The following is a 57342-nucleotide window of genomic DNA, read 5'->3' on the forward strand; positions in this document are numbered from 1 at the left end:
AGCTGGCCAGCCGCCAGTGCGTGAGCTACCTGGCGATTCCGCCGGGCCTGTACATCAGCACCTGCCAGGGGCTGGCGCTGGGCGGCGCGCTGGCCGCGCCGCACCGGCTGATGCTGGAAAAGCCGATCGGCCACGATTCGGACAGCGCCCGCGAGATCCTGCAGTCGATCGGCGCGCTGATCGACGAAGACCGCGTGTTCCGCCTCGACCATTACCTGGGCAAGGCGGCGGTGCAGAACCTGATCGCGCTGCGCTTCGGCAATACGCTGCTGGAAGCGGTGTGGAACCGCACCTACATCGAGTCGGTACAGATCCTGGTGGCCGAAAGCGAAGGCGTGGACGGGCGCGATGCCTATTACGCCCGCTCCGGCGCGCTGCGCGACATGGTGCAGAGTCACATCCTGCAGCTGTTGTGCCTGGTGGCAATGGAGCCGCCGGCCTCGCTGGAAGCCGACCGCATCCGCGACGAGAAGGTCAAGGTGCTGCGCGCCCTGCGCCCGATGACCGCCGAGCATGCCGCCCATGACAGCGTGCGCGGCCGCTACACCGCCGGCAGCATCAATGGCCAGCCGGCGCAGGCCTATCACCCGCCGGAAGGCAGCGACGTGGAAACCTTCGTCGCGGTGACCGCGCATATCGACAACTGGCGCTGGGCCGGGGTGCCGTTCCATCTGTGCACCGGCAAGCGTCTGGCCGAGCGCTCCACCCGCATCGTGGTCACGCTCAAGCCGGTGACGCATTGGCTGTTCGAGCGCCCGGACCGGCAGAACGCCGTGCCCAACCGCCTGACCTTCCAGTTGCAGCCGCAGGAAAACATCGAGCTCGGCCTGATGAGCAGCCTGGCCGGCCCGGAATGGGGCGCGATCGAACTGCAGCCGCTGGAACTGGAACTGTCGGTGCCAACCGGCCTGCACCGGCGCATTGCCTACGAGCGCCTGTTCGTGGATGCCTTCAACGGCAACCCGGCGCTGTTCGTGCGCGACGACGAGGTCAAGGCCGCCTGGTCGTGGATCGACAGCGTCAGCGATGCCTGGAAAGACGCGCAGTTGCCACTGCAGCCCTACCCGGCCGGCAGTTGGGGCCCCGATGCCGCGGCCCCCTTCCTGCCCCCCGCCACCGACGCACAGGGACACACCGCATGACCGCTCCTTCCAAGCCGGTGCTGGTTGCCGATATCGGCGGAACCAACGCGCGCTTCGCGCTGGCCGACGTCGACGCCTCGGTACCGCTGCTGGATGACACCTCGCGCGAATTTGCGGTGGTCGACTTCGGCTCGCTCGGCGAAGCCGCGCGTTACTACCTCGACCAGATCGGCGTGCAGGCCACCCAGGGCGTGTTTGCCGTGGCCGGCCGCGTGGATGGCGACGAGGCACGCATCACCAACCATCCGTGGGTGATCTCGCGCTCGCGCACCGCGGCGATGCTGGGCTTCAGCACCCTGCACCTGATCAACGACTTCGCCGCGCAGGCCATGGCGATCAGCCTGCTGCGCCCGCAGGACGTGGTCCAGGTTGGCGGCGCCAGCTGGCGGCCGGCGCCGATCGATCAGGCGCGCAACTACGGCGTGATCGGCCCGGGCACCGGGCTGGGCGTGGGCGGGCTGATCATCCGCAACGGACGCTGTTTCCCGCTGGAAACCGAAGGCGGCCACGTCAGCTTCCCGCCCGGCACGCCAGAGGAGATCCGCATCCTGGAGATCCTGTCCGAGCAGTTCGGCCGGGTCTCCAACGAGCGGCTGATCTGCGGCCCCGGCCTGGTCAACATCCACCGCGCGCTCAGCGAGATCGCCGGGGTCGACCCGGGTCCGTTGCAGCCCAAGGACATCACCGCACGTGCGGCGGCGGGCGACCCGCGCTCGTCGCGCACCATCGATCTGTTCTGCGCCATCTTCGGCGCGATCGCCGGCGACATGGTGCTGATGCAGGGCGCCTGGGACGGCGTGTTCCTCACTGGCGGGCTGGTGCCCAAGGTGCTGGATTCGCTGCAGCATTCCGGCTTCCGCCAGCGCTTTGAACACAAGGGACGCTTCTCCGCGATCATGTCGCGGGTGCCGTCGCTGGCAGTCATGCATCCGCATGCAGGCCTGCTCGGCGCCGCCGCCTATGCAGTGGATGCACAACGTCAGCATCCAGGGGAGCAGCGATGAACCTGCAGGACAATCCGCGCATCACACTGGTGCGCTACGAAGACCCGGCCGAATGGACCGAGGCGGTCGCCAGCGAGATGGCCGACCTGCTGGAACAGGAGATTTCGCGCCGCGGCCAGGCGCGCATGCTGCTGTCCGGTGGCACCACACCGGCGCCGGTGTACGAATCCCTCGCCCACCGTCCGCTGGACTGGTCGCGGGTGGAAGTGGGCCTGGTCGACGAGCGCTGGCTCTCGCCGCAGGATCAGGACAGCAACGCCTGGCTGGTCAATCACAGCTTCTTGACCCATGCACCGGCGGCGACCTTCATTCCGCTGGTGCGCCCGGGCAAGCAGTTGCCCGAGTGCGTGCACACCGCGAACCTGCAGGCCAGGCATGCCGAACCCGCATGCCTGGCAGTGCTGGGCATGGGCGGCGACGGCCACACCGCCTCGTTGTTTCCGGGCTCGACCGACTTGAGCAAGGCGCTGTCCAGTCCGCAGCCCTATGCCTCGCTGGATGCCACCGGCTGCCCCGGTTCGAATCAGTGGCCGCTGCGGATCACGCTGACACCGGCCGGGCTGGCCACCATCCCGACCCGCTTGCTGCTGCTGCGCGGCAAGCAGAAGCTTGACGTGTTGCAGGCTGCGCTGGCGGGCGATGATGTCAGCGAGTATCCGATCCGGGTGGCGCTGCAACAGCCGGGCCCGAAGTTGCGGGTTCACTGGTGTGCTTGAGTGCGACTCCCTCGCAACAGCCGATTTTGTGCGAGTCCTTCGCAAGAGCCGATTTGGTGCGAGTCCTTCGCAACAGCCGATTTTGTGCGAGTCCTTCGCAACAGCCCGCACATCCTTGTGCGGGGATTCAAACGTGCGAGTCCCTCGCAAGAGCCCGCACATCCATGTGCGGGTATCTAACAAGCGTGATTACTTTCTTCCCCGTTTCTCATAGCCGGTAGCCAATGAGCCTGCATCCGAACATCCAAGCTGTCACCGACCGTATCCGCAAGCGCAGCGCGCCGTCGCGCGCGGCGTATCTGGCCGGTCTCGATGCCGCCCTGCGCGAGGGTCCGTTCCGTAGCCGTCTGAGCTGCGGCAATCTTGCGCATGGTTTCGCTGCGTCCGAGCCGACCGACAAGTCGCGCCTGCGCGGTGCGGCCACGCCTAACCTGGGCATCATCACCGCCTACAACGACATGCTGTCGGCACATCAGCCGTTCGAGCATTACCCGCAGCTGATCCGTGAGACCGCGCGCACGCTCGGCGCCACCGCGCAGGTTGCCGGCGGCGTGCCGGCAATGTGCGACGGGGTGACCCAGGGCCGCGCGGGCATGGAGCTGTCGCTGTTCTCGCGCGACAACATCGCCCAGGCCACGGCGATCGGCCTGAGCCACGACATGTTCGACAGCGTGGTGTACCTGGGCGTGTGCGACAAGATCGTGCCGGGCCTTTTGATCGGCGCGCTGGCGTTCGGGCACCTGCCGGCGCTGTTCATGCCGGCCGGCCCGATGACGCCAGGCATTCCGAACAAGCAGAAGGCCGAAGTGCGCGAGCGCTACGCCGCTGGCGAAGCCACCCGCGCCGAATTGCTGGAAGCCGAATCGTCCTCGTATCACTCGCCCGGCACCTGCACCTTCTACGGCACCGCCAACTCCAACCAGGTGTTGCTCGAAGCGATGGGCGTGCAGCTGCCCGGCGCCTCGTTCGTCAACCCGGAACTGCAGTTGCGCGATGCGCTGACCCGCGAGGGCACCGCGCGTGCGCTGGCAATCTCCGCGCTGGGCCAGGACTTCCGTCCGTTCGGTCGCCTGATCGACGAGCGCGCCATCGTCAACGCCGTGGTCGCGCTGATGGCCACCGGCGGCTCGACCAATCACACCATCCACTGGATTGCGGTGGCGCGCGCGGCCGGCATCGTGCTGACCTGGGACGACATGGACCTGATCTCGCAGACCGTGCCGTTGCTGACCCGCATCTACCCCAACGGCGAAGCCGACGTGAACCGCTTCCAGGCTGCGGGCGGCACCGCGTTCGTGTTCCGCGAGCTGATGGACGCCGGGATGATGCACGACGACCTGCCCACCGTGGTCGAGGGCGGCATGCGTGCCTATGCCAACGAGCCACGCCTGCAGGACGGCAAGATCGTGTACGTGCCCGGCACCGCGACCACCGCCGACGACAGCGTGGCGCGCCCGGTCAGCGCCGCATTCGAGTCGCAGGGCGGCCTGCGCCTGCTGCGCGGCAACCTGGGCCGTTCGCTGATCAAGCTGTCGGCGGTCAAGCCGCAGCACCGCACAATCGAGGCGCCGGCGGTGGTGATCGATACGCCGCAGGTGCTCAACAAGCTGCATGCCGCCGGCGTGCTGCCGCACGATTTCGTGGTGGTGCTGCGCTACCAGGGTCCGCGTGCCAATGGCATGCCGGAACTGCACTCGATGGCGCCGCTGCTGGGCCTGTTGCAGAACCAGGGCCGGCGCGTGGCGCTGGTCACCGACGGCCGTCTGTCCGGCGCCTCGGGCAAGTTCCCGGCGGCGATCCACATGACCCCGGAAGCCGCACGCGGCGGTCCGATCGGGCGTGTGCGCGAAGGCGACATCGTGCGCCTGGACGGCGAAGCCGGCACGTTGGAAGTGCTGGTGTCGGCCGAAGAGTGGGCATCGCGCGAGGTCGCGCCGAACACCTCGGTGGCCGGCAACGACCTGGGACGCAACCTGTTCGCGATCAACCGCCAGGTGGTTGGCCCCGCCGACCAGGGCGCCATCTCGATTTCCTGCGGCCCGACCCGTCCGGACGGCGCACTGTGGAGCTACGACGCCGAGTACGAACTCGGTGCCGATGCCGAGGCCGCCGCCGCACCGCACGAGTCCAAGGACGCCTGATTCCCCTTCCCTCTGCGCGACCGCCCTGCGGTCGCCGTCTACCGGAGTTGCAATGACGATTGCCCAGACCCAGAACACCGCCGAACAGCTGCTGCGCGACGCCGGCATCCTGCCGGTGGTCACCGTGGACACGCTGGACCAGGCCCGCCGCGTCGCCGATGCGCTGCTCGAAGGCGGCCTGCCCGCGATCGAGCTGACCCTGCGCACTCCGGTCGCGATCGACGCACTGGCCATGCTCAAGCGCGAGCTGCCCGACATCGTGATCGGCGCCGGCACCGTGCTGAGCGAGCTGCAACTGCGTCAGTCGGTGGATGCCGGTGCAGACTTCCTGGTCACCCCCGGCACGCCGGCGCCGCTGGCGCGCCTGCTGGCCGACGCGCCGATTCCCGCAGTGCCTGGCGCGGCCACGCCGACCGAGCTGCTGACCCTGATGGGCCTGGGCTTCCGCGTCTGCAAGCTGTTCCCGGCCACCGCCGTAGGCGGTTTGCAGATGCTCAAGGGCCTGGCCGGTCCGCTGTCCGAGCTCAAGCTCTGCCCCACCGGCGGCATCAGCGAAGCCAACGCGGCCGAGTTCCTGTCGCAGCCGAACGTGCTGTGCATCGGCGGCTCCTGGATGGTGCCCAAGGACTGGCTGGCCCAGGGCCAGTGGGACAAGGTCAAGGAAAGCTCGGCCAAGGCTGCGGCGATCGTGCGGCAGGTGCGGGCTGGCTGATTTGTGGGCCGCATCCCGCGCTGGATAGCCGGGTGGAAGCTGGTTGGCTGAGAGACGCTGATCAGCTGGCGTCCTGGTGTTAATTGAGGAAAGCCCGGGTTGCTGGCGGTTTGGTTTTGGTCGAGGAGAGCCCGATTGGCTGGCGCCTTGATTACATGCGTGGGAGCGGCCCGCGGGCGCCGGGGCAGGACACGCCGTGAGCCCATCCATGGGGGCTCTTACACGCGCCATGTCGTGTAAGGTCCTGCCCCGGCGCCCGCGGACCACTCTCGAATGTTCCTGCGTTGGCGGAACGGAGAGCAGATTGGCACGCATCAAAATCGAGCACTGAACCGGCTGCCGTTTTTCGTCGCCCAACGTCGCGGAAACGACTCGCCGAAGCGACAGCGTGGCCGGGGATTGGCGGAGAGCGGCACATGGATGTGCCGCGGCGGCGAGTCAGACAGGATGTCTGACCGAGCCGAGGAGCCAGTCCGCGGACGCGCTGCCGCCCTCACCGAAGCCAGCGACTGACAGCCGCTTGATTGGCAGTGCTCAGGGCACTCGTACACCTCTCCCCCGGCGGGATAGCAGCTTCAGGCGGCTCGTGATGTTCAAGACTCAAGCGCTACGTGGCGCTGGCGTGTTCGGCGCACCGTGACACGCCAGCAGATCCCTGCTCTGCTTGCTGGTGTTAGCGAGAATCGCGCGGGCTCTGAAAACAAGACGGGCAATTCGCTTGCCTTGACTAGGTCATGGCAACGACTCGCCGAAGCGACAGCGTGGCCGGGGATTGGCGGAGAGCGGCACAGGGATGTGTCGCGGCGGCGAGTCAGACAGGATGTCTGACCGAGCCGAGGAGCCAGTCCCCGGACGCGCTGCCGCCCTCACCGAAGCCAGCGACTGACAGCCGCTTGATTGGCATGCCCGGAGAACCCGTACCCTCACCCCAACCCCTCTCCCGACGGGAGAGGGGCTCAGGCAGCGCGTAACGTTCAAGACTCAAGCGCAACGCTCGCCGGCAGCATCTTCGGCACACCGCGCGCACGTCGTACCAGCGCTGCTGCGCCATTGCTCATGTCATCGAGAATCGCGTAGATCGTCGGCAGGAACAGCAGGCTCACCACCGTCGAAAATGCCAGCCCGCCGGCAATCGCGCGGGCCATCGGGAAGTACGGCGGGCCGTCGCTGAACATCGTGGTGCTGGTCAGCGAGATCGGCACCATCGCCAGGATGGCGGTGCCCATCGTCATCATGATCGGCCGCAGGCGCTCGCGTGAGCCTTCGATCAGCGCCTGGGTGCGGCCCATGCCGCGGCGACGCAGGTTGTTGATGTGCTCGATCATCACGATGCCGTTGTTCACCACAACGCCCATCAACACCAGGATGCCGATGAAGGACATGATCCCGAACGAAGTGCCGGTGATCCAGAACAGCCAGAACACCCCGAAGATCGAAAACACCACGCCGCTCATGATCGCCGCAGGAAACAGCAGCGACTCGAACACCGCCGCCATCACCACATAGATCATCACCAGCGCGATCACCAGGTTGAACACCATCTGGCCCATCGCTTCGCCGTCGTCCTGGTAATCGCCGCCGTCGAAGGTGTAGCTGTAACCGGCCGGGAAGCTCATTGCCTTGAGCGGCTTTTCCATTGCCGCGCGTGCTTCCGGTACGGTGACCTTGCTGGCCAGGTTGGCCTTGATGGTCAGCGTGGTCTGCCGATTGGTACGGCCGATCTGCGTGGCGGCCGGGCGAATCTGCACATCCACCAGGCTGAGCAACGGCACGCTGCGGCCATCCTTGGTGCGCACCGTGAAGCTGGCCAGGTCTTCCGGCTTGCTCTGTTCGGCGCCGGCAAAGCGCACCCACACCGGCACCTCGTTGTCGCCGCGGCGGAACTCGCGCAATGGCGTGCCACGCAAGGCCAGGCCCACGAAGCTTGCCACCTGTTCGGCACTGAAGCCGAAGGCCGCCGCACGCTCGCGGTCCACCCGGATCGCCAACTCACTGGTGCGATCGCCGGTATCCACATGCACATCGCGCAATTCCTTGCGCTGCGCCAGCAATGGGATCACCTCGTCGGCCAAGGCCTGCAGGGCCTGCGTCGAGTCGCCGACCAGCTGCACCTGCACCCCTTGATTGCCGCTACCGCCATCGCCCTGGTTGCCGATGCTGTAGTCCGCACGTGCCGAGCGCGGCAATGCCTTACGGATCTGTTCCAGCAGCGGTGGCAGGTCCTTGACCTTGCCCGCGTCGAAGGTCACGGTGGTGCTGCTGCCTTCGGCCTCGCTGAACCACGAATAGATCTGGGTGATGTGGTACTTGTCGCGATGGGCCTGCAGGTAGTGCTCGACCCGCCCGACCTCCTCGCCCATCTGCTCATGCGTGTACGAGCCTTTCCACTGGTACTGGATGAAGGCCTCGTTGCCGCCGTCGCCACCGAACATGTCGACCTTGGTCAACTTCATCGGCACCAGGCTGATCGCACTGACCAGCACGATGCCGGCCACGCTCCAGCCGCGATGCGCGAGCGTCCACGCCAGCACCCTGGCGTAACGGCGCTGCAGCCGTGCGATCACGCCGCGCTCTGAGCTCACCATCGGCGGTGTCTTCATGCGCGCCGACAACATCGGAATCAGGCTGATGGCCACCAACCACGACGCCAGCAGCGATACCGAAATGGTGATCGCGATCTGTGCCATGAAGATGCTGATGTTGTTGGTCTCGCCGAACAGGTTCGGCACGAACACGATGCAATGGCACAAGGTGCCGGCGCTGAGCGCGATCGCCACACTGCGCGTGCCGAGCAAGGCCGCCAGCTGCGGCTGGCCGGGCATGCGCTCGCGCTCCTGGTAGATGCTTTCCACCACCACCACCGCGTTGTCGACCAGCATGCCGACCGCCAGCAACAGGCCCATCATGGTCAGGATGTTGAGCGTGACGCCGACGAAATACATGAAGCCCAGCGTGATCGCAAAGCAGATCGGAATCGCCAGCGTCACCATCAGCGTCGATGGCCAGTGGCGCAGGAAGAAGAACAGCACCGTAATCGACAAAAGCAAGCCCACCGCGCCGGCTTCTGCCAGCTCCGCCAGCGACGAGGTCACCGCCTTGCCCTGGTTGTCGATCACCTTGATCTGCACATCGCGCATCGCAGGTTCGGCGCGAATGTCCTCGACCTCCTTCAACGCCGCCCTGGACACATCCACCAGGTTGGCGCTGCGCTCCTTGTAGATATCCAGCCCGATCGCCGGCCGTCCATCCAGGCGGCGTCCGTAATTCATCCGCGTCGGCTTCAACCGCACCTGCGCAATATCGCCAAGACGCAGCCCTTTTGCGTTGAGCACCAGCTCGCGCAGCTCCTGCAGGTCGCGCAATTCGCCGATCGGCTGGACCCGAATGCGCTGGCCGTTGTCATCGATCTGGCCGGCAGACACCGAGAAGTTGAGCTTGCCCAGGCGCTCGCTCAACTCATTGAGGCTGAGGTCGTGCGCAGTGAGCCGGTCTGGCGCGATCGCGATCTCCACCTCGTTCGGCGGGGCGCCGGAGATCTCCACCTTGGCCACGCCGGGAATCCGTTCGATGCGCCGCTTGAATTCGCGGTCGAGCATGTCGTACGCGCCGGTCAGGTCGGTCTGGCTGGCCAGGCGCACCTTGAGCACCGGTTCGTCGCTGCTGGACCATTTGTAGATGTGAAAGCGCTGCAGATCTTCCGGAAAATCGTCACGGATGGCATCCAGCCGCTCGCGCGCATCCGATGCGGCGATGGCGATGTCGCGATCCCAGTCGGAGAACTCGATGAAGATGTTGGCGCCATCGGCGGTGGCGGTCGAGCGCATGCGCTTGATGCCGGTCATCGTCGCCAGCGCCTCTTCGGCCGGCCGCACCAGGTTGCGTTCCACCTCGTCCGGGGTGGAGCCGGTGTACGGCAGTTGCACGAACAGGAACGGCGCGGAAATGTCCGGCAGCGCCTCCAGTGGCAGCCGGAATGCGGCAATCAGCCCCACCACCACCAGCGAGACGAAGCACATGATGGTGGTGACCGGGCGACGGATGCTGAAGGCGGCAACGCTCATAGCGCCTCCAGCCCGTCGGAGTTCCCGGGTGCCTGCGCACGCTGCCCGGCCATGCGTCGGCCGCGCTCCAGGTAGTACGCATCGGCGCGCCGATCCAGCAGGTCGTACACCACCGGGATCACCAGCAGGGTCAGCAGCGTGGACACCAGCAACCCGCCGATCACGGTGATCGCCATCGGCGCGCGCACCTCGGCACCCTCACCCATCGCCACCGCCAGCGGCAGGAAACCGAACAAGGTGCACAGCGTGGTCATCACGATCGGCCGCAAGCGCGAACGCGCACCTTCGATCAAGGCCTCGCGCTTGGGCACGCCGTCCTCGCGCAACTGGTTGACCTTGTCGATCAGGATGATCGCGTTCTTGGTCACCAGCCCCACCAGCAGGATCAAGCCGATGAACACCACCACCGACACCGGCTTGCCGGTCATCAGCAAGGCCAGCACCGCGCCGACCATCGCCAGCGGGATGGTGAACAGGATGACGAACGGATGCAGCAGCGATTCGAACTGCGAGGCCATCACCAGGTAGACCAGGAAGATCGCCAGGCCGAACGCGAACAGCAGCGACTTCACCGATTGCGCCAGCTCCTCGCCCTGCCCGCCGATATGCATGCCCACGCCGGCGGCCAGCGGATCGTTGCGCACCATCGACTCGACCTCGCGCACCGCACCGCCCAGGTCCATGTCATGCAGGCTGGCCGACACGATCGCCACGCGGGTCTGGTCGGCGCGATGGATCTCGCTCGGCCCGGTCGTCGCCACCACCTCGGCCACCGCCGCCAGACGCACCGGCCGGCTGCTGCCGGGGTTGACGATCAGCTGCCGGATCGCGTCCACGCTGGCGCGGTCGCTGTGCTGCGCGCGCACCAGCACGTCGATCTTGCGATCGCGAAAGCTGTAACGCGTGGCCACGTCCCCGCGCACCTTCTTGACGATGACATCGGCGATCTGGCGCGTGGTCAAGCCCAACGCACCCGCGCGCTCCTGGTCGAAACGGATCTGGATCTCCGGGAAGCCCTCCTCCACCGTCGACTTGACGTCGGCATAGTGACCATTGGCCCGCAGCATCGCCGCCAGCTTCTGCCCGGCACGTTCCAGTTCGCCCAGGTCCTGCCCACGCAGCTCCACTTCCAGCGGCGTGGAAAAACTGAACAACGCCGGCCGTGCAAAATCCACCTGCGCCCCCGGGTGCCCGGCCATGCTGTTGCGCAGCCGCGTGGTGGCCGCCGCTTCCACTGCCGGGCTGCCGCCACCGGCCATCACCACGGTGAGCTTGCCGATGTTCTCGCCGCTTTCGGTGGGATTGGCGTCCAGCCGCGTGCCGCTGCCGCTGACGCCATACAACGAGGCGATGCCCGGGTCCTTGTCGTGCGCCAGCTGCAACTCGCGCACCAGCGCGTCGGTTTGCGCCAACGGCGTACCGGAAGGCAGCTTCACGGTCATTTCGAAGCGGTCCTGCGCCAGCTGCGGAATCAGGTCCGCCCCCAGCATCGGCACCAGCAACACGGTGCCGACAAACGCGGCCGCCGCCAGTCCCAGCACCAACCCGGGCCGCCGTAACGCCGCCGGCAGCATCGCCAGATAGCCACGCTCGGCACGGCCATACGGCGCCATCGCCAGATCGCTGGCCTTGCGCATCACCGGCGACACCACCCGCGCGATGCCGCGCCACAGCCGGACCACCGCCCACGCCACAGCGAAGAACGCATAGCGCACGCTCGCCCCGGCTCCGCGCCGGCCGGCGGCCACCGGCTTGAGCCAGCGCTGCTGCGGCTGCCACTGCGGGTGGCTCGGCTCATCCGGGAACGCCATCGGCGGCGCGCCCTTGAGCGAACTCAGCATCGGGATCAGCGTCATCGACACCACCAGCGAGATCGCGATCGCGATCGCCACGGTCATCGCCTGGTCGCGGAACAGCTGCCCGGCGATGCCTTCGACGAACACCAGCGGCAGGAACACCGCGATCGTGGTCAGCGTGGACGCCATCACCGCCATGCTCACTTCACGGGTGCCGGCGATTGCGGCATCCAGCACGCTCAGGCCGCGCTCGCGCGCCTTGGCGATGCTTTCCAGCACCACGATCGAATCGTCCACCACCAGGCCGGTGGCCAGCGCCAGACCGCCCAGCGACATCACGTTGAGGCTCAGGCCCAGCTGGCCCATGAAGAAGAACGTGGTGATGATCGACACCGGCAGCGACAGGCTGATCACGAAGGTGCTCCAGCCATCGCGCAGGAACAGGAAGATGATCAGGATCGCCAGCACGCCGCCGATCACCGCATCCTTCTTGACGTCGCTGATCGCGTGCTCGATGAAGTGCGACTGGTCCTCGATGGTGGTGATTTCGACATCGCCGGGCACGGTCGCCTTCAACTGCTCCAGCCGCTTGCGCAGCGCTGCGGCGGTGGACACGGTGTTGGCGTCGCCTTCCTTGTAGATCGCCAGCTCCACCGCTTCCTTGCCACCCAGGCGGATGATCGCCTCGCGCTCCTTGTAGCCCTGGCGCACCTCGGCCACATCCTTCAATCGCACCGGCATGCCACCGGCAATACTGCTGGTCGACGACGAGGACGTGCTCTGCACCTCGGCCGCCGCCGCCAGCGCCGCCTGCGAGCCGGTGGACGCGGCGATCGCATACATCTGCTGCATCGCCGCTTCCGCGGCGCTGCCGCTGCTGCTCTGCGTGGTCACCAGCATGTTGCGGATCTCGTCCAGATCCACGAACTGGTTGACCGTGCGCACCAGATACCGCTGCGAGCCTTCTTCCAGCCGGCCGCCGGAGATGTTGACGTTCTCCTCCTTGAGCCGGGTGATCACGTTGTCGATCGGCAGGTTGAGCTGGGCCAGCTTCTGCTGATCGATATCGACCTGGATCTCGTCCTCCAGCCCGCCGCCGACCTTGACCGCGGCCACGCCGGCCACCGGTTCGAGCTTCTTTTTCAGATCCTCGTCGGCATACCGACGCAAGCCGGTGAGCTGGCGGATCGCATCGCTGTCGGAGGACGGTGCCTGCTTCGGCGACAACGCCAGCCGCATGATCGGCTCGGTCGATGGATTGAAGCGCAGCAACACCGGCGGCTTGGTTTCCAGCGGCAGCGACAAGGCTTCCATCTTGTCGCGCACCTCCAGGCTGGCCTGGTCCATGTTGGTGCCCCAGGCGAATTCCAGCACCACATCGCTCTGCCCGGTGCGCGAGATCGACTTGAGCTTGCGCAGGTTCTTGACCACGCCGACCGCTTCTTCCACCGGCTCGGTCACCAGCGTTTCGATTTCCGCCGGCGCCGCGCCGGTGTATTCGGTGCGCACGGTCAGCGTGGGATAGCTCAGATCCGGCAGCAGATTGACCTTGAGGCTGCGCAAGGCGATCAGGCCGAACAGCAGCATGGTCACGGTGATCATCGCGATGGTCACCCGCCGCCGCGTGGCGAAGGCCACCAGACCGCCACCGCCGGACAAGGACGCATGCGGGTCGTGCACGGGTCCGTGCGGGTTGCCGTGATCGCTCATGAGCGCTTCCCGTCGCTGCCGGTTGCCGGCGCCGCAGCCGCAACCGGCTTGCGATCGGGCTGGCCGATCACCTTGACCGCAGTGCCATCGCGCAGTGCCACCTTGCCGGCGGTCACCACCTGGTCGCCTTCCTTCAGGCCTTGCCGCACTTCCAGCCACGGACCTTCGGCATAGCCGAGTTTCACCGGCACCCGGCTGGCCTTGCCGTTGCGCACCACGAATACCGCCGGCTCGCCATCGTCCAGCAATGCCAGGCGCGGAATCACCAATGCATCCTTGCGCTGGTCGTAGTCGATGCGGATGCGCCCGAACATGCCCGGCTGCAGCGCTTCGGCGCCCTGGCCAAACGCACAGATCACCCGGAAGGTGCCGCTGCCCGAATCCACCACCGGCGCAATGCGATCGACCTTGCCGATGAACTGCTGGCCGGGCAAGGCATCGGCCAGCAAGGTCACCGGCTGGCCGGATTTGAGCGTGGCCAGTTCGCGCTCGGGCACGTTGAGCGTGGCTTCCAGCTGGGAGTCGTCGACGATGCGGAAGATCGGCGTATTGATCTGCACGAAGTTGCCGGTCTTGATCGAGCGCGAGGCGATCACCCCGGAAATCGGCGCCTGCACCGTGGTGTAGGACAGTTCCAGCGATGCCAGGCGGTGCTGCGCGCGGCTGTTTTCGACATCGAACTTGAGCTGGTCGACATCGGCGGCACTGACCAGTTGCTGCCCCACCAACTGGGTGGCGCGGCGGTAGCTGTTCTCCAGCTTGCGCAGCTGCGCTTCGCTTTGCGCCACCGCCAGATGCGCGCGGTCCGGATCCAGGCGGACCAGCGCCTGGCCCGCGGACACCTTCTGCCCCTCTTCCACCATCACCGCCAGCGCCACGCCGGAGGTCTTTGCCACCACCTGTGCTTCGGCACGCGGCTCCAATGCGGCGGTGCCGGTATAGCTGGCCGCCACCGCACGGCGTGCGGCCTTGGCAATTTCCACCGGCACCGCGTCGACGCTCTTCTTTTCCTCGGCCGCCTTGGCCGCGCCATCTCCGGCCTTGCAGCCGCCCAACAACAGGCTCGTGGTGATCAACAATGCGGCGGCGCAGGTTCCGCTGCGGCCGGGCAAGAAAGAGCGTGGCGACATCGTCGTGTCCTAGTGGATGCGTGAACAGGTGTTGTAGGCAAGTAGACCACCCGAACGATGATGTCGCCAATGCGCCAAAGGTCATGGTCTGTTCAAGTTCGCCTATTCACCCCGTTTGCGCGGGGCCAAATCGCAGGCATACTCGGACCGGTTCCGTCATGCCCCCACGTGCGGACGTTCAATCAGTCTTCCGGATACGAAACCATGCGCCCGCAGCCGCTCGCCGCTTGTCTCGCTCTGGTCGTCTTCCTGCCGTTTGGGGGCGCATCAGCGACACCATCAGTCCCGCCAGCCGCACCCGCCACGCCTGCGCCCACTGCGGCGGCGGCTCCCCCCGCAGCGCCCACCGGCAACCCGTCCAACGGCCGCTTGCTGGCCTATACCTGTCAGGGTTGCCACGGCGTCACCGGGTACAAGAATGCCTATCCGAGTTATCGCGTGCCCAAGATCGGCGGCCAATCCAGTCAGTATCTGACCCAGGCGCTGACCGAGTACCGCCAGGGCAAACGCAAGCATCCCACCATGCAAGCGCAGGCGCAGAGCTTTTCCGAGCAGGACATCGCCGATATTTCCGCCTACCTGTCCACCCTCAAATAAGCGCCCACATGCCGAACGCCCTGCACGCTCCGCGTCTAGCCATCGTCCTGGTCGCTGCCCTGATGGTGGCGGCCTGCTCCCAATCCCAGGTGGAGTCCACCGATCATTCCGCCGGCGATGCCGGCCACGCCAGCGGCGAACATGGCTCCGGTTCGTCTGCCGGGCTGCCGACCGGGCGCGCCGAGGCCGGCGACAAGCTGGCGCATGCGAAGGGCAAGGCCACCGGCCAGAGCTGCATCGATTGCCATGGCGCCGACGGCAATGCTCCCATCGACCCCAGCTATCCCAAGCTCGGCGGCCAGTACGGCGACTACCTTGCGCACGCCTTGCAGGCCTACCGCAGCGGCGATCGCCAGCACCCGCTGATGACCGCACAGGCCACCGCGCTGAGCGATCAGGACATTGCCGATCTGGCCGCCTACTTTGGTGCGCGGCAGACGCAGCTGCGCGATCTGCACGGCGTCAACTGAGTTGCAGACGCGTCGGGTGCCCCGCGCACGTTGCGTCTCATTCGAGATGAAAAAGCACTTGCGCGAACATTAACAGGCCGCTATCATTTCGTTCTCAGTTTCGTGGGGCCATAGCTCAGCTGGGAGAGCGCCTGCATGGCATGCAGGAGGTCGGCGGTTCGATCCCGCCTGGCTCCACCAATCCTGGCTTAGGCCGCCAGGTAGACAAACTCAGGTTTTGATATGCGTCCCCATCGTCTAGAGGCCTAGGACACCACCCTTTCACGGTGGACACCGGGGTTCGAATCCCCGTGGGGACGCCAATCATCAGAAAGCCTCGGCATCGCCGGGGCTTTTTTTTGCGTGTTTTTCGGCATCGCTCGTGTGTCGTGGATCTGCACGCGGCCCACCTGCGGCATGTCGTCATGCGGATATTGAAGATGCAGCGGCAGCGTGTTGCCGCAATGCAAGCGGCCCCTTTGCTGATCCGCCGTCGGCTGCAGCGCAACTGCACGCATGCCGATGACCGCGAACGCGCACCCCTTGCTACGCGGGTCGATCACTTGCGCAAGGACTGTCGCACATGCCCAGCCTGCGGATAACCACGGCCACTGCATCGCTGCGCTCTAACCGATCAGACAATCCCCGCACAGCGACATCCAGCTCGATCAATCGGCGATGCTGGAACGCATCGCATACTTCCGTCTGCACACGCCGTGCTGACCCTGCCACCGGCAAATCGCTCAGCACATCTTTTTTTGCACGCACCACTTCCCAAGCGTCATCGATGTCGCTATGATTGCCGGCTCGCAGCATCGTGGGGCCATAGCTCAGCTGGGAGAGCGCCTGCATGGCATGCAGGAGGTCGGCGGTTCGATCCCGCCTGGCTCCACCAATATTCCCGACATAGGCCGTCTGGAATCTACAACCAGGTTTTGATACGCGTCCCCATCGTCTAGAGGCCTAGGACACCACCCTTTCACGGTGGACACCGGGGTTCGAATCCCCGTGGGGACGCCAATCATCAGAAAGCCTCGGCATTGCCGGGGCTTTTTTTTTTGCCTGATGCTGCTCAGCAGCCCCCCGCTTCACCGCACGCGATCGATAGCGACGCGACCACATATCGTTGAGCTGCCAGTTCAACGAGCCCATCGACTAAGGGCGCGGGGCGGTGTCGCTGCATCCACACGCACGCACCGCCGATCGACTGTGGAACGTGTGCACTCGATGACGCACCAACCGGCTTGCGCATCGAGCAACGTCCGCACAATGCCAGATTAGGTCTGGCCGACATCCAGCGCCTTGCGGCCTTCGTGGGTGAGATCGATATCGCCGTCTTCGGCCTGTGTCGCATAGCCGGCGCGCACCGCCCAGTTGGCCTCTTCGTCGGCCACCGGCTTGGTGTCGTGGATGTCGCGCAAAATGCGCAGCTGCTGCGAAGAATCAAAATCCATGGAAGCCACCTGCTTGAAAGAGCTATCCAAGGTACGCACCGCGCGTGATGGTTGCGTGCCTGCAGGCGCAAGGTGGCAGCGCTGTCTCATCTCGACCGCATTCTTCAGCAACTACGCGGCAGCGATGCGGGCCAGCGAACACGCTGCCATGCAAGCACGGCACGACGCTGCGCCGCCTGGCGCACACCATCGACACCTCCTCGCTCCACGCCTGACGGCACTGCGCAAGCGCGGCGATGCAATCACCAGCCTGCTCCGGCACGGCTGTCGAGCGCCAAAAAGAAAAGCCCCTCTGACTGTCGCCAGAAGGGCTCTGCTTGTACCGCTACATCCTGGTGCCGAAGGTGGGACTCGAACCCACACGCTTTTAAGGGCGGCGGATTTTGAGTCCGCTGCGTCTACCGATTCCGCCACTTCGGCGTGGCCGCGCAGTATAGCGAGTTGTGCATGAAACGAACAGTGTCAGAACGCGCCTGACGAATTCAGGTGCAAGCGGAGTCATCAGCGCCGCGGCGAAGCAGTGTCGATATACTGGCCGACTTAGGTGAAGGAGTAAGCAATGTCGGTGTTGCGTGGAGTTCGGGTGCTGGTGGTCGAGAACGACCAGATGAATGCCATGCTGCTCGACCTGCAGCTCGTCCAGGCCGGTGCCGTCGTGCTGGGTCCGGTCGGAGAGGTTGCACAGGCGCTGACGCTGATCAAGGCCGATGCGCCGGAAATCGCGGTGCTCGATTACCGTCTTGGCAACGGCGAGACCAGCGAGCCGGTCGCCCGACTGTTGTCGGAACTGGGGATTCCGTTCGTGCTGGCCACCGGTGTTGCCAGTGGAACCATCCCCGGCGGCTTCGAACGCGGCGTGATCCTGACCAAGCCTTACTTGTCCGAAGAGCTGATCAGCGCGCTGTCCAGGGCACGGCAGCTGAGCGGTGCCGCCAGCTGAGCGCGACCGCCTACCGGTGTGTCGCCAGCACGTGGCGCGGTCGATAGTTGGCACTCTTCGGTAACCAGTTGCGCCACTGCTGCGCTTAACGCAGGCCGTTCGCGCTGCCGTGCCGGTTGTCGCAAACCCCTCGCCTACAGCCCGCTTGCCACTAGAATCGTGCATCCAGGCATGATGGGCAGGTCACCCAATGGATAGCGTCGTGTCGCCGTTTGCCGGTCTGCTGCCGCAAACGTGCGAGATCGCCGGATTATTGTCGTCGTCCGCATGCGCCGCCGATCCGCTGCTGCGCGACAGCCAGGCGCTGCGGACGACCCTCTCGGTGTGCCTGCACGCGCAGGTTCCGATGCTGCTGGTCTGGGGCGACCAGTCGCGCTGCATCTACAACGATGCCTGCATCGCGCTGCTGGGCGAGCGCCACCCGGCAGCATTCGGCCAGCCATTGGCGGAACTTGCAGACACCACTGAAGCCGACCACCACGGTGCGCATCCGCATGCGGCATTGCCGCTGTCGGCGTGGTCGTGCAGCCCGATCCTGCAGGCCGGCGAACGTCTGGGCATGTTGTATGTCGCCGGCACGCCCGCCCCTGTTGCGACACGGATCCGTAGCGAGGCCGAGCCTGCAGCGGTGTCCACCGCGCTCGATCAGTCGCCGGCCTTCATGGCGGTGCTGCGTGGCCCCGGTTATATCGTCGAGAGCGCAAATCAGCGCTTCCACGACCTGGTCGGCCACCGTCCGTTGCTTGGCCGTCCATTGCTCGAGGCGATGCCGGAACTCGCCGACCAGGGCTATGTCGAGCTGCTCGATGAGGTGCGACGCAGCGGCCGTCCTTTCATCGGCGAATCGATGGCGGCCTATCTGCAGCGCAGGCCCGGCAGCGTGCTGGATCAGACCTTCGTGGATTTCCTGTATCAGCCCATGCGCGAGCGCGATGGCCGCATCGACGCGATCCTGGTGCACGGATTCGATGTCACCGAGCAACGCAACGTGGCCAGTCGCGACAGCTTCTTGCTGATGCTCGAAGACGCGCTGCAGAACGTCTCCGATCCGCGCCAGATCATCGATACCAGTGTGCGATTGCTGGGCGAACATCTGCAGGTCAATCGCTGTGCGTTTGGCCTGGCGGCGGCCGACGGCAGGACCATGCACGTGATCAGCGACCATGTGCAGGACATGCCGAGCCTGCAGGGCGATTTTCCGCTGGAAGTGGCACAGGGCTTGCGCGACGCCTTGCTGGAAAACCGCCCCTGGTTCACCACCGATGCGATGGCGCCCGGTGCACCGGACTATGTGTCCCAGCAGTACCGCCGCTCAGGCCTGCGCGCATCACTGGCGATTCCGCTGCACAAACACGGCCGCCTGGTCGCGGCCATCGGCGTGCATCAGCGCGCACCGCGGCGATGGTTGTCCACCGAGATCGAACTGGTCCGCCTGGTCGCTGCACGCTGCTGGGAGTCCATGCAACGCGCCAAGGCACAGCAGCAACTGGCCGCCAACGAAGCGCGGCTGCGCCGACTGGCCGACACGCTGCCGCAGATCATATTCATCGCCGACCGGGAGGGTCAGCCGCATTACTTCAATCGGCGCTGGTACGAATACACCGGACTGGATCCTTCAGACAACCAGACCGCTGCATGGCATCGGGCGCATACCGCCGATGGCCTGCGGGTGTCTTCGCAGGCCTGGGCGCTGGCAGTCGATGGCGAGCGCGCCTATGAAATGGAGTGCGAACTGCAACGCCACGATGGCCAGAGGCGCTGGCACCTGGCGCGCGCCCTGCCCGTGCGCGGCGACGACGGCAGCATCGGCGAGTGGATCGGCACCTACACCGACATCCATGACCGTCGTGCGTTCGAGCAACAGCTGCGCGAAAGCGAAGTGCGCTTCCGCGCCTTGTGCGAGACGGTGCCGGCAATGATCTGGATGGCCGATGCGCAGGGTGACTGCGTGTACTGGAATCCGCGCTGGTACCACTTCACCGGGCAGGCCGAAGACCAGGCGATGAATCAGGGCTGGTGGGATGTGATGCATCCCGACGATGCCGAGCGCGTACGCCATGCGTTCGGGCAGGCATTGGCGCAACGTGGCGAGTTCCTGGCCGAGTACCGGGTGCGTCGTCACGATGGGCAGTATCGCTGGTGCATCGATACCGCATCGCCGCACTTCGCCAGCGATGGACGTTTTCTCGGCCACATCGGTTCGCTGACCGATATCTCCGAACGCAAGCACATCGAAGATGCCACCGCCTCCGACCGCGCCATCCTGAGCCTGATCACCACCGGCGCACCGCTGCCGGTGGTGCTGGATGCCATCGCATCGAGTGTGGAAGCGCGTGGCGAGACGACCTTGTATTGCGCGGTGATGGTGCTCGATGAGGTACGAAAAACGCTGAGCTTCGGCTCGGCGCCGCATTTTCCGATCGAGTACCGCGGGCATTTCGAAGCCTCGCCGATCGGGCTGAACGGGCCGCCCTGCGCGCGCTCTGCCTACCTCGGGCAGCAGGTGATCTGCGAGGACATCCAGGCCGACCCCAGCTTCAGCGACCATCATGCGGTGTCGTCGGCACTGGGCATCGTCGCCTGCTGCGTGACGCCCATCCTGGACAGCAACGGTCAGGTGCTGGGCACGCTCAACATCTACTACGATCGTGCTCACCTGCCCTCGCTGCGCGAACAGGCAATGGCACGCTCTGCATCGCATCTGGCCGGCATCGTCATCGAGCGCACGCGCGTGGACGCCAAGCTCAAGCAATCGCTGCAAGCCGAGACCGCCGCACGCAGCCAGGCCGAGCATGCCAGCCGGGTCAAGGACGAGTTTCTGGCCACGCTCAGCCACGAATTGCGCACGCCACTCAATGCCATCCTCGGCTGGTCGCGGTTGATGCAGTCGGAGGTGTTCGATCCGGTCAATGTGGGCAAAGGCCTGATCATCATCGAGCGCAGTGCGCGTGCACAGACGCAGATCATCGACGACCTGCTCGACATGAGCGCGATCCTGTCGGGCAAGATCCGCCTGCAGGCAGAGCACTTCGATATCGCAGGACTGATGCGCAGCACGGTGGAACTGATGCAGCCGTCCGCACTGGCGCGCGACATCGCGCTGGAACTGGATGCGCCCGATGCAGGCGAACTGTGGTTCTTCGGCGATGCCGGGCGCCTGCAGCAGGTGCTGACCAATCTGCTCAGCAACGCACTCAAGTTCACCTCGCCCGGTGGCACGGTGCGGGTGGCGCTGGACATCGAGGACGAGCGGCTGCGGCTATGCGTGCAGGACACCGGCATCGGGATTGCAGCCGACTTCCTGCCGCACGTGTTCGACCGTTTTCGGCAGGCCGATGCCGGGACCACGCGCCGCGTCGGTGGGCTGGGGCTGGGCTTGTCGATCTCGCGTCAGTTGGTCGATCTGCACGGCGGCAGCCTGGGGGCATCCAGTGCAGGCGAAGGCAAGGGGGCGACCTTCACCATCGTGTTGCCGTTCCAGCACGGCGTCAGCGATCTGCGGCCGGCGGCGTCCGGGTCGCTGCAGGTCGGCCCGTTGCCGAGCGACTGCCTTGGACGCCTGGATGGCGTGCGCCTGTTGCTGGTCGACGACGACCAGGATTCGCGCGAGGCAGTGGTGCAGTTCCTGATGCTGGCCGGCGCGCAGGTGCAGGCGGCCGGCTCGGTGGAGGCAGCCGAACAATGCCTGGCAGAGGCACCCTTCGACGTGCTGGTCAGCGATATCGCCATGCCGATGCGCGACGGCTACGACCTGATCCGCACGGTGCGCTCCGGTCGCACCGACCTGCCACGGCATATCCCCGCGATCGCCCTCACCGCCTATGTGCGCGAAGAAGACCGCGACCGCGCCGTAGTGGCCGGATTCGATGCGCATATGGGCAAGCCGGTGGAGCCGCCCGGCCTGGTCGACCTGATCGAACGCCTGATCTTGCCGACGCGCGCGGTACGCAGCGAGGCGTGAGGTCGCCTGGAAACGGCTAATAAAACAGCGTGGTCAACTAGCGCTGTTTGCAACAAGACACACCGACCATCCCGACAGGTCCTTGCCCGCCCGCCGTCGCGGGACCTTACGCGGCATGGATGCCGCGTAAGAGCCTACAAGGACGTCCTTGCGGCGTGTCCTGCGAGGGTGGGCGGGCAAGGGCCCTGCAGCAAGGCCCCGGATCAGTCGCCTTACGACTGATCGTATCTGCATGGGCGCACCGCGGTGGTCGGAGGCCACGGACCCAGCAGCCAGTTGCAGATCAGCCTGCCCACGCACGCTCCAATCACAGCAGCAGACCCACCGCCTTGCGAGCGGGTCTATCTACACTGCCCAGCCATGCCAGCACAGCCGCCGGGCACGCCGGGTCAGCTGCGCTTGGCGCGTGCGAATGCGGCGGCCAGCGCGTTGTCGGCCGGCGGTGCAGTGATGCGTGGCTTGTTGTTGCCCTGTGCCGGGCCACGTCCACCGCCACCGTCGCGCCTGCCCTGCCCCGGGGCGCCGCTGCCGCGTTGATCGCGCGATTGGGCTGCGCCATCGGCCGGTGGAGGCGTGTCGGACAGACGGCAGGTCAGTGCGATGCGTTTGCGCGCCACGTCCACTTCCAGCACCTTGACCTTGACGATGTCGCCGGCCTTGACCACATCGCGCGGATCCTTGACGAAGGTATCCGACAACGCGGAGATGTGCACCAAGCCGTCCTGGTGCACGCCGATATCGACGAACGCACCGAATGCGGCCACGTTGCTGACCACGCCTTCGAGCACCATGCCGGGCTTGAGGTGCTTGATGTCCTCGATGCCTTCGGCGAACTGCGCGGCCTTGAACTCGGGACGCGGATCACGGCCGGGTTTTTCCAGCTCCTTGAGGATGTCGCGCACGGTCGGTACACCGAACTGTTCGTCGGTGAACAGCTCCGGCTTGAGTCCGCGCAGAAAGCTGCCGTCGCCCAGCAAGGCCTTGATCGGCTTGCCGGTGCTGCCGACGATGCGCTCGACCACCGGATAGGCTTCCGGGTGCACCGCCGAGACGTCCAGCGGCTCGTCGCCATCGGCGATGCGCAGGAAACCGGCGCATTGTTCGAAGGTCTTCTCGCCCAGACGCGGCACCTTGAGCAGGTCCTTGCGACGCTTGAACGGGCCGTTGTCGTCGCGATGGCGCACGATGTTTTCCGCCACCGTGCTCGACAGCCCGGACACCCGCGACAGCAACGCCGCCGAAGCGGTGTTGACGTACACGCCGACCGCGTTGACGCAGTCTTCCACGCGCGCTTCCAGCGCCTTGGCCAAGCGATACTGGTCCACGTCGTGCTGGTACTGGCCCACCCCGATCGCCTTGGGCTCGATCTTGACCAGCTCGGCCAGCGGGTCCTGCAGGCGGCGCGCGATCGACACCGCGCCGCGCAGCGACACGTCCAGGGTGGGGAACTCCTTGGCCGCGAATTCGGACGCCGAATACACCGACGCCCCCGCTTCGCTGACCACGATCTTCTGCAGCTTGCTCGCCCCGCACAGCGCGATCGCCTCACCAGCCAGCTTGTCGGTTTCGCGGCTGGCAGTGCCGTTGCCGATCGCGATCAGCTCCACGTTGTGCTGCAGGCACAGCTTCTTGATCGTCTGCAGCGACTGGTCCCATTGCCGCTTGGGCTCATGCGGATAGATCGTCTCGGTGGCCACCAGCTTGCCGGTGGCATCGACCACGGCGATCTTGCAGCCGGTGCGGATACCGGGGTCCAGCCCTAGCACCACGCGCGGGCCGGCCGGCGCGGCCAGCATCAGGTCCTTGAGATTGTCGCCGAACACGGCGATCGCCTCGGCCTCGGCCTTTTCGCGCGCCTGGTTGAACAGGTCCAGCAGCAGATGCATGTGCAGCTTGGCGCGCCAGGTCAGCCGGCAGGCATCCAGCAACCAGCGGTCGGCCGGGCGGTTCTGGTTGGAGATGCCGGCGTTGCGCGCCACACGCCCTTCGGCGTACTGATGGCCGGCCTCGGCATCGTTGCCCGGCTCCAGGTCCAGGTACAGGAACTCCTCGCGGCGCGCGCGAAACAGCGCCAACAGGCGGTGCGAGGGAATCCTGGACAGCGCTTCGGCGTGATCGAAGTAATCGCGGTACTTGGCGCCGGCCTCTTCCTTGCCCTCGGCAACGCGCGCGCGGATCACGCCGTTGTCGTTCAACCAGCCGCGCAGCTCGCCCACCAGGGCGGCGTCCTCGCCCCAGCGCTCCATCAGGATGGCGCGCGCGCCTTCCAGTGCCGCCTTGATATCGGCCACGCCCTTGTCTGCATCGATGAACGCAGCAGCAGCGACTTCCGGCGCCTGGTTCGGGTCGGCCAGCAGGCCATCGGCCAGCGGTTCCAGGCCGGCTTCGCGCGCGATCTGCGCGCGGGTGCGGCGCTTGGGCTTGTAAGGCAGGTACAGATCTTCCAGCCGCGACTTGGTGTCGGCCGCCACGATCTCACCGCGCAATTCGTCGCTGAGCTTGCCCTGCTCGCCAATGCTGGCCAGGATCGCCGCGCGCCGTTCTTCCAGCTCGCGCAGATAGGTCAGGCGCGTTTCCAGATTGCGCAGTTGCGTATCGTCCAGCCCGCCGGTGACTTCCTTGCGGTAGCGGGCAATGAACGGAACGCTGGCGCCTTCGTCGAGAAGGGCGATGGCGGCGCGCGCCTGGGCGGGTTGGGCACCGATCTCGTCGGCGATGGTGCGAGCGATCTGCTGGGCAAGCTGGCTATCGTGCATGGCGGCGCGGCCAAAGCCGCTTCACTGAAAAAAGCATTTTCGCAGTGCTGGCCCGCCGCGGGAACCCGTTGACAGGATCACCGTAAACCTGTGCCGGCGCACACTGAAGTGGCTGCCCAGGCTTGAAGTAGCTGGCTGGATGTCACGACGTCTCAGCGCGGGCGTGGCTGCATGCTGCAGCCCGGAGCGATACCTGCTGGTGCAGGGCTCCCGGTACGCCCGTCAGCCTGTACGCGGCGGCGCCCGGTTGGCCGCGCTCAGCTGGCGCGACCGGCGTAGTGGGTGGCAGCGCGCTCGACCAAGATGCTCTCGTGCAGCGACTCCAGCGCCATCACGCGGATCTTGCCGACGTCCTTCAGCGGCACCATGCGCTCGACATAGATCTCCGGCCCGGCGTCGGTCATTGCACGCGACTTGCTGAACCCGTAAGGCACAACACCCTTGTCGCCATCTTTGCTGCCACCGACATACAGAACGATCGACATGCCCACACCCTCGTTAACAACTGTGACTACGTTAGTGGCGCGAGCATAACGACCGTGCCGTGAGGAGCTTTCCACGCACGTTAACGCCGGCTGTTTGCCGTTTGGTGACCGCCGCACCCGGGCCTGCGCCTGCACGACCGCTTCACCCGGCCTGCCCGTCCAATTGCGCTCCGCCCGCACGTACGACACCGCATGGACCTCAAAAGTGGTTACCCGTTCTGGTCAATCCGCAACGGGCTGATGCGCGCCTACCCGCGTCTGGAGCAGGACATCCAGTGCGAAGTCGCCATCGTCGGTGGCGGTGTCACCGCCGCCTTGATCGCACACGAACTGCTCAAGCACGGGCACGAAGTGGTGGTGGTCGAGCAGCGCGAGATCGGCTGGGGCAGTACGTCGGCCAGCACTGCCTTGCTGCAGTACGAAATCGATACGCCGATGATCGCGCTGGCCAACCACTACGGCATGCCGGCCGCCGCGCTGGCATACGGGGCATGCGCGCAAGCCATCCTCGACCTGCAAGGCCTTTGCAATACGTTGGGCGGCTGCGACTTCAGCCGTCAGGACAGTCTCTACTATGCGAGCCGGTCACGGGATCTCAACGACCTGCGCAGCGAACTGGATACGCGAAGAACCCACAAGCTTCCGGTGGAATGGATCGAGCGCGCACCCTTGTGGCACAACTACGGCGTGCGCTCGGAGGGCGCCATCCTCAGCCGCCTGGCCGCCGGCGTCGACCCGTACCGGCTGTGCTACCGCCTGTTTGCAGAAGGCGAGCAATACGGCGCGCGCATCTACGACCGCACCACAATTGCCGCCATCACACCCTATGACCAGCACGTTCAATTGCGCACCCAGGAGGGGGTCACGCTGCGCGCCCGGCACGTCATCCTGGCCGCGGGTTATGGAAACCAGCAGTGGCTGTCGCAGCGGGTGGCACGCAACCGCAGCAGCTACGCATTCGTGACCGATCCCCTGCACGACAGCGACATGGGCGCGCTCAAGCACACCATGATGTGGGAAACTGCGCGGCCCTATCTCTACCTGCGCAGCACGCCGGATGGACGCGTGGTGGCCGGCGGCGAAGACGACAGCGTCGATCTTCCCGCGCGTCGCGATGCGCGTGTCATGAGCAAGTTGAAAACGCTGCTGAAGAAAATCCACCAGACGATGCCGGATATCACCTTGCGCCCGGTATTTGCCTGGGGCGGCACCTTTGCCGAAACCGCCGATGGATTGCCGTTCTTCGGCACGCATCCCGAACATGGGCCGCGGGTGTCGTTCGCCATGGCCTATGGCGGCAACGGCATCACCTATAGCGCCATCGGTGCGGGGTTACTGCGCGTACAACTGGAAGGCAGGCCTCACCCGTTGTCGGACCTGTTCGGTTTCTCGCGCTTGCGCTGAGCCCCCCATGGCCACCAGCCGTGGCCATGCAGCGCATATCCGTCGGCCGCCCGTTCCAGCGGATTGCGAACGTGGATGCCCCCGCACAGGAAATACACCGGCAGAAACAGCGGGCCGAGCAGCATGTACTGGTAGACATGGGCCCGCTCATGATCGCCCAGGCGTACCGGCGGGTGCCGGCAAAGCCCGGCGGCATGCGCATAGGTGCTGCATTGCAGGTCGAGCGAGGCGCCCTTGAGCAGGATCACATTGCCCAGCGTCATCGCCCCGCCCGGCCCCCATGGCCAGGCATGGAACACGACTGCGAGTTCCGCACCGGACCAGCGCGGACGCGCGCCGAAGCAGCAGCCCGTGGCACCGATCGCAAGACCGAGCACGGTGTTGGGCAGCGTCCACACCGCGCCGAGCACATGCAACGCGGACCACCCGCGCCGGCCGGGCGTCAGTCGGCCTGGTTGGGAATCAGCAGCCACAGGATCAGATAGACCAGGATGCCGGGAAACGCCGCCGAGGCGATCGACACGATCACGAACAGCACGCGCAGCAGCGTGGAACTCCAGCCGAACCGGCGGGCGATGCCGCCGACGACGCCGGCGATCATGCGATCGTTGAGGGAACGGGACAATGCGGTGGTCGTGGCCATGGAAGGCTCCTTCGAACGTGGCGCCCAGTCTAGAAAGCGCAGCGACAGCGCGTCGTGATGGCTGCAGCGTCCGGTCTCACGTGCAGCGCAACGCGAACTCGCCTCACGCGTTGCCGCCCCGCTCCTGCAACCAACGGTGGATCGCCACCGGCACCTCGCGCTGCGCGCGCCCGGAGACATAGATGCCGATATGCCCGCCACGGAAACTCAGCTCGGTGTAGTCGTCGCTGCCGACCAGGCCACGCAATGCACGCGAGGCATCCGGCGGCACCAGATGATCGTGCTCGGCATAGATGTTGAGCACCGGCATGTCCACCGCCTGCAGATCGACCGCCTCCCCGCCGATGTGCACCTGCCCGGTCACCAGGCCATTGCGCTGATAGAACTGGGTGACGAACTCGCGGAAGGCCTCGCCGGCCAGGTCGGGCGAATCAAAGATCCACTTTTCCATGCGCAGGAAATCTTCCAGTGCCTGCTTGTCGTCGAGGATGTCGAGCAAGCCGACGTATTTCTGCAGATTCAGGCGGAACGGCTTGAGCATCAGGTAACTAGCGTTCATCAGATCCGCCGGCACGTTGCCCATGGTGTCCACGAACAGATCCACATCGACCATGCGCGCCCAGTTGGAGAGCATGTTGTCGGGGGTGTGGAAATCCACCGGCGTGACCATGGTGATCAGGTTGCGCACCTTCGGCCGCTGCAGCGCCGCATAGCACAGCGCAAACGTGCCGCCCTGGCAGATGCCGAGCACATCGACCGCCTCCAGCCCCGACTGCGCACGCAAGTGGTCCACCGCGCCATCGATGTAACGCAGCAGATAGTCCTCCAGCGTGAGGTAACGCTCGGAGCGGTCCGGGTAGCCCCAGTCCAGCACGTAGACGTCCTGGCCGTGGCCCAGCAGGCCCTTGACCAGCGAGCGGTCGGCCTGCAGGTCGACCATGTAGGGGCGGTTGACCAGCGCATAGACGATCAGCAGCGGCGTCCTGGCCACCGGCGCCTGCTCGCCGACAAAGCGGTATAGCACCACCTTGCCGTCGCGCCAGATTTCCTCGCGCTCGGTCACCCCGTAATCCACGTCTTCCACGCCGGGCAGCAACTTGAGCCCCTCGCGCAGCTTGCGCTGCATCGACAGGGTTTCCTGCATCAGGTCTTCGGCGCTGAATCCCAACGGGCCTTTCATGCCTGCGCTCCCCGTGGCTTGCGTGCGGCCGGCGTGCCGGGGGATGTGCCGCCGGAACGCCTGGAGGTGTTTTTCGACACCTTCGTGTCTTTCGTGTCTTTGGCCGGGGCGGTCTTCGCCGGCGATTTCCTGGCGGCCGGCGGCTGGGTCGCAGCGTCCGCCCTGGCTGCCGGGGCGCGCTTGGCCGTGGCCGGCGCAACCGGGTCAGCCGCCGCTGCAGCGGGCTTGCCGGCCGGGCTGGCCGCGGTGCGCAGCAGGCGCCGCACCGCACGTTCCAGCTCGGCGATGCGGCGGTGCGCGGCGTCCATCTCCGAACGCGTGGGCATCCCGAAACGTTCGCTCAGCTGCTCCACCTCTTCCTGCAGCGCGGCGCGCAAGCGCATATGCGCATTGGCAAAGCCGCCGTACACCTCGCGAAACTGGTCGGATAGCGCGACGTCGGCATACGACTCTTCGGCAGCCTCGATCCACAGGTCGAACAAGGCACGCGCGCTGGTCAGCTGACTGCCGCTGCTTTCGTGCTCGCCCAGCTTGGAGGCAAACCGCCCGAATGCCTGCTCGATGGCCGACTTGAGTTGTTCGCCATAGGCCTGCGACTGCGCCTGGTATTCCTGCTGCGCACGGGCCAGCGTCTGCAGGCGCGCCTGGTGATTGCGGTTCAGGCCGAACGCCGGCATGTCCAGCCACGGCGCGTTTTCCTCCCGCCACTTTGCCAGGGCCTGCGCGGCGTCCTGCAGCCACGGGTCGAAGCCGCCCGGGCTGCCGCCACGCAGCGAGCCCAGCGTCCATTGCATCAGCTGCTCGCCCTGCCCCTGCACGGCGCGCCGCCAGGCCTCGGAGACCTCGTTGGCCGAGGTGTCGCGCCCGGCAAACTGCGCGGCCACCTGCTGCATGGTGCCGAACCAGTCGCCGGCCTGATGACGAAAGCGGTCGATCGCCTCCTGCGCCTGCGGTGCGGCCTGGGTGGGCAGCAGCTGCGACCACCAGTCCATCGCCTTGCGCCAATCCTGCGGTGGCTCGGTGCCCGGCCCCATGCCGGGAACGGCGCCGGGCTGCGCAGCGGCGCCGGATTGGCCGTGGCGCATGGCATCTCCCCAGGCGCTCCAGTACTGGCGCGCCTTGTCTTCGAAGTTGCCGTTGTCCGAACCGCTGGTTGCCATGATCCCTTCCCGTGACTGTCCACCAGCCATCCTACCGCGTGCGCCCGGCTATACCGGTCAGGGTTTGGGAATCCGCAACGTCTTGCTGATCATCAGCGAGCCGGACACCGCAAACAGCAGCACCAACGGGTGGAACTGCCACGGCCCGAGCTGCCATTGGCCCCACCACAAGGTCTGGCCGATATGGCCACTGCTGGCGGCCACCGCCAGCAGGATCACCAGCAGCAGGCTGGTGGGAATCGGTGTGCCTTCGAAGTACGGCACCTTGTCGGCCTCGCCGGCGATCTCTTCGGCGGTGACGTTGTAGCGCGCCAGCCGGCTCACGCCGCAGCAGACGAAATAGCTCAGCACCAGCCAATCCCAGCCGCCGCGCATGCCGCAGGCATAGCCCAGTGCCGCAGGCGCCACCCCGAACGAGATCACGTCGGCCAGTGAATCCAGCTCGCGGCCCAGGGTCGAGGACGCCTTGCGCCAGCGCGCCACGTGGCCGTCCAGCGCATCGAACACGAATGCCAGCGGGATCAGCGCCATGCCCAGCAGCAGGTCGCCGCGATGGCCTTCCTGCAGGAAGCGCATCGACGCAAACACCGCGCCGGTGCCGCAGAAGGCGTTGGCCAGGGTGAACCAGTCCGCCAGTTGGAAATCGCGCAGCATCGAGAAATGGCGTTTCATGCGGAACCTGAGAAGTGCAAGGCGCAAAGGGTAACGCGCGCACGCCATGCAGGCGACCGTTTCGCGCCATGGGCTAGTCTGGCGGTCGACGCGGCCAGCCCGGCCGGGCCCGATCAATGACGAGGACAGCATGAAGCGCAGCATCCTGATCACCGGCGCAGGCAGCGGCATCGGCGCCGGTATCGCCACCGAGCTGGCTGCCGGCGGCCACCACTTGATCGTCAGCGACATGGACCTGGCGGCGGCCGAACGCACGGCGCAGGGCCTGCGCGCGACCGGCGGTTCGGCCGAAGCGCTGGCGCTGGACGTCACCGATGAGCACAGCATCGCGCAGGCATTGGCATGCGCGACGCGTGCGCCGCAGGTGCTGGTCAACAATGCCGGGCTGCAGCAGGTGTCGGCGCTGGAGGACTTCCCGATGCAGCGTTGGGCCTTGCTGGTGGATGTGATGCTGACCGGTGCCGCCCGGCTCGGCCGCGCGGTACTGCCCGGCATGCGTGCGGCCGGCTACGGGCGCATCGTCAATATCGGCAGCATCCACTCGCTGGTCGCGAGTCCTTACAAGAGTGCGTATGTCGCCGCCAAGCACGGCCTGGTCGGCCTGGCCAAGGTCATCGCCCTGGAGACCGCCGACTGCGACATCACCGTCAACACGCTGTGCCCGAGCTACGTGCGCACCCCGCTGGTGGAGCGCCAGATCGCCGACCAGGCGCGCACGCGCGGCATCGCCGAAGAGGCGGTGATCCGCGATGTGATGCTCAAGCCGATGCCAAAGGGCGCCTTCATCGACTACGACGAACTCGCCGGCACGGTCGCGTTCCTGATGTCGCATGCCGCGCGCAACATCACCGGGCAGGCGATCGCCATCGACGGCGGCTGGACCGCGCAGTAAACACGGCTGGCGAAATTTTCACCAGCCGACGTGGCGGCCTTGCGCCGCAAGGCGCGCGCGCAGTTGTCCACAGACTTGCGCAGGATCCATCCACAGCGGGTGTGGAGAAGTGGGTGGAGACGAATGCGACCGGCATGTCGGCGCGTCGTGCAACGCTCGCCTGCGCCTGCGCTCGCCAACCTTGTCCTGCATGCATTGCCGTCACTGACCGAACTACACGGTCTAGGGAAGAAACAGTGCGCAGGCGCAGGAAGACACCGGCGGCCATCCGGCTGCGGCCGCGCTCGCCTGACGACTGCACCTGACTGGATCGCCACTCAGACGCGCGAGTACGTCCACGACTGCATGCGCCCGTCGCGATACGGCATCACGCCATGAAACGGGCGCGGGTCGCCATCGAAGACCAGCGGCAGGAAATTGCGGTCGCCCTCCCACATCGGCACCTGGTCCATGCGGTCGATCGCCACCCATTCCAGCGTGCCTTCCGGGTTGGAGGCCTGAGGCTCGCCTTCGAAGCTGTGGATCAGGAACACGAAACCCAGCCAGTCCTCGCCATGCTTGCCGAATCCCGGCCAGCTGATGGTGCCGCGCAGTTGCATGTCGCCGCACTCCACACCGGCCTCTTCGCGAATTTCGCGGCGCATGCCGGCCAGCACGTCTTCATCCGGCTCCACCTTGCCGCCGAGCCCGTTGTACTTGCCCAGATGCTGATCGCCGGGGCGGGCATTGCGATGGATCATCAGGACCTGGGTGCCGTCGGGCGACAACAGGTAACCGAGCGTGGCGACGATGGGGGTATAGGGCATGGCGGGCGATCTGACATCGAGCGCATCAGTATGACCGATGCCGCCCAAGCGGCGTGGCGCAGACTCAGCCGGCCGCGGCCTGCGCACCGGGGCGCGGTGGCGCCACGTACTCGGCATCCAGGCGCAAGGTGGCCACGCCATGGCCGCGCTCGGCCAGATAGTCCAGCCACTTGCCCAGGAAGGTGTTCATGCGCATGCGGTGGCTGATCAGCTCGGCCGGCGGCGGGAACAGTCCCATCACGTCCTGCCAGCGACGGCCGACATAGCAATGGGTGGTCTCGGCCTGGCGGGCATCGCGGTATAGCCGCACATAGGCCGACGGGTCCGGCTCGCCGGTCACCGGGTCGCACAGGTCGTAGGTCAGCCGCAGCTCGACCGTGTAGCGGTGGCATTCGATCACGTCCAGACGCAGATCCAGGCCATCGCCGATCGAGGACACGTAGGAGCCAGGAGCGAGGTCGGCCGGTGCGAACAACCGGGTCAGGTGCTGGAAGTTTTCTGCGTACAAGCCCATCAGCCAGCCGAACCGGCTCAACTTGGGGATGCGTTCGAGTTTACTCAGTGCTTGCGCCATGAACCGATCCTACACGCTGCGCTGCCGCACGGGCAGCATTGACGACCGGCCACCGGCAGGCCTACCTTGGCGGAGCACTGCCCCGCCCGCTGTGTTTCCTTGACGCTTGCCGACAAACCCTAATTACCCCACGACAAACCGGGATCCTGAACGCGCTACGCAGCGCCCTAATCCCCAATCCCGCCACACCCATCCCCGCCTCAAAACATCTCGCGTTGCAGCCCCAGCGTGGACAACACCTTGCTGGAAATCTCCTCGATCGAGGTATTGGTGGTGCTCAATGTCGGAATGCGCTCCATCTGGAACATGCGCTCGGCGGTGGCCACCTCGCGCCGGCAGGTCTCCGCCGCGCTGTAGCGTGAATTGGCACGCCGCTCCTGGCGGATCTGCTGCAACCGCTCCGGGTCGATGGTCAGGCCGAACAGCTTGCTGCGGTAGTTGCGCAGGCGCGGCGGCAGGCGCTCGTTTTCCAGGTCTTCCTCGGTCAACGGATAGTTGGCGGCGCGGATGCCGTAATGCAATGCCAGGTAGATGCAGGTCGGCGTCTTGCCGGCGCGCGACACCGCCACCAGGATCACGTCGGCCTCGTCGTAATTGAGTGCGATGCCGTCATCGTGGCTCAGCGCAAAGTTCATCGCGTTGATGCGGCGGTGATAGGTCTCGAAATCCACCATGCCGTGCGCACGCCCCACCCGCGAATGCCGCGGCGCATTGAGCTCGCGCTCCAGCGGTTCGATGAAGGGCGCGAACACGTCCAGCATCAGGGCGCCGCTTTCGGCCAGGATCATGCTCAGTTGGGGGTCGACGCAGGAATTAACCACCACCGGGCGCACCTGGTACCGCTCGCCTGCCGCGCGCACGCGCAACGCCGCATCGCGCGCTTTTTCTGCATCATCAATGAACGACATGCGGTCGGTGACGAAGTTGAATCCGCTGAACTGCGTGAGCAGGCTATGCCCAATCGTTTCAGCGGTGATACCGGTTCCATCGGAGACGTAGAACACCGGCCGAATTGTTGACATCAAGACCACCTCTTTGAACTGGTGTCCAAAACTTACGGGTTCATGCTTGTGCAGATTCCGCTGTGCACTGCATCATAGCGGCTTCTTCCTACGGACGCGGCCATCCAGCCCGCTCGGGCGATGGCCATACGGAGCATCGCGCTTGAACGAGAATATCCTGTGGTTGCATGAGCTACGCCTGGCCGATCTGGCCCGCGTAGGCGGTAAGAATTCCTCGCTCGGCGAGATGATCGGCAACCTGGCCGGGCTTGGCGTTTCGGTTCCCGGTGGATATGCGACCACTGCCGAAGCTTTCAAGGACTTCATTGCGCATAACGATCTGTCCAAGCGCATCTTCGACAAGCTTGCAACGCTGGACGTCGAAGATGTTGGTGCCCTCACCATCGCCGGCAAGGAAATCCGCGGCTGGGTGATCGATGCGCCGCTGCAACCGGAACTGGACCGCGACATCCGCACCGCCTACGCACAGCTGTGCGCGGAAAACGGTGGCGGCGAGGTGGCCGTGGCGGTGCGTTCGTCGGCCACCGCCGAAGATCTGCCCGATGCCTCGTTCGCCGGTCAGCAGGAAACCTTCCTCAATGTCACCGGCGCCGACGATGTCGTGCACAAGGTCAAGGAAGTGTTCGCCAGCCTCTACAACGATCGTGCGATCGCCTATCGCGTGCATCATGGCTTCAAGCACGAAGACGTGTTCCTGTCGGCCGGCGTGCAGTTGATGGTGCGCTCGGGCGTGGGTGCGGCCGGCGTGTTGTTCACCCTGGACACCGAATCGGGCTTCCGCGATGTGGTGTTCGTCACCTCCAGCTTCGGCCTGGGCGAGATGGTCGTGCAGGGCGCGGTCAACCCGGACGAGTTCTATGTCTACAAGCCCACGCTGACTGCGGGCAAGCCGGCAATCCTGCGCCGCTCGCTCGGCAGCAAGGCGATCCGCATGGTCTATTCGGACGTGCCCGGCGAGCGCGTGCGTACCGAAGACACGCCGGTGGAACTGCGCAGCACCTTCTCGATCAGCGACGAAGACGTGCAGGAGCTCTCCAAGCAGGCACTGGTGATCGAAAAGCATTACGGCCGCCCGATGGATATCGAGTGGGCCAAGGACGGTGTCAGCGGCAAGCTGTTCATCGTGCAGGCGCGCCCGGAGACCGTGAAATCGCGCAGCCATGCCACCCAGATCGAGCGTTTCTCGCTGGAAGCCAAGGACGCCAAGGTCCTGGTCGAGGGCCGTGCGGTGGGCGCCAAGATCGGCAGCGGCGTGGCCCGCGTGGTGCGTTCGCTGGACGACATGAATCGCGTGCAGGCCGGCGACGTGTTGATCGCCGACATGACCGATCCGGATTGGGAGCCGGTGATGAAGCGGGCCTCGGCCATCGTCACCAACCGTGGCGGCCGCACCTGCCACGCGGCGATCATCGCGCGCGAACTCGGCGTGCCGGCCGTGGTCGGTTCGGGCAACGCCACCGACGTGATCAGCGACGGCCAGGAAGTGACGGTCAGCTGCGCCGAAGGCGATACCGGCTTCATCTACGACGGCCTGCTGCCGTTCGAGCGCACCACCACCGACCTGGGCAACATGCCGCCTGCCCCGCTCAAGATCATGATGAACGTGGCCAATCCCGAGCGCGCGTTCGACTTCGGCCAGCTGCCCAACGCCGGCATCGGCCTGGCACGCCTGGAAATGATCATTGCCGCGCATATCGGCATCCATCCCAACGCGCTGCTGGAGTACGACAAGCAGGACGCCGACGTCCGCAAGAAGATCGACGCCAAGACCGCCGGCTACGGCGATCCGGCGAGCTTCTACGTCAATCGCCTGGCCGAGGGCATCGCGACGCTGACCGCCTCGGTGGCGCCGAACACGGTGATCGTGCGCCTGTCGGACTTCAAGTCCAACGAGTACGCCAACCTGATCGGCGGCACGCGCTACGAGCCGCATGAAGAGAACCCGATGATCGGCTTCCGTGGCGCCAGCCGCTACGTCGACCCGTCCTTCACCAAGGCCTTCTCGCTGGAGTGCAAGGCGGTGCTGAAGGTGCGCAACGAGATGGGCCTGGACAACCTCTGGGTGATGATCCCGTTCGTGCGTACGCTGGAAGAAGGCCGCAAGGTGATCGAGGTGCTGGAGCAGAACGGGCTCAAGCAGGGCGAGAACGGTCTGAAGATCATCATGATGTGCGAGCTGCCGTCCAACGCACTGTTGGCCGATGAATTCCTGGAGATCTTCGACGGTTTCTCGATCGGCTCCAACGACCTGACCCAGCTGACCCTGGGCCTGGACCGCGATTCGTCGATCGTGGCGCATCTGTTCGACGAGCGGAATCCGGCGGTCAAGAAGCTGCTGTCGATGGCGATCAAGTCCGCGCGCGCCAAGGGCAAGTACGTGGGCATCTGCGGCCAGGGGCCGTCGGATCACCCGGAGCTGGCCGAGTGGCTGATGCAGGAAGGCATCGAGTCGGTGTCGCTGAATCCTGACACCGTGGTCGATACCTGGCTGCGTCTGGCCAAGCTGAAGAGCGAGAGCTGATGGGTATGCTGGGTGCAGTGGCGGGGGCGGCGGGAGCCGTCGCCGCAAGGCCGGTGGCGGCCAAGGCGGCGGAGCCGGCGTTCAACTGGGCAAACATCCCGTGGGCGCAGTACGTGCTCAACTGGGGACTGGCCCTGCTGATCGTGGTGGTCGGCATGTGGCTGGCCAAGCAACTCAGCCAGTGGCTGCACCGTGCGCTGACCCGCGCGCGCGTGGAGATCACGCTGACCAACTTCCTGCGCAATGTGCTCTATGCGTTGTTGCTGGTGCTGGTCTTCGTCACTGCGTTGAGCAAGATCGGTGTGCCGCCGACCTCGCTGATTGCAGTGCTGGGTGCAGCCGGCCTGGCGGTTGGTCTGGCGTTGAAGGATTCGCTGTCCAATATCGCTGCAGGCGTGATGCTGATCGTGCTGCGGCCGATGCGCGATGGCGACCACGTGGTGATTGCCGGCCAGGAGGGCATCGTCGACGAGATCCGGATCTTCCAGACGCGGATCCGTTCGTTCGACGAGCGCATGATTACCCTGCCCAACAGCACGATCACCACCTCGCCGATCGTCAACTACAGCACCCTGCCCAACCGGCGCCTGGAAGTGACGGTGGGCGTGGGCTACGGCGACGATCTGAAAAAAGCCCAGCAGCTGTTGCTGCAGATTGCCAAGGACAATCCGAACCTGCTTGAGTCGCCGGCACCGTTCGTGCAGGTCACCAACCTGGGCGAAAGCACGGTGGACCTGATGTTGTTCGCCTATGCGACCAACGGCAATTTCGGCGCAGCCAAGAGCACCACGCTGGAACAGATCCGCAACCAGCTGCTGGAAAACGGGCTCAATATCCCGTATCCGCAGCGCGACCTGCACGTCTATCACCACGATGCCGACGGCAAGCCGATCTCCGACCTGTTGCTGAAGGGCATCGCCGACGATGGCGACCTGAGCAAGGGACCGTCGCTGGCACGCTGACGCGCTGGATGGCGTGACGCAAAAGCAAAAGGCCGCATCGAAGGATGCGGCCTTTTTGCTGGATGCGCTGGCACCGTGTGCGTCTGGCTACGCAGTCAGCGGCGAACCGCGCGCGCTGCTCGGCGCACGCAGGTCGCAACTGGACACCGTCAACACGCCACGCCCACCGCGTGCAACACCGCAGCCAGCACTCAGCCCTGCGCCTTTGCCTGGGAATCGCCACCCAACGCGCCCATGAACTGGCGGTAGTGACGCAGCTCGTCGATCGAATCGCGCACATCGCTCAGGGCGGTGTGGGCCGAGCTCTTGGCAACCCCATTGGCCACCGTCGGTGCCCACCGCCGTGCCAGCTCCTTGATGGTGGACACGTCCAGGTTGCGGTAATGGAAGTAGCGCTCCAGGCGCGACATCTGGCGGTGCAGGAAGCGGCGATCCTGGCAGATCGAGTTGCCGCACATCGGCGAGGCGCCGGCGCGGATCCACTCGCCCAGGAAGGCCACCGTCTGCGCTTCGGCCTGGGCATGGGTGACCTGGCTGTCGAGCACACGCTGCCACAGGCCCGAACGGCGGTGCTGGTTGCGGTTCCATTCGTCCATGGCTTCCAGCGTTGCCAGCGGATGGGCGATGGCCAGTTCCGGCCCTTCGGCAAGCACGTTCAACTGCGCATCGGTCACGATGGTGGCGATCTCGATGATGGAATCGCGATCGGTATCCAGGCCGGTCATTTCCAGATCGATCCAGATCAGTCGGTCGTTGCCTGCAAGGGTGTCTGCCATGTCGCCGTCCTGTGGAGGGCCGTCGCCGGCCAGATGCTGAAGGGCGCGCATCATACCGCGGCCACGCCGCTCAGGGCGCGAGGGGCGGCTTGCCACGCTTGGCCCTGAAGTAATTGGTCAGCCGCAGCCCCGCCTCGGCGGCCAGAACGCCACCGCTGACCTGCACGCGGTGGTTGTGGCGCGGGTCGGCGGGCAGATCGAACACACTGCCGCAGGCGCCGGTCTTGGGGTCGCTGGCAGCGAACACCACCCGCGCGATACGCGCATGGATCATCGCCATTGCGCACATCGCGCACGGCTCCAGCGTGACATACAGCGTGCAGCCGATCAGCCGATGGTTGGCCAGGCGGCGGCCGCCTTCGCGCATGGCCATGATCTCGGCATGCGCGCTGGGATCGTGGCTGGCGATATTGAAGTTCCAGCCTTCGCCCAGCACGTTGCCCTGCGCATCGACCAGCAGCGCGCCGACCGGGATCTCGTCAAAGTCGCGTTCGGCACGCTCGGCCAGCTGCAGGGCGCGTTGCATCCACTGCCGGTCGATAAGCGCCTGCGCCGCGTCGACCGACGTCTCCACCGGCATGCTCACGCGGCGCTGCCGCCCTGGCGATCCAGGAAGGCGGCGAACGCGGCGACGGTGGCTTCGCTGACATGGTGCTCGATGCCTTCGGCGTCGCGGCGCGCGGTGGCCTCGTCGATGCCCAGCGCGAGCAGGAAGCGTTCGACGATCTGATGGCGCTGCCGGCTGGACGCGGCCAGCGCCTCGCCGGCCGGGGTCAGGAACACCCCGCGGTAGGGGCGCTGCACCACCCAGCCGTCGCGCACCAGCCGCTTGAGCATCTTGGCCACGGTCGGCTGGGCCACGCCCAGGCGCGCGGCGATATCGACCTGGCGCGCCTCACCGGCGTCGACCAGCAGATCGGAGATCAGCTCCACGTAGTCCTCGACCAGCTCGGCGCGACGCGCCTCGCGCACCTGACGGAAGCTCTCCATGTGCACCTGCGCGTCGATCAGCGCCGGCGCGGCTGCTTCCAGCTTTTCGCTCTTGCCCACCCTCATCCCCGTCATCACGTCCGGCGCCAGTGCCGGGATGCGTAGTTTGAAGCACGCAGCCGATCATTACGATTTAAATTGCCAATGCTCAACAGCATAGCAGCTGCTATATCATCCATATGACCCTAGCCAGCCTGCCCCGCATGTCCGCCGATCTCCGTCCCAACGCAGCCCTGCCCCTCCCCTCGCCGGCAGCGGCCAATGGCGGGCTGGGCGACCACCACGCCAGCGTCGCCGTACCCAAAGGCGGCCACTGGTGGTTCCGGCTGCTGGCGTTTCTGGGCCCGGGCTACATGGTGTCGGTGGGGTACATGGACCCGGGCAACTGGGCCACCGACCTGGCCGGTGGCTCGCAGTTCGGCTATCTGCTGCTGTCGGTGATCCTGCTGTCCAACCTGATGGCGATCGTGCTGCAGAGCCTGTCGGCACGGCTGGGCATCGCCACCGGGCTGGATCTGGCACAGGCCTGCCGGGCGCGTTACCCGCGCGGGGTGAACCTGGCGCTGTGGGGCGTCTGCGAACTGGCGATCATCGCCTGCGACCTGGCCGAAGTGATCGGTACCGCCATCGCGTTGAAGCTGTTGTTCGGCATTCCGCTGACCGTGGGCGCCATCATCACCGCGGTGGACGTGGTGCTGGTGTTGCTGCTGATGAACCGCGGTTTCCGCGCGCTGGAAGCGTTCGTGATCGCGCTGCTGTTGATCATCTTCGTGTGCTTCGGCATCCAGATCGCGCTGGCGGCACCACCGATCGCAGCCGTGCTGGGCGGCTTCATTCCGCATGCGCGAGTGGTCACCGACCCGCATGCGCTGTATCTGGCGATCGGCATCATCGGTGCGACGGTGATGCCGCATAACCTGTACCTGCATTCGTCGATCGTGCAGACGCGTGCGTACCCGCGTACCGATGTGGGCCGCAAGTCGGCGCTGCGCTGGGCGGTGACCGACAGCACCGTGGCGTTGATGTTCGCGCTGTTCATCAATGCCTCGATCCTGATCCTGGCGGCGGCGGTGTTTCATGCGCAGGGCCGTACCGATGTGCAGGAGATCGAACAGGCCCATGCCCTGCTCGCACCGATGCTCGGCGTGGGCCTGGCATCGACGCTGTTTGCCGTCGCGCTGCTGGCTTCCGGCGTCAATTCCACCGTCACTGCCACGCTGGCCGGGCAGATCGTGATGGAAGGCTTCCTGCAATTGCGCTTGCCGCCGTGGCTGCGCCGTCTGCTGACGCGTGGCATCGCCATCGTGCCGGTGGTGATCGTGACCTGGCTGTATGGCGAGGCCGGCACCGCGCGGCTATTGGTGCTGAGCCAGGTGGTGTTGTCGATGCAGCTGCCGTTTGCGGTGATCCCGCTGGTGCGCTTCGTGTCCGACCGTGCGTTGATGGGCGCGCTGGTGGCACCGCCCTGGCTGGTGCGCATCGCCTGGGTCATTGCGACGGTGATCGTCGGCCTGAACCTGAAACTGCTCTGGGATACCGCGCTGCAGTGATCCATCCAAGCGACCCGCCGCGGTGATCCGCCCGTGCGGTCGAGGCTGATGCGCTGGCGGCGCCTCGCAGATACCGAATGCACAACGGCCGACGCCGGACGCCGCAGCTTTCTCATCTCCGGCACGGCCACCGTGGCAGCGTTGCCGCTGCCGGGCTTGGCCAGTGCTGCCCCGGCGTGACGCACTCACCCCACCGCCCCAACCGACCAACAACGGAGTCAAGCCGATGTCCAATTTCGTCACCCGCCCCGACGGCGCCACCATTTTTTACAAGGACTGGGGCAAGGGCCAGCCGGTCGTGTTCTCGCACGGCTGGCCGCTCAGCGCCGATGCCTGGGATGCGCAGATGCTGTTCATGGGCCAACAGGGCTTCCGCGTGATCGCGCATGACCGCCGCAGTCATGGCCGCTCGTCGCAGACCTGGGACGGCAACGACATGGACACCTATGCCGACGACCTGGCGGCGGTGATCGAAACGCTGGATCTGCAGGACGCGATCCTGGTCGGCCATTCCACCGGCGGCGGCGAAGTGGCACATTACGTCGGCCGCCACGGCAGCAAGCGCGTGGCCAAGGTAGTGCTGGTCGGCGCGGTGCCGCCGCAAATGGTCAAGAGCCCCACCAATCCGGGCGGCCTGCCGATGAGCGTGTTCGACGGCATCCGCGACGGCGTGGCCAAGGACCGCTCGCAGTTCTATCAGGACCTGACCACCCCGTTCTTCGGCGCCAACCGCGATGGCCACAAGGTCACCCAGGGCATGCGCGACGCGTTCTGGCTGCAGGGCATGCTGGGCGGCCACAAGGGCCAGTACGACTGCATCCAGCAGTTCTCCGAAGTGGACTACACCCCGGACCTGGAGAAGATCGACGTGCCCGCACTGGTGGTGCATGGCGACGACGACCAGATCGTGCCGATCGACGCATCCGGCAAGCTGTCGGCCAAGATCATCAAGAACGCCGAACTGAAGATCTACGCCGGCGCTCCGCATGGCCTCACCGTGACCCACGCCGATCAGTTCAACCAGGATCTGCTCGCGTTTGCAAACGTCTGACCTGGTTCGATTCGGGTTACTGAGCCGACTCGCGAGAGTCGGCTTTTTCGTGCGCTCCTGATTCGCATCGCCCGTTCGAAGTGCGCAAGATCCACTGCGCCGTTTTTTTCCCCTGCTCACGCCCATTCCGCCGCGACCTGCGATGCGGTCGAGCCTGCTTGAACGCTCGGCCACATGGCACACCTGCCGCGCTGTCAAATCGACCGGCTTACGCTATGGTATGCACCGCCAGCGGCGTGGGGGCCGCTTCAGCATCGTGTACAACCGCCGATAACGGCTAGGTCCGACCGCTGCCGGGGAGCTGCGGCGCACTCGATCCAATCACTAAACGCGTTCAGGGGAATTGCGATGCTTCGTCACTCTTTGCGGGTGCGCCTGCTGTTGCCGGTGCTGGCCTTGGTGCTGGTCGTGGTGGCGGCACTGACGGTCATTCTGGCCATTACCGAAGCGAACCGGGTCAGGTTCGAGGCCGGCGACGCGATCGAGCGCCAGTCGGTGTCCCTGCAGACCTTGTTCTCGGTCACCCGCGCGATGATGCTGGACCGCGTCAATTCCTCCATGCGCCAGCTGCGCAAGGAAGCCAACGCACACGGCGCTGCAAGCATCGGCAACGAAGTGCGCGTGGGCGAGCGCAATGCCAACGACCTGCTGCTGGGCCAGAAGGCGCAGGCCAACGACTTCGACATGCTCGACGATGTCACCGCCATCCACGAAGGCACCGCCACGCTGTTCTCGCGTACCGGCGATGACTTCGTGCGCATCTCCACCAACGTCAAGAAGGACGACGGCAGCCGCGCCATCGGCACCGTGCTCGATCCCAACGGCCAGGCCGCCGCCAAGCTGCGCAACGGCGAAAGCTTCTATGGCGTGGTCGACATCCTCGGCAACCCGTACGTCACCGGCTACGAGCCGATCTTTGCCGGCAACGACAAGCGCGTAATTGGTGCCTGGTACGTCGGCTACAAGGCCGACACGCAGGCGCTGGAAAACGTGGTCAGCAGCCGTCGCGTGCTCGACTCCGGCTTCATCGCCGTGTTCGACAGCAAGAACACGCTGCGCTTCCAGTCCACCACCGGTGCCACCACCGACACCGCCACCATCGAGCGGATCGTCAAGGACACGCCGGACGACTGGGTCGTCACCAAGCAGGAAGTGCCGGACTGGGGCTTCACCCTGGTCTCGGCCTATCCCAAGAGCGACGTCAATGACGTGATCGTGCGCCAGTCGCTGTGGATCGCCGGCATCGGCCTGCTGGTCTGCGCCTTGCTGCTCGGCCTGCAATGGGCGTTGATCTGGAGCCGCGTGCTGCGCCCGATCCAGCACCTGACCACCGTGGCCGAAGAGCTGAGCCTGGGCAAGTGGAACCACACCATCGACGAGGTCAACCTCAAGGATGAAATTGGTACCCTGGCGCGCGCCATCTCCCGCCTGTCCAACAGCGTGCGGCTGGCGATGGAACGGCTCAGCAAACGCTGAGCCCCGCGCACCCACTTCGTACCAGATGATGCAAGGAAGACGCCATGTCCACTGAATTCCGTCCGCTGATCGACGTGCTGCGCGAGCTCAAGGCGCTGGCACTGAAGAAGGCGTCCGGCTTTCTGTTCGTCGTCACCGAGGAGAACCACTCCTGCATCGTCCGCCTCAACGCCGGGCAGATCGAGGAAGTGGTGTTCCGCATGTTGCGCAATGACGAGGCGGTACAGCGCCTCACCATGGTCAACGCGGCCAAGGCCCGCTTCCAGGTCGATCCCGGTGCCGGCATGGGCAAGCCGTCGCTGCTGAGCGACGACGCGCGGCAGTGGTTGATGGGCGGTTTCGAACAGGATCTGGGTGGTGCGCCGACACCGCCGCGCGCACCGGTTGCATCGGCGCCGGCACCGGTCGCCGCAACGCAGGTCGCCGCACCGAGCGCAACATCTGCATCCGCGGGAGCGGGCTTGGCACCCGACGAGCGGGTGCGCGATGCGCTGGAAAAGGTCGCGCTGAATTATCTTGGCCCGATCGCCGGCATGCTCTGCGACGAAGCCTGGGACGCATCGAGCGACATCGAGCAGGTGCTCAACCAGCTGGGCGCCAACCTCTCCACGCCGCAGGAAACGCAGAAGTTCATGGCCGATGCCCGTGTGGCGCTGGCCAAGGCGCACTGAAGAAGATTGGCGGCGGCGCGGCACAGCACAATCGACGTCGAAATCTGCAAGCGCTACGCACTGCTTTCCAGTACGGCGCGCAACTGGCGATGTACCACTGAACGCAAACCTGTCGGCTAACTGCACGCCCTGACGAAAAGGCGCCTCACGGCGCCTTTGTCGTTCAACTCACTCCCACTCGATCGTCGCCGGCGGCTTGCCGGAGATGTCGTAGACCACGCGCGAGACGCCGCGCAGTTCGTTGATGATGCGGTTGCTGACCGTGCCGAGGAAGTCATACGGCAGGTGCGCCCAGTGCGCGGTCATGAAGTCGATGGTCTCCACCGCGCGCAGCGCGATCACCCATTCGTAGGCGCGTGCGTCGCCGACCACGCCAACCGACTTGACCGGCAGGAACACCGCGAACGCCTGGCTGGTGGTGTCGTACAGATCGGCCTTGCGCAGCTCTTCGATGAAGATCGCATCGGCCTTGGCCAGCAGTTCGGCGTATTCGCGCTTCACTTCGCCCAGGATGCGCACGCCCAGGCCCGGGCCCGGGAACGGATGGCGGTACACCATCGTACGCGGCAGGCCGAGTTCGACACCGAGGCGGCGCACTTCGTCCTTGAACAGCTCGCGCAGCGGTTCGACCAGGCCAAGCTTCATGTGCTCGGGCAGGCCACCGACGTTGTGGTGGCTCTTGATCACGTGCGCCTTGCCGGTCTTGCTGCCGGCCGACTCGATCACGTCCGGATAGATCGTGCCCTGCGCCAGCCACTTGGCGTTGGCCAGCTTGTTGGATTCCTCGTCGAAGATCTCCACGAACAGGTTGCCGATGATCTTGCGCTTGGCCTCCGGGTCGCTGACGCCTTCGAGCTTGGCGAAATAGCGGTCGGCCGCGTTGACGCGGATCACCTTCACGCCCATGTGCTCGGCGAACATCGCCATCACCTGGTCGCCCTCCTGCCAACGCAGCAGGCCGGTATCGACGAACACGCAGGTCAGCTTGTCGCCGATCGCCTTGTGCAACAGCGCGGCCACCACCGACGAATCGACGCCGCCGGACAGGCCAAGGATCACTTCGTCATCGCCCACCTGCTCGCGCACGCGCGCGATCTGGTCGTCGATGATGTTGGCCGCCGTCCACAGCGTCTGGCAGCCGCAGACATCGACCACGAAGCGGCGCAGCAAGGTCTGGCCCTGCAGCGTGTGCGTCACTTCCGGGTGGAACTGCACGCCGTACCAGCGCTTGTCCTCGTTGGACATCGCCGCCACCGGAATGCGGTCGGTCACTGCGGTAACGGTGAAGCCCGGCGGCACCTGCGACACGTGATCGCCGTGGCTCATCCATACATTCAGTCGCGACGCGCCGGCATGGTCGGTCAAGCCTGCGAACAAGGCATCGGCCGCCACCACATCGACTTCGGCATGGCCGAATTCGCGTTGATCGGCCGCTTCCGTAGCACCGCCCAGCTGCGCCGCCAGCGTCTGCATGCCGTAGCAGATGCCGAACACCGGCAGGCCGCTGTCAAACACTTCCTGTGGCGCGACCGGCGCACCCGGCAAGGTAGTCGACTCGGGACCACCGGACAGGATGATGCCCTTGGCACCGAAACCGGCAATCTCCGACGGGTCGTGATCCCAGGCCCAGATCTCGCAATACACCCCGATCTCGCGGATGCGCCGCGCAATCAGCTGGGTGTACTGCGCGCCGAAATCGAGGATGAGGATCTTGTCGCTATGGATGTTGGTCATTGAGAGCCGGATTGGGAATTCGGGATTGGGGATTTGCAACAGCGGAATGGCAGCGGTGCACCCTGCCGAAGGAGATGCGGCGGGCTGTTACGAATCCCCAATCCCGAATCTCCAATCCCGCGGATGGGCATCAGCCCATCCGGTAATTCGGCGGTTCCTTGGTGATCTGCACGTCGTGGACATGGCTCTCGCGCTGGCCGGCACCGGTGATGGTGACGAACTTCGGCTTGGTGCGCATTTCCTCGATGGTCGCGCAACCCACGTAGCCCATCGTGGCGCGCAGGCCGCCGATCAACTGATGGACGATGCCGCCGACCGGGCCGCGATACGGCACGCGCCCTTCGATGCCTTCCGGCACCAGCTTGTCGGCATCGCTGGAATCCTGGAAATAGCGGTCCTTGGACCCCTTCTCCATCGCGCCCAGGCTGCCCATGCCGCGGTAGCTCTTGTAGCTGCGGCCCTGGAACAGCTCGACCTCGCCCGGGGCCTCCTCGGTGCCGGCGAACAGGCCGCCGACCATCACCGTGGAGGCGCCGGCAACCAGTGCCTTGCCGATGTCGCCGGAATAGCGGATGCCGCCATCGGCGATCAACGGAATGCGGTCCTGCAGCGCCTCGGCAACCATGTCCACCGCGGTGATCTGCGGCACGCCGACACCGGCGACCACGCGCGTGGTGCAGATCGAGCCCGGACCCACGCCGACCTTGACCGCGTCGGCACCGGCGTCCATCAGCGCCAGCGCGGCATCGCCGGTGACGATGTTGCCGCCGATCACCTGCAGCTGCGGATACGCCTTCTTGACCCAGGCCACGCGATCAATGACGCCCTGCGAATGGCCGTGCGCGGTATCGACGATGACCACGTCCACGCCCGCCGCAGCCAGCAGTTCGATGCGCTGCTCGGTATCGCCGCCCACGCCGACCGCCGCGCCGACCAGCAGGCGCGTGGACCCGTCCTTGGCGGCGTTGGGGTTGTCGGTCTTCTTCTGGATGTCCTTGACCGTGATCAGGCCGCGCAGCTCGAAGCTGTCGTTGACCACCAGGATCTTTTCGATGCGGTTGCGGTGCAGCAGCTCCAGCACTTCCTCGTCACTGGCGCCTTCGCGCACGGTGATCAGGCGATCCTTCTTGGTCATGATGTGGCGGACCGGATCGTCGAGCTTCTTCTCGAAGCGCATGTCGCGGCTGGTGACGATGCCGACCAGTTCGCTGCCATCCACCACCGGCACGCCGGAGATGTTGCGCGCGCGGGTCAGCTTGAGCACTTCGCCGATGGTCGTGTCCGGGCTCACCGTGAACGGCTCGGTGATCACGCCGGATTCGAACTTCTTGACCCGGGCGACTTCGCCGGCCTGCTGCGCAGGAGTCAGGTTCTTGTGGATGATGCCGATGCCGCCCAGCTGGGCCATGGCCACCGCCAGGCGGTGTTCGGTCACTGTGTCCATCGCGGCCGAGAGAATCGGCAGTTTCAGGCGCAGATCGCGCGTCAGCCGGGTTTCCAGGCTGACGTCCTTGGGCAGGACGATCGAATGGGCGGGGACGAGGGAAACGTCGTCGTAGGTGAGAGCTTCAGCCTGGATGCGGAGCATCGGCGGACCCGAGTTTGGGGAAGCGCGGCATTTTACCCTGAAAGCCTTCACGAAGACACAACGCGACTGCAATGCAGCGTTACGCGCGCGCCTCAGCCAGCCGCGTCGGCCGCTTCCAGCGTGTTCTGCATCAAGGTGGCGACCGTCATCGGCCCCACCCCGCCCGGCACCGGCGTGATCCAGGCCGCACGTTGCACGGCCGCCTCGAACCCCACATCGCCGACCAGGCGGCCATCATCCAGTCGATTGATGCCGACATCGATCACCACCGCGCCCGGCTTGACCCATTCGCCGGGAATCAGGCCCGGTCGCCCCACCGCCACCACCAGGATATCGGCATTGCGCACGCTGGCTTCCAGCACCGCGGGCGGGGTGAACTTGTGGCAGCTGGTGACCGTGCAACCGGCGATCAGCAGTTCCAGCCCCATCGGCCGGCCGACGTGATTGCTCACGCCCACGATGGTCGCATTGCGGCCGCGCACCGGCTGGTCGGTGTGCGCCAGCAAGGTCACGATGCCGCGCGGCGTGCACGGACGCAGGCCGAATTCGCGCAGCGCCAGATGCCCGACATTCTGCGGATGGAACCCATCGACGTCCTTGCGCGGATCGATACGCTGGATCAGGCGGTTGGCATCGGGGATGCCGGGCAATGGCAGCTGGATCAGGATGCCGTGGATCTTGGGATCGGCATTGAGCTGGTCGATCAGCCGCGCCAGCTCGGCCTCGCTGGTGCCTTGCGGCAAGTCGTAGTCGAAGGCCTCGATACCAACCTTTTCCGCGGCACGCCGCTTGTTGCGCACATATACCGACGAGGCCGGATCGCCACCGACCAGTACCACCGCCAGCCCGGGGCGCGTCTTGCCGGCGGCCAGGCGCGCATCCACGCGCAGCTTCAACCCGTCGAGCAGTTCCTCGGCGATGCGGCGACCATCGAGAAGGCGGGCCGGAGCAGAGGCAGCTGGCGCGGAAACGGTCATGGGGCGTCAGGTGTAGAGTCGAAGGCCGTCTATTGTCCCCGATTCCGCCATGACCGACACCACCTCGACACCCGATTCCACCACCACGTCCATCGAAGCGGCCGCATTTCGCCGTCTGTTGCAGCATCTCAATCAGCAGCGCCCGGATGTGCAGAACATCGACCTGATGATCCTGGCCGGCTTCTGCCGCAACTGCCTGGGTGACTGGTACCGCGAAGCTGCCGAAGCGCAGGGCCAGCCGATGAGCAAGGAGCAGGCGCGCGAAGCGGTGTACGGCATGCCGTTTGCCGACTGGAAGCAGCGGCATCAGAAAGACGCCACGCCCGAGCAGCTGGACGCCTTCGCGGCCGCTCAACGCCGGCACGGCTGAGTCAATCGGGCTGTCCCCCAGGCCGGCACCTCGGCGCCGGTCGCTCAATTCCCCGAGGCGTTCTCGACCGGCTACGACAACTGCATCGCGACGCTGGATCTCGCGGGCAATGGCGGCGGCCTCGTCCACGCCCAGCTCGACCAGCGCCGCCTGCCGGGACGCCAGCGCCGACGCGAAGGTTCGCGACCCTGGCAATCCACTCCGGCGGCGACCAACTGCACTGCGTGCTCACGGCCGCAGGCGCGCACCAGCACGTTGGCCCGCCGTGTCGATCACCAACGGCACGGCGTTCTGGCCAGCAAGGGCCCAAACGACGAACGACGCCAGATGGCGTCGTTCGTGGATGCAGGCGATGGCCAGGCAATCAGCCGCGCGCGTCGGCCTCGGCCAATGCGGTGCGCAGGATTTCCTTGGCCGGCCCGCCATGCTTCTCGTGCTCGAGCGCGAAATGCACGGTGGCTTCGATCAGGCCGATATGCGCGCCGCAATCGAAACGGCGGCCTTCGAAGCGGTAGGCATCAACGGTTTCCTGTTGCAGCAGCCCGGCAATCGCATCGGTCAACTGGATTTCGCCGCCAGCGCCGGCGCCGGTCTCCTCGAGCAGCTCGAAGATCTTCGGGTTGAGCACATAGCGGCCGACCACGGCCAGATTGCTCGGTGCCACTTCCGGCTTGGGCTTTTCGACGATGGCGTTGATGCGGCCCTTGCGGCCATCGAACGCATCGGTGGCCACGATGCCGTAGCTGGCGGTCTTGTCGTGCGGCACATCCTCGACGGCAATGACGCTGCCACCGGAGGCCTCGGCCACATCGGCCATCTGGGTCAGTGCGCCGGCGCCGCGGTTCCAGATCAGGTCGTCCGGCAGCAACACCGCGAACGGCTCATCGCCGACGACGGCCTTGGCACACAGCACGGCATGGCCCAGGCCAAGCGCTTCGGCCTGCGTCACGAAAATGGCGCGCACGCCTTCCGGCAGGGCATGCCGCACCAGCTCCAGCTGCTCGAGCTTGCCGGCACGCTCGAGCTTCTGCTCCAGCTCGTAGGCCTTGTCGAAGTAGTCGGCGATGGAGTGCTTGTAGCGATTGGTCACGAAGATCAGCGTGTCGCAACCAGCCTGGATGGCTTCGTCGACGGCGTACTGGATCAGCGGTTTGTCGATGATTGGCAGCATTTCCTTCGGAACCGTTTTGGTTGCCGGAAGAAAGCGGGTCCCAAGACCTGCGACGGGGAATACGGCCTTGCGAATACGCTTGCTCATTAAAGTCTTCTGACCTCACGTGCGGGGAATGGAACGACCGTATCAGATCGCGCGTCGACTTTCCGTCGAGCCGCCGCAAAATCCGGCATCAGGCTGCCCAGCACAGTCTCCATCGCCTTGATGTCATAGCGGTTAACCGCCTCACGCAGGCGTGTCACCAGCTGCAACACCTGCTCGTGCGAGAACTCGCGCACGCCGGCCTCCAGAATCTTGGGATGCGCGGTGGGGCGATAGTCTTCGTCGGAATAGAACAGGGTTTCGTGCAGCTTCTCGCCTGGACGCAAGCCGGTATAGAGGATCGCCACGTCCTTGCCGGGCTGCTTGCCGGCGAGACGGATCATCTGCTCGGCGAGCAGGCGAATCGGCACCGGCTCGCCCATGTCCAGTGTATAGATCGCCCCGTGCGAGGCAGAGGCGGCGGCCTGCACCACGAGCTGGCAGGCTTCCGGAATGGTCATGAAGTAACGTGTCACATCCGGGTGCGTCACCGTGACCGGGCCGCCCTGGCGGATCTGTTCGCGGAACAACGGCACCACGCTGCCAGCCGAATCCAGCACGTTGCCGAAGCGCACGGTGATGAAGCGCGTCGGCGCATCGCGCGCGTCGAGACTCTGGCAGATCATCTCGGCGTAGCGCTTGCTCGCGCCCAGCACGTTGACCGGCTCGACCGCCTTGTCGGTGGAGATGAAGACGAAGGTCTCGATGCGTGCACGCTGGCAGGCGCGCGCCACGTTTTCGGTGGCCAGCACGTTGTTGCGTACCGCCTCGCGCAGTTGCTCTTCCAGCAACGGCACCTGCTTGTAGGCGGCGGCATGGAACACCGCATCCGGCGGTGCGGTGTTCAAGGCATGCGCGACCACCGCCGGGTCGCCGCAGTCGCCCAGCACGCGCACCACTTCGATATCGGGGAACAAGCGGCGCAGGTCCGAATCGACGGTCAGCAATGCCAGCTCGTCGATCTCCAGCAGCACGATGCGGCGTGCGCCATGACGGGCGCACTGGCGGCAGACTTCCGAACCGATCGAGCCACCCGCGCCGGTCACCATCACCGTCTTGTTGGTCAACCAGTCGCGTATCAGGCGCCAGTCCGGGGTGACCGGCTTGCGATTGAGCAGGTCCTCGATCGCGACCTCCTTCAACTCGCCAGGCAAGGAGCGCCCTTCCAGCACGTTGATCAACTTGGGCACCATGCGGAACGGCAGCCCGGTGCTTTCGCAGATGGCCACCACGCGCTGCATGCCGGAGGCATCCAGCGACGGAATCGCAATGACCAGCAGCTTGGCAGCCGTCTCCTTGGCGATGGCTGCCGCCTGATCCAGGCTGCCCAGCACGTTGAGACCCTGGATCTTGGCGCCATGCAGGTTGTTGGCATCGTCCAGATACCCGACCGGCACAAATGCACCGGTGCGGCGCAGATCGCGGACAAGACCCTCGGCAGCGCGACCTGCGCCCAGGATCAATACGCGCTGCGCGGCGTCGCCGGAGTGTGCAATCTGGTAATCCTTCCAGGCGCGATACAGCAACCGTGGCGTGCCCAGCAGTGCCGACAGGGCAAACGGGTAGACGACCAGCACCGACAGCGGCACCCCGTCCAGGCGGTCATAGGACAGCGCCAGCACGATCGCGACCAGGCCGAGGAAGCTCGACTTGAAGATGTTCCACAGGTCCGGCACCGACGCGAACCGCCACAGCCCGCGATACAGGCCCATCTTCCAGAACACCAGGCCTTGCGCGACCAGGACGACGCCGGTGCGCCAATCCCATAACGGCAGATCGGGGGCGTCGCGCAGCATCGAGTAGCGGCCGGCGTGCAGCAGCTGCCAGCATACCCACACCATCAACAGGTCGTGCAGCACCACCGCTGCTTGCGGCAGGGCCTTGGTCAAACGATCACGCCAGGAAATCATAAGAGTCCATTACTCACGAATTGCGCACTCCATCGCGCAGAAAGAACCAGATTGCGGTGGCACCCAGGCCCCATGCCAGGGCTCCGGACACTTGCAGCCAATTTGCATCATGACGAAGTAACACATACAAGCAGACGGCAGCGACGCTGAAAGCGAAATAAATCCCGGTTACCGGAACGTGTGCCTCAAGCCTGCGCGCCAGCCGCTGATAGAGATGTTGGGCGTGCGGCTCCCACCAGCGTTGTCCGTCGAGCATGCGAGACAGCAGCGTGAAGCCGGCGTCTACAAGAAATGCGGTCAGCGGCAGCCAGCTGATCCACCAGCTCACCTGCCCGCTCGCCACTGCCAGCGCTAGCAACGCCGCCAGCACATAGCCCAAGGCACCACTGCCGCCGTCGCCCAGAAAGATGCGCGCTCGTGGAAAATTGAACGGCAAGAATCCCAGGCAGGATGCGGCGACGGCAAGACCGGCCCACGCCCAGGCGCCCGGCACGACCGTGGCGAACGCCAGGGCAGCCAGCGCCGCCTGGCTGCTGGCCAGGCCGTTGATGCCGTCCATGAAATTCCAGACGTTGATCAACACCACCGACGCCATCGCGGTGAGCACGCCATCCCACAGCTTGCCGGTGTGATGGCTGACCAGCCAGCCCAGCAGGACCGATGCCAGCAGATGAATCGCAAAACGCAACCTGGCCGAGAGCGGACGATGGTCGTCCCACCAACCGACCCCGGCCACCAGCACCAGACCTGCGGCGAACCAGCTGATGACAAGACCTGCCGCCGGCCAGAACACGCCTGCCGCCACGCACCCCGCCAGCATCGCCGCCACGATTGCCATGCCGCCGCCCCGTGGTGTGGCGACCACATGGCTGCGGCGTTCGCCCGGATGATCGAGCAGGCGCCGATGCAACGCATAGCGCCGCAACACCCAGGTCCCCAGTGCCGCGACCGTCAGGTGCAACAGACACCACCACAGCCAGGCCTGCGGCATCAGACCACCGCGTAGTTCAACAGCGGCTTGACCGTGCCCCATTCCTTGCAGCTCGGGCATTGCCAGTGGTGCGTCTTGGCACCGAAACCACAGCGGGTACAGCGGTAGCTCGGATTGCGCACCAGCAACTGGTCGGTGATGTGCTTGAGATCCTGCAAGGTGCCGACCGGGTCGCTGCCTTCGGCCAGGGTCAGGTCGATCAATGCCGATTCGCCGCGGACCGATGGCCGATCCTTGAGCTGACGCCCCAGGTAGGCCAGCGCCGGCGCCACGCCATCCTGCGCTTCCATCAGCTGCGTCAACGCCAGCACCGGCGCGATGCCGCGATAGTGCTCGGTCATCTCCGACAGGAAATTACGCGCACCTGCGATATCACCCACCCGGCGATAGGCCGCCATCAACGCAGGGATGATTTCAGGCAGGTATTCCGGATCGTGCCGCGCCGCACGTTCGAACGCACGGACGGCCGCTTCGTCGTGTCCGCGCTCGGCTTCGATGCGTCCTTCCAGAATGCCCGCACGCACCGAGGTGCCATCGGCCTGGTAGGCGCGCGCGACCGCCTGCAGCGCTTCGTCGGGCTTGCTCAAGCCGCGGTAGCGATCGGCAAGCTCGCACTCGAATTGCGAAATCAGCTTGCCCATCGGCTCGCCGGTGACTTCCTCGTAACGGGTGGCGTTGTCGATCGCCTTTTCCCAATCACGCTCGGCCTGATAGATGCCGATCAGATGACGCAACGCCTGCGGCGCACGCTGATCCAGTTGCGCCAGCTCGGTGAATACGGTCTCGGCACGATCCAGCAGACCGGACTTCATGTAGTCCTCGCCCAGCGCCAGCAAGGCCTGCACGCGCTGTTGGTCGGTCAGGTCGGCGCGTTGCACTAGGCCCTGGTGCAGCCGGATCGCGCGATCGACCTCGCCGCGACGGCGGAACAAGTGTCCCAACGCGACCTGGGTCTCGAAGGTTTCCTTGTCCAGTTCGGCGATATGCAGAAACAGCTCGATCGCCTTGTCCGGCTGCTCGTTGAGCAGATAGTTCAGCCCGCGAAAATAGGTGCTGGACAAGCGACTGACCTGGGTATCGCCATGACGTTGGCCACCGCGGCGGCCAACGACCCAGCCCCCCAACGCTGCCAACGGCACGAACAGGAAGAACCAGATCCACTCGGTCAGAAAGTCCATACGCGCTTACAGTCCATCAAAGGGGCGCGGCTCGACTGCGGCAGGCGCAATCGGCCTGGCATCGGTGCGACTGACTGCAACGGCCTTGTTGGCCTGGCGCAGTTTGGAATAGAGGGGAATCACCACACTGACCAGCACCATGCCGGCACCGATCAACACACCGACCAGCAGCGCGACGATGATCGCGATCCCGGAGGTCGTATGCACACTGGAGAAAAGGAAGTCGAGAGTGACGTCCTGGGAATTGACCGCGCCGATGATCAGACCGACCAGCAGGAAGGCCAACATCACCAGCAAACGAAACACCTTCATGGCCGGACTCCGTCGAAAGAGGCTTAGCTTAACCGAGCCGACATAAACGCAGCGGCAGAACGAGCGTCAGTCGGTCGCATCAAGCAGATCGACCGGGACCACGGAGCTGACACGCTCACGCAATTCCTTGCCAGGCTTGAAGTGCGGAACATGCTTGCCCGGCAACGCGACCGACTCACCGGTCTTCGGATTACGGCCCAGACGTGGCGGGCGGTAGTGCAACGAGAAGCTGCCGAACCCGCGGATTTCGATCCGATCACCATCGGAGAGCGCCTGCCCCATCATTTCCAGCAGCGATTTGACTGCCAGATCCACGTCGTCCGCCTTCAGATGCGCTTGACGTCGCGCCAGGATTTCAATCAATTCGGACTTGGTCATGGGAAGACTTGCTTTTTCGACTGACACATCGGAATCGGCCCGGGCAAGCCCGGGCCGATCCATCACGCTCTTGCGAGCGCTACGCGCTTACTCGGACTTGTTGCTGTTCAACTGTGCACGCAGCAGCGCGCCCAGCTGAGTCATGCCGCCCGACGCAGCGGAGGACTGGTATTCCTCCAGCGTTTCGCGCATTTCGGCATCGTCCTTGGCCTTGATCGACAGCTGCAGGGTGCGGCCCTTGCGGTCCATTCCCACGAACTTGGCTTCGATCTTGTCGCCGACCTTCAGGTGCTGGGTCGCATCGTCCACGCGCTCGTTGGCGATGTCGCGTGCAGCGACGTAGCCTTCGATGCCATCGGCCAGGTCGATCGTGGCGCCCTTGGCATCCACTTCACGCACCACGCCTTCGACCTTCGAACCCTTCGGGTTGGACGCCATGTATTGGCCGAACGGATCCTGCTCCAGCTGCTTGACGCCCAGGCTGATGCGCTCACGTTCCGGATCGACTGCCAGCACGACGGCTTCCAGCGTGTCGCCCTTCTTGTAGTTGCGCACGACGTCTTCGCCGGTGGTGTTCCAGCTGATGTCGGACAGGTGGACCAGGCCGTCGATGCCGCCGTCCAGACCGATGAAGATGCCGAAGTCGGTGATCGACTTGATCTGGCCGGACACCTTGTCGTTCTTCTTGTGGGTGGCAGCAAAGGTTTCCCACGGATTGGCGGCAACCTGCTTCATGCCCAGCGAGATGCGGCGACGCTCCTCGTCGACATCCAGCACCATCACTTCGACTTCGTCACCAACCTGCACAACCTTGGACGGGTTGACGTTCTTGTTGGTCCAATCCATCTCGGAGACGTGCACCAGACCTTCGACGCCAGGCTCGATCTCGACAAATGCGCCGTAATCGGTGACGTTGGAGACCTTGCCGAACACGCGGCTGTTGGCCGGGTAACGACGGGCGATGTTGTCCCACGGATCTTCGCCCAGCTGCTTCAGGCCGAGGCTGACGCGGTTACGCTCGCGATCGAACTTCAGCACGCGCACGTCCAGCTCGTCGCCGACGTTGACGACTTCGGAAGGATGGCGCACGCGCTTCCAGGCCATGTCGGTGATGTGCAGCAGGCCGTCGATACCGCCCAGGTCCACGAACGCGCCGTAATCGGTCAGGTTCTTGACGACACCCTTCAGGATCGCGCCTTCCTGCAGCTTGTCCATCAGCTGCTCGCGCTCTTCCGAGTGCTCGCTCTCGACCACGGCGCGACGCGAAACCACGACGTTGTTGCGCTTGCGGTCCAGCTTGATCAGCTTGAACTCGAGTTCCTTGCCTTCCAGGTAGGCCGGGTCGCGCACCGGGCGCACATCCACCAGCGAACCAGGCAGGAACGCGCGGACATCCTTGATGTCCACGGTGAAACCACCCTTGACCTTGCCGCTGATGCGGCCGGTGATGGTTTCGTTCTTTTCCAACGCCTCTTCCAGCTCGTCCCACACCATTGCGCGCTTGGCCTTCTCGCGCGACAGCACGGTCTCACCGAAGCCGTTCTCGATGGAATCGAGGGCAACCTTGACCTGGTCGCCTACGCCGACATCGATCTCGCCAGCGTCATTACGGAACTGCTCGATCGGCACGATGCCTTCGGACTTCAGGCCAGCGTTGATCACCACCACGTCGCCGCGCACTTCCACGACGGTACCGGTGACGATCGAGCCCGGCTTCAGCTTCGCCAGATTGGCTTGACTGGCTTCGAACAGTTCAGCAAAAGATTCTGTCATTTGAATTTTACTCAGTTGAACACACGGGCGTTGATCGTCGAATGCGACAGATGCCAAGCGCCCAGCCTGTTGGTCGACTCCGGACAGCGAGTCGGTTAAGTAGTCATAGAACCGCCACACGGGATGTGCGACGGAGCCTTGGAACGCCTTACGGTCGGCGGGACATGCCCGCTTGCGGAACGCTTACGACGACGTGCGGGCGGCTAACACCCCGACCACACGCTGGACGACATCCTCGATCCCTATTCCGCTGGTATCGATCAGCACGGCGTCTTCGGCCGGCCGCAATGGCGCCACCACCCGCTGCGCATCACGGGCATCTCGAGCCATGATCTCGCGCAGCAGGTCGTCAAAGATAACCGAAACACCCTTTTCCATCAACTGTTTATGGCGACGGCCCGCACGTTCTTCGGCACTAGCGGTCAGAAACACCTTGAAGGCGGCATCGGGGAAGATCACCGTGCCCATGTCGCGCCCGTCTGCGACCAGGCCGGGCGCGCGCCTGAATGCGCGCTGGCGCTCTTTCAGCGCGCTGCGCACCTCGGGAATGGCGGCAATTGCCGAAGCCAGCGCCCCGGTGGTTTCCAGGCGCAGCTCGCCAGTGGCATCGGCACCGTTGACCAGTACCCGCAGCCCCGCCTCGCCCGCGTCGTCGAACTCCACCTTGGTATCGAAGGTGCAGCGCACCAGCGCGGCCGGGTCGGAGACGTCCAGATCGGCCCAGCTCGCCGCCACGCCCACGGCGCGATACAGTGCGCCCGAATCGAGGTAATGCCAGCCCAGCCGGGCGGCCACGATCCGGCTCACGGTGCCCTTGCCGGCGCCGGAGGGACCATCGATGGTAAGGACGGGCGAAAGGTCGGTCATTCAGGTTTCCGGAAGGTCATCAGCCGGTAGTGTAGCGCCGCTCGCAGCGATTGCGATGCAACCACTTGAAAGCACGACGAAAAGCCGGTTAGAATTGCCGGCTTAATTCCGGGTGCACCCTCGATTGCGGGCACTCTTCCATCGAATCCAACCGTTTACGCCGAGGTGTGCCATGAAAGTCCTGTCCTCCCTGAAGTCTGCGAAGACCCGTCACCGCGACTGCAAGGTGGTCCGCCGCCGCGGCAAGGTCTTCGTGATCTGCAAGTCGAACCCGCGTTTCAAGGCGCGTCAGCGCTAAGCCTTCGCCGCGCGTGCAAGACCCGAGAAAGCCGCCTCCGGGCGGTTTTTTCTTGGCCGATGCTTCACGCCGGCGATGGCTACATGCAGGCTGGAGTGTGTCGGGGGTATGGCGGGCTTGGCGCGGCATTCAACCTGACCGACATTCGGCGCGGCGTTGGGTAACACCGCCCTGCAGGCACGCCCGTCCTGAGTTTTTGCTGTAATCCCATCCGAATCTTGTCCACTGGGGAGTAGATGACATGCGCAACCGTTTGTTTGTCCTGCCGCTGATCGCACTGATGGGGATCAGCGCCGTCGCGTCGGCC

Annotated in this window: 49 protein-coding genes and 5 tRNA genes (2 of these 54 running past the window's edge); 24 read left to right on the forward strand and 30 right to left on the reverse strand. The window is 65.4% G+C overall.

Annotated features, from left to right (window positions below; translation table 11 throughout):
* The 5 genes from zwf to EO139_RS09885 form a co-directional block, all read left to right on the forward strand.
* Positions 1-1142 carry the 3' portion of a glucose-6-phosphate dehydrogenase gene (zwf, locus tag EO139_RS09865; protein ID WP_104582557.1) on the forward strand. The gene continues 289 nt to the left of window position 1, outside the view, so the window shows 1142 of its 1431 coding nt (coding positions 290-1431); its start codon lies beyond the left edge, outside the window; its stop codon occupies positions 1140-1142.
* Positions 1139-2146, forward strand: coding sequence for a glucokinase (gene glk / locus EO139_RS09870; RefSeq protein WP_104533472.1), 1008 nt, complete (start codon positions 1139-1141; stop codon positions 2144-2146). Before zwf ends, glk begins: the two co-directional genes overlap by 4 nt.
* Positions 2143-2862 carry a 6-phosphogluconolactonase gene (gene pgl, locus EO139_RS09875; RefSeq protein ID WP_104582556.1) on the forward strand — a complete coding sequence of 240 codons (720 nt, stop codon included), beginning with the start codon at positions 2143-2145 and terminating at the stop codon, positions 2860-2862. The genes glk and pgl overlap by 4 nt, the downstream gene beginning before the upstream one ends.
* Positions 2863-3086: 224 nt before the next feature.
* The gene (gene edd / locus EO139_RS09880) at positions 3087-5003 is read left to right on the forward strand and encodes a phosphogluconate dehydratase (protein WP_104650444.1); all 1917 of its coding nucleotides are present in this window, start codon (positions 3087-3089) and stop codon (positions 5001-5003) included.
* Between the two features lie 52 nt (positions 5004-5055).
* Positions 5056-5715 carry a bifunctional 4-hydroxy-2-oxoglutarate aldolase/2-dehydro-3-deoxy-phosphogluconate aldolase gene (locus EO139_RS09885; RefSeq protein WP_104650443.1) on the forward strand — a complete coding sequence of 220 codons (660 nt, stop codon included), beginning with the start codon at positions 5056-5058 and terminating at the stop codon, positions 5713-5715.
* Positions 5716-6689: 974 nt separating this feature from the next.
* On the opposite strand, the gene EO139_RS09895 is transcribed toward EO139_RS09885, so the two are convergent.
* Genes EO139_RS09895 through EO139_RS09905 form a run of 3 tightly spaced genes read right to left on the reverse strand, consistent with a single transcriptional unit; the run spans position 6690 to position 14412 of the window.
* Complete coding sequence (locus EO139_RS09895) at positions 6690-9776, reverse strand: efflux RND transporter permease subunit (protein WP_104650442.1); 3087 nt, start codon at positions 9774-9776, stop codon at positions 6690-6692.
* Positions 9773-13282 carry an efflux RND transporter permease subunit gene (locus EO139_RS09900; RefSeq protein ID WP_104582551.1) on the reverse strand — a complete coding sequence of 1170 codons (3510 nt, stop codon included), beginning with the start codon at positions 13280-13282 and terminating at the stop codon, positions 9773-9775. The genes EO139_RS09895 and EO139_RS09900 overlap by 4 nt, the downstream gene beginning before the upstream one ends.
* The gene (locus tag EO139_RS09905) at positions 13279-14412 is read right to left on the reverse strand and encodes an efflux RND transporter periplasmic adaptor subunit (protein ID WP_164739801.1); all 1134 of its coding nucleotides are present in this window, start codon (positions 14410-14412) and stop codon (positions 13279-13281) included. The genes EO139_RS09900 and EO139_RS09905 overlap by 4 nt, the downstream gene beginning before the upstream one ends.
* Positions 14413-14616: 204 nt before the next feature.
* On the opposite strand from EO139_RS09905, the gene EO139_RS09910 reads away from it, so the two are divergent.
* The 4 genes from EO139_RS09910 to EO139_RS09925 all read left to right on the forward strand — a co-directional run bounded on the left by EO139_RS09910 (position 14617) and on the right by EO139_RS09925 (position 15781).
* A complete protein-coding gene (locus EO139_RS09910) occupies positions 14617-15009 on the forward strand; it encodes a cytochrome c (protein ID WP_126942092.1) in 393 nt (130 codons plus the stop codon).
* An 8-nt stretch (positions 15010-15017) separates the two neighbouring features.
* The gene (locus EO139_RS09915; protein WP_164739041.1) at positions 15018-15479 is read left to right on the forward strand and encodes a cytochrome c; all 462 of its coding nucleotides are present in this window, start codon (positions 15018-15020) and stop codon (positions 15477-15479) included.
* 104 nt (positions 15480-15583) lie between these two features.
* Positions 15584-15659, forward strand: a tRNA-Ala gene (locus tag EO139_RS09920).
* 46 nt (positions 15660-15705) lie between these two features.
* A tRNA-Glu gene (locus EO139_RS09925) sits at positions 15706-15781 on the forward strand.
* Between the two features lie 223 nt (positions 15782-16004).
* Here EO139_RS09925 and EO139_RS09930 read toward each other — a convergent pair.
* On the reverse strand, positions 16005-16310 hold the full coding sequence (locus EO139_RS09930) for a hypothetical protein (protein WP_126970374.1): 306 nt from the start codon (positions 16308-16310) through the stop codon (positions 16005-16007).
* Here EO139_RS09930 and EO139_RS09935 point away from each other — a divergent pair.
* Positions 16278-16353 (forward strand) — tRNA-Ala (locus EO139_RS09935). The genes EO139_RS09930 and EO139_RS09935 overlap by 33 nt on opposite strands.
* Before the next feature lie 49 nt (positions 16354-16402).
* Positions 16403-16478, forward strand: a tRNA-Glu gene (locus EO139_RS09940).
* 257 nt (positions 16479-16735) lie between these two features.
* Here the strand turns inward: EO139_RS09940 and EO139_RS09945 are convergent.
* Together EO139_RS09945 and EO139_RS09950 are read right to left on the reverse strand one after the other, a co-directional pair.
* Positions 16736-16912 carry a hypothetical protein gene (locus EO139_RS09945; RefSeq protein ID WP_102252013.1) on the reverse strand — a complete coding sequence of 59 codons (177 nt, stop codon included), beginning with the start codon at positions 16910-16912 and terminating at the stop codon, positions 16736-16738.
* A gap of 333 nt (positions 16913-17245) precedes the next feature.
* Positions 17246-17332 (reverse strand) — tRNA-Leu (locus EO139_RS09950).
* Positions 17333-17471: 139 nt separating this feature from the next.
* Between EO139_RS09950 and EO139_RS09955 the strand changes: the two genes are divergently transcribed.
* Entirely contained in the window at positions 17472-17852 is a 381-nt protein-coding gene (locus EO139_RS09955) for a response regulator (protein ID WP_104582548.1), read from the forward strand.
* A 190-nt stretch (positions 17853-18042) separates the two neighbouring features.
* Positions 18043-21813 (forward strand): PAS domain S-box protein, encoded by a 3771-nt coding sequence (locus EO139_RS09960; RefSeq protein WP_126970376.1) that lies wholly within the window; start codon positions 18043-18045, stop codon positions 21811-21813.
* A 389-nt stretch (positions 21814-22202) separates the two neighbouring features.
* On the opposite strand, the gene EO139_RS09965 is transcribed toward EO139_RS09960, so the two are convergent.
* Positions 22203-24569: a Tex family protein gene (locus EO139_RS09965; protein ID WP_126970378.1), complete on the reverse strand. Its 2367-nt coding sequence runs from the start codon at positions 24567-24569 to the stop codon at positions 22203-22205.
* 257 nt (positions 24570-24826) lie between these two features.
* Positions 24827-25054, reverse strand: coding sequence for a hypothetical protein (locus tag EO139_RS09970; RefSeq protein ID WP_016904406.1), 228 nt, complete (start codon positions 25052-25054; stop codon positions 24827-24829).
* A 192-nt stretch (positions 25055-25246) separates the two neighbouring features.
* Here EO139_RS09970 and EO139_RS09975 point away from each other — a divergent pair, with 192 nt between their 5' ends.
* A complete protein-coding gene (locus tag EO139_RS09975) occupies positions 25247-26458 on the forward strand; it encodes an FAD-dependent oxidoreductase (RefSeq protein WP_126970380.1) in 1212 nt (403 codons plus the stop codon).
* Here EO139_RS09975 and EO139_RS09980 read toward each other — a convergent pair.
* The 5 genes from EO139_RS09980 to EO139_RS10000 form a co-directional block, all read right to left on the reverse strand.
* Positions 26416-26904 carry a hypothetical protein gene (locus EO139_RS09980; protein WP_164739810.1) on the reverse strand — a complete coding sequence of 163 codons (489 nt, stop codon included), beginning with the start codon at positions 26902-26904 and terminating at the stop codon, positions 26416-26418. The two genes, EO139_RS09975 and EO139_RS09980, sit on opposite strands and share 43 nt — an antisense overlap.
* Positions 26901-27101, reverse strand: coding sequence for a PspC domain-containing protein (locus EO139_RS09985; protein WP_016904409.1), 201 nt, complete (start codon positions 27099-27101; stop codon positions 26901-26903). Before EO139_RS09985 ends, EO139_RS09980 begins: the two co-directional genes overlap by 4 nt.
* A gap of 103 nt (positions 27102-27204) precedes the next feature.
* Positions 27205-28281: a class III poly(R)-hydroxyalkanoic acid synthase subunit PhaC gene (locus EO139_RS09990; protein WP_126947820.1), complete on the reverse strand. Its 1077-nt coding sequence runs from the start codon at positions 28279-28281 to the stop codon at positions 27205-27207.
* Entirely contained in the window at positions 28278-29444 is a 1167-nt protein-coding gene (gene phaE, locus EO139_RS09995; RefSeq protein WP_126970496.1) for a class III poly(R)-hydroxyalkanoic acid synthase subunit PhaE, read from the reverse strand. Before phaE ends, EO139_RS09990 begins: the two co-directional genes overlap by 4 nt.
* A 54-nt stretch (positions 29445-29498) precedes the next feature.
* The gene (locus EO139_RS10000) at positions 29499-30161 is read right to left on the reverse strand and encodes a CDP-alcohol phosphatidyltransferase family protein (RefSeq protein WP_180497015.1); all 663 of its coding nucleotides are present in this window, start codon (positions 30159-30161) and stop codon (positions 29499-29501) included.
* Positions 30162-30243: 82 nt separating this feature from the next.
* Here EO139_RS10000 and EO139_RS10005 point away from each other — a divergent pair, with 82 nt between their 5' ends.
* Positions 30244-31005 (forward strand): 3-hydroxybutyrate dehydrogenase, encoded by a 762-nt coding sequence (locus EO139_RS10005; protein WP_126970384.1) that lies wholly within the window; start codon positions 30244-30246, stop codon positions 31003-31005.
* 317 nt (positions 31006-31322) lie between these two features.
* Here EO139_RS10005 and EO139_RS10010 read toward each other — a convergent pair whose 3' ends face one another.
* The 3 genes from EO139_RS10010 to EO139_RS10020 form a co-directional block, all read right to left on the reverse strand.
* Entirely contained in the window at positions 31323-31811 is a 489-nt protein-coding gene (locus EO139_RS10010; protein ID WP_104582543.1) for an 8-oxo-dGTP diphosphatase, read from the reverse strand.
* Between the two features lie 64 nt (positions 31812-31875).
* Entirely contained in the window at positions 31876-32385 is a 510-nt protein-coding gene (locus EO139_RS10015; RefSeq protein ID WP_104582542.1) for a DUF1249 domain-containing protein, read from the reverse strand.
* 200 nt (positions 32386-32585) lie between these two features.
* The gene (locus EO139_RS10020; protein WP_024939184.1) at positions 32586-33407 is read right to left on the reverse strand and encodes a pyruvate, water dikinase regulatory protein; all 822 of its coding nucleotides are present in this window, start codon (positions 33405-33407) and stop codon (positions 32586-32588) included.
* Positions 33408-33549: 142 nt separating this feature from the next.
* Between EO139_RS10020 and ppsA the strand changes: the two genes are divergently transcribed.
* On the forward strand, positions 33550-35928 hold the full coding sequence (ppsA, locus tag EO139_RS10025; protein ID WP_126970386.1) for a phosphoenolpyruvate synthase: 2379 nt from the start codon (positions 33550-33552) through the stop codon (positions 35926-35928).
* Positions 35928-36890 (forward strand): mechanosensitive ion channel family protein, encoded by a 963-nt coding sequence (locus tag EO139_RS10030; protein WP_126970388.1) that lies wholly within the window; start codon positions 35928-35930, stop codon positions 36888-36890. The genes ppsA and EO139_RS10030 overlap by 1 nt, the downstream gene beginning before the upstream one ends.
* Before the next feature lie 191 nt (positions 36891-37081).
* On the opposite strand, the gene orn is transcribed toward EO139_RS10030, so the two are convergent.
* From orn to mntR, 3 genes are all read right to left on the reverse strand, one after another.
* Positions 37082-37666 (reverse strand): oligoribonuclease, encoded by a 585-nt coding sequence (gene orn / locus EO139_RS10035; RefSeq protein WP_126942116.1) that lies wholly within the window; start codon positions 37664-37666, stop codon positions 37082-37084.
* Positions 37667-37736: 70 nt separating this feature from the next.
* A complete protein-coding gene (gene tadA, locus EO139_RS10040; protein WP_119131894.1) occupies positions 37737-38246 on the reverse strand; it encodes a tRNA adenosine(34) deaminase TadA in 510 nt (169 codons plus the stop codon).
* A gap of 2 nt (positions 38247-38248) precedes the next feature.
* On the reverse strand, positions 38249-38716 hold the full coding sequence (mntR, locus tag EO139_RS10045; RefSeq protein WP_126970499.1) for a manganese-binding transcriptional regulator MntR: 468 nt from the start codon (positions 38714-38716) through the stop codon (positions 38249-38251).
* A gap of 143 nt (positions 38717-38859) precedes the next feature.
* Here mntR and EO139_RS10050 point away from each other — a divergent pair, with 143 nt between their 5' ends.
* The 4 genes from EO139_RS10050 (at position 38860) to EO139_RS10065 (ending at position 43404) form a co-directional block, all read left to right on the forward strand.
* Entirely contained in the window at positions 38860-40206 is a 1347-nt protein-coding gene (locus tag EO139_RS10050) for an Nramp family divalent metal transporter (RefSeq protein ID WP_126970390.1), read from the forward strand.
* Between the two features lie 226 nt (positions 40207-40432).
* Complete coding sequence (locus EO139_RS10055; RefSeq protein ID WP_126970392.1) at positions 40433-41257, forward strand: alpha/beta hydrolase; 825 nt, start codon at positions 40433-40435, stop codon at positions 41255-41257.
* 348 nt (positions 41258-41605) lie between these two features.
* Positions 41606-42733, forward strand: a complete 1128-nt coding sequence (locus EO139_RS10060; RefSeq protein ID WP_104582536.1) for a Cache 3/Cache 2 fusion domain-containing protein — start codon at positions 41606-41608, stop codon at positions 42731-42733.
* 44 nt (positions 42734-42777) lie between these two features.
* Positions 42778-43404 carry a hypothetical protein gene (locus EO139_RS10065; RefSeq protein WP_126970394.1) on the forward strand — a complete coding sequence of 209 codons (627 nt, stop codon included), beginning with the start codon at positions 42778-42780 and terminating at the stop codon, positions 43402-43404.
* 168 nt (positions 43405-43572) lie between these two features.
* On the opposite strand, the gene guaA is transcribed toward EO139_RS10065, so the two are convergent.
* From guaA to folD, 3 genes are all read right to left on the reverse strand, one after another.
* The gene (gene guaA, locus EO139_RS10070; RefSeq protein WP_126970396.1) at positions 43573-45138 is read right to left on the reverse strand and encodes a glutamine-hydrolyzing GMP synthase; all 1566 of its coding nucleotides are present in this window, start codon (positions 45136-45138) and stop codon (positions 43573-43575) included.
* 130 nt (positions 45139-45268) lie between these two features.
* Positions 45269-46726, reverse strand: a complete 1458-nt coding sequence (gene guaB, locus EO139_RS10075; RefSeq protein WP_016903541.1) for an IMP dehydrogenase — start codon at positions 46724-46726, stop codon at positions 45269-45271.
* Between the two features lie 92 nt (positions 46727-46818).
* Positions 46819-47703: a bifunctional methylenetetrahydrofolate dehydrogenase/methenyltetrahydrofolate cyclohydrolase FolD gene (folD, locus tag EO139_RS10080; RefSeq protein WP_126970398.1), complete on the reverse strand. Its 885-nt coding sequence runs from the start codon at positions 47701-47703 to the stop codon at positions 46819-46821.
* Positions 47704-47752: 49 nt separating this feature from the next.
* Between folD and EO139_RS10085 the strand changes: the two genes are divergently transcribed.
* Positions 47753-48073: a DUF1244 domain-containing protein gene (locus tag EO139_RS10085; protein WP_104582532.1), complete on the forward strand. Its 321-nt coding sequence runs from the start codon at positions 47753-47755 to the stop codon at positions 48071-48073.
* Between the two features lie 364 nt (positions 48074-48437).
* Here the strand turns inward: EO139_RS10085 and galU are convergent, their stop codons facing one another.
* From galU to cmk, 8 genes are all read right to left on the reverse strand, one after another.
* The gene (gene galU, locus EO139_RS10090) at positions 48438-49331 is read right to left on the reverse strand and encodes a UTP--glucose-1-phosphate uridylyltransferase GalU (RefSeq protein WP_016903544.1); all 894 of its coding nucleotides are present in this window, start codon (positions 49329-49331) and stop codon (positions 48438-48440) included.
* Positions 49331-51238 carry a nucleoside-diphosphate sugar epimerase/dehydratase gene (locus tag EO139_RS10095; RefSeq protein ID WP_164739802.1) on the reverse strand — a complete coding sequence of 636 codons (1908 nt, stop codon included), beginning with the start codon at positions 51236-51238 and terminating at the stop codon, positions 49331-49333. Before EO139_RS10095 ends, galU begins: the two co-directional genes overlap by 1 nt.
* 13 nt (positions 51239-51251) lie before the next feature.
* Positions 51252-52229: a glycosyltransferase family 4 protein gene (locus EO139_RS10100; RefSeq protein ID WP_126970400.1), complete on the reverse strand. Its 978-nt coding sequence runs from the start codon at positions 52227-52229 to the stop codon at positions 51252-51254.
* Entirely contained in the window at positions 52229-53407 is a 1179-nt protein-coding gene (lapB, locus tag EO139_RS10105; protein WP_104582530.1) for a lipopolysaccharide assembly protein LapB, read from the reverse strand. Before lapB ends, EO139_RS10100 begins: the two co-directional genes overlap by 1 nt.
* 6 nt (positions 53408-53413) lie before the next feature.
* On the reverse strand, positions 53414-53719 hold the full coding sequence (locus tag EO139_RS10110; protein WP_104533506.1) for a LapA family protein: 306 nt from the start codon (positions 53717-53719) through the stop codon (positions 53414-53416).
* Positions 53720-53785: 66 nt separating this feature from the next.
* Positions 53786-54097, reverse strand: a complete 312-nt coding sequence (locus EO139_RS10115) for an integration host factor subunit beta (RefSeq protein WP_104582529.1) — start codon at positions 54095-54097, stop codon at positions 53786-53788.
* Between the two features lie 87 nt (positions 54098-54184).
* Positions 54185-55870, reverse strand: coding sequence for a 30S ribosomal protein S1 (gene rpsA / locus EO139_RS10120; RefSeq protein WP_016903550.1), 1686 nt, complete (start codon positions 55868-55870; stop codon positions 54185-54187).
* A 183-nt stretch (positions 55871-56053) separates the two neighbouring features.
* Positions 56054-56737, reverse strand: a complete 684-nt coding sequence (gene cmk, locus EO139_RS10125) for a (d)CMP kinase (protein ID WP_104582528.1) — start codon at positions 56735-56737, stop codon at positions 56054-56056.
* 172 nt (positions 56738-56909) lie between these two features.
* Between cmk and ykgO the strand changes: the two genes are divergently transcribed.
* Together ykgO and EO139_RS10135 are read left to right on the forward strand one after the other, a co-directional pair.
* Entirely contained in the window at positions 56910-57035 is a 126-nt protein-coding gene (gene ykgO, locus EO139_RS10130) for a type B 50S ribosomal protein L36 (RefSeq protein WP_005913193.1), read from the forward strand.
* 241 nt (positions 57036-57276) lie between these two features.
* Positions 57277-57342, forward strand: partial view of a hypothetical protein gene (locus EO139_RS10135; RefSeq protein ID WP_104582527.1) — the 5' end (the start) only. It continues 264 nt past the right edge of the window; 66 of the gene's 330 nt are visible here — the first part of the coding sequence; the start codon lies at positions 57277-57279; the stop codon falls past the right edge of the window.

The sequence above is a fragment of the Xanthomonas sp. BRIP62411 genome, assembly GCF_003993525.1.
Classification (GTDB): Bacteria; Pseudomonadota; Gammaproteobacteria; order Xanthomonadales; family Xanthomonadaceae; genus Xanthomonas; species Xanthomonas euroxanthea.

Bases quoted from the DNA above. Each gene is read 5' to 3' on its own strand.
- ykgO (WP_005913193.1), top strand. From the start codon at position 56,910: ATGAAAGTCCTGTCCTCCCTGAAGTCTGCGAAGACCCGTCACCGCGAC.
- cmk (WP_104582528.1), bottom strand. From the start codon at position 56,737: ATGACCGACCTTTCGCCCGTCCTTACCATCGATGGTCCCTCCGGCGCC.
- edd (WP_104650444.1), top strand. From the start codon at position 3,087: ATGAGCCTGCATCCGAACATCCAAGCTGTCACCGACCGTATCCGCAAG.
- EO139_RS10055 (WP_126970392.1), top strand. From the start codon at position 40,433: ATGTCCAATTTCGTCACCCGCCCCGACGGCGCCACCATTTTTTACAAG.
- pgl (WP_104582556.1), top strand. From the start codon at position 2,143: ATGAACCTGCAGGACAATCCGCGCATCACACTGGTGCGCTACGAAGAC.
- glk (WP_104533472.1), top strand. From the start codon at position 1,139: ATGACCGCTCCTTCCAAGCCGGTGCTGGTTGCCGATATCGGCGGAACC.
- EO139_RS09975 (WP_126970380.1), top strand. From the start codon at position 25,247: ATGGACCTCAAAAGTGGTTACCCGTTCTGGTCAATCCGCAACGGGCTG.
- guaB (WP_016903541.1), bottom strand. From the start codon at position 46,726: ATGCTCCGCATCCAGGCTGAAGCTCTCACCTACGACGACGTTTCCCTC.
- EO139_RS09930 (WP_126970374.1), bottom strand. From the start codon at position 16,310: ATGCAGGCGCTCTCCCAGCTGAGCTATGGCCCCACGATGCTGCGAGCC.
- EO139_RS10015 (WP_104582542.1), bottom strand. From the start codon at position 32,385: ATGGCGCAAGCACTGAGTAAACTCGAACGCATCCCCAAGTTGAGCCGG.
- EO139_RS09905 (WP_164739801.1), bottom strand. From the start codon at position 14,412: ATGTCGCCACGCTCTTTCTTGCCCGGCCGCAGCGGAACCTGCGCCGCC.
- rpsA (WP_016903550.1), bottom strand. From the start codon at position 55,870: ATGACAGAATCTTTTGCTGAACTGTTCGAAGCCAGTCAAGCCAATCTG.
- EO139_RS09965 (WP_126970378.1), bottom strand. From the start codon at position 24,569: ATGCACGATAGCCAGCTTGCCCAGCAGATCGCTCGCACCATCGCCGAC.
- EO139_RS09955 (WP_104582548.1), top strand. From the start codon at position 17,472: ATGTCGGTGTTGCGTGGAGTTCGGGTGCTGGTGGTCGAGAACGACCAG.
- EO139_RS10115 (WP_104582529.1), bottom strand. From the start codon at position 54,097: ATGACCAAGTCCGAATTGATTGAAATCCTGGCGCGACGTCAAGCGCAT.
- EO139_RS10005 (WP_126970384.1), top strand. From the start codon at position 30,244: ATGAAGCGCAGCATCCTGATCACCGGCGCAGGCAGCGGCATCGGCGCC.
- EO139_RS10030 (WP_126970388.1), top strand. From the start codon at position 35,928: ATGGGTATGCTGGGTGCAGTGGCGGGGGCGGCGGGAGCCGTCGCCGCA.
- EO139_RS09970 (WP_016904406.1), bottom strand. From the start codon at position 25,054: ATGTCGATCGTTCTGTATGTCGGTGGCAGCAAAGATGGCGACAAGGGT.
- EO139_RS10095 (WP_164739802.1), bottom strand. From the start codon at position 51,238: ATGATTTCCTGGCGTGATCGTTTGACCAAGGCCCTGCCGCAAGCAGCG.
- tadA (WP_119131894.1), bottom strand. From the start codon at position 38,246: ATGCCGGTGGAGACGTCGGTCGACGCGGCGCAGGCGCTTATCGACCGG.
- folD (WP_126970398.1), bottom strand. From the start codon at position 47,703: ATGACCGTTTCCGCGCCAGCTGCCTCTGCTCCGGCCCGCCTTCTCGAT.
- EO139_RS09990 (WP_126947820.1), bottom strand. From the start codon at position 28,281: ATGAAAGGCCCGTTGGGATTCAGCGCCGAAGACCTGATGCAGGAAACC.
- EO139_RS09915 (WP_164739041.1), top strand. From the start codon at position 15,018: ATGCCGAACGCCCTGCACGCTCCGCGTCTAGCCATCGTCCTGGTCGCT.
- orn (WP_126942116.1), bottom strand. From the start codon at position 37,666: ATGGCAGACACCCTTGCAGGCAACGACCGACTGATCTGGATCGATCTG.
- guaA (WP_126970396.1), bottom strand. From the start codon at position 45,138: ATGACCAACATCCATAGCGACAAGATCCTCATCCTCGATTTCGGCGCG.
- EO139_RS10110 (WP_104533506.1), bottom strand. From the start codon at position 53,719: ATGAAGGTGTTTCGTTTGCTGGTGATGTTGGCCTTCCTGCTGGTCGGT.
- galU (WP_016903544.1), bottom strand. From the start codon at position 49,331: ATGAGCAAGCGTATTCGCAAGGCCGTATTCCCCGTCGCAGGTCTTGGG.
- EO139_RS10010 (WP_104582543.1), bottom strand. From the start codon at position 31,811: ATGCCCTATACCCCCATCGTCGCCACGCTCGGTTACCTGTTGTCGCCC.
- EO139_RS09945 (WP_102252013.1), bottom strand. From the start codon at position 16,912: ATGGATTTTGATTCTTCGCAGCAGCTGCGCATTTTGCGCGACATCCAC.
- EO139_RS09985 (WP_016904409.1), bottom strand. From the start codon at position 27,101: ATGGCCACGACCACCGCATTGTCCCGTTCCCTCAACGATCGCATGATC.
- EO139_RS10100 (WP_126970400.1), bottom strand. From the start codon at position 52,229: ATGCCGCAGGCCTGGCTGTGGTGGTGTCTGTTGCACCTGACGGTCGCG.
- EO139_RS10060 (WP_104582536.1), top strand. From the start codon at position 41,606: ATGCTTCGTCACTCTTTGCGGGTGCGCCTGCTGTTGCCGGTGCTGGCC.
- EO139_RS09900 (WP_104582551.1), bottom strand. From the start codon at position 13,282: ATGAGCGATCACGGCAACCCGCACGGACCCGTGCACGACCCGCATGCG.
- EO139_RS10000 (WP_180497015.1), bottom strand. From the start codon at position 30,161: ATGGCGTGCGCGCGTTACCCTTTGCGCCTTGCACTTCTCAGGTTCCGC.
- lapB (WP_104582530.1), bottom strand. From the start codon at position 53,407: ATGGACTTTCTGACCGAGTGGATCTGGTTCTTCCTGTTCGTGCCGTTG.
- EO139_RS10085 (WP_104582532.1), top strand. From the start codon at position 47,753: ATGACCGACACCACCTCGACACCCGATTCCACCACCACGTCCATCGAA.
- EO139_RS09960 (WP_126970376.1), top strand. From the start codon at position 18,043: ATGGATAGCGTCGTGTCGCCGTTTGCCGGTCTGCTGCCGCAAACGTGC.
- EO139_RS09895 (WP_104650442.1), bottom strand. From the start codon at position 9,776: ATGAGCGTTGCCGCCTTCAGCATCCGTCGCCCGGTCACCACCATCATG.
- EO139_RS09910 (WP_126942092.1), top strand. From the start codon at position 14,617: ATGCGCCCGCAGCCGCTCGCCGCTTGTCTCGCTCTGGTCGTCTTCCTG.
- EO139_RS10020 (WP_024939184.1), bottom strand. From the start codon at position 33,407: ATGTCAACAATTCGGCCGGTGTTCTACGTCTCCGATGGAACCGGTATC.
- EO139_RS09885 (WP_104650443.1), top strand. From the start codon at position 5,056: ATGACGATTGCCCAGACCCAGAACACCGCCGAACAGCTGCTGCGCGAC.
- EO139_RS10065 (WP_126970394.1), top strand. From the start codon at position 42,778: ATGTCCACTGAATTCCGTCCGCTGATCGACGTGCTGCGCGAGCTCAAG.
- EO139_RS10050 (WP_126970390.1), top strand. From the start codon at position 38,860: ATGTCCGCCGATCTCCGTCCCAACGCAGCCCTGCCCCTCCCCTCGCCG.